Origin of the sequence: Micromonospora sp. AMSO31t, assembly GCF_008868175.1 — a bacterium.
Taxonomy (GTDB): domain Bacteria; phylum Actinomycetota; class Actinomycetes; order Mycobacteriales; family Micromonosporaceae; genus Micromonospora.
In genome coordinates, this window is sequence record NZ_WBKT01000015.1 from 1 (window position 1) to 57,163 (window position 57,163).

Below are 57,163 nucleotides of genomic sequence, written 5' to 3' on the forward strand. Positions count from 1 at the left end.
CCCTAAGGCCCACCCCCGACGACGCCCCGTCAGCCGGGGGCGTGCCCCGGACGTGGCACAGCTCGCAGTCCGGCCGGACCGAGGGAGACACGTACGATGGTCGGGTGACTGATGCGCAGACGACTCCCCGGACCGGCAAGCGCGTGCTCCTGGCCAAGCCCCGCGGCTACTGCGCGGGCGTGGACCGGGCGGTGCAGACCGTCGAGGAGGCGCTGAAGCTCTACGGCGCTCCCATCTACGTGCGCAAGCAGATCGTGCACAACAAGCACGTGGTGCAGACGCTGGAGGCCCAGGGCGCGATCTTCGTGGAGGAGAACGAGGAGGTGCCGGAGGGCGCCACCGTCATCTTCTCCGCGCACGGCGTGGCCCCCGAGGTCTACGAGCAGGCCAAGGCGCGCTCGCTCAAGGCGATCGACGCGACCTGCCCCCTGGTCACGAAGGTGCACCAGGAGGCCCGGCGGTTCGCCGCCGAGGACTACGACATCCTGCTCATCGGCCACGAGGGGCACGAGGAGGTCGTCGGCACCGCCGGTGAGGCGCCCGCGCACATCCAGCTGGTGGACGGCCCGGACGGCGCCGACAAGGTCACCGTGCGCGACCCCGAGAAGGTCGTCTGGCTCTCCCAGACCACCCTCTCGGTCGACGAGACCCTGGAGACCGTGGCCCGGCTCAAGCAGCGGCTGCCGCTGCTCCAGTCGCCGCCCAGCGACGACATCTGCTACGCCACCTCCAACCGGCAGCACGTGGTCAAGGAGATCGCCCCGGACTGCGACGTGGTGATCGTGGTCGGCTCGCGGAACTCCTCCAACTCCGTCCGCCTCGTCGAGGTGGCGCTGGACGCCGGCGCCCGCGCGGGGCACCTGGTCGACTTCGCGCACGAGATCGACGACGCCTGGCTGGAGGGAGCCCGCACCGTGGGGCTGACCTCGGGCGCCAGCGTGCCCGACGAGCTGGTCCAGCAGGTGCTCGCCCATCTGGCCGAGCGCGGCTTCGCCGACGTCGAGGAGATCACGACCGCCAACGAGCGGCTGACCTTCTCGCTGCCGCAGGAACTCAAGCGCGACCTCAAGGCCGCGGCGGCCCGCGGCTGACCGGCCGGAACGAAACCACCGCCGACCACGTCCAACCGGTCATGAAGACTCCTCGGACGGTGCTCGTCGCCCTGCTCGCCGGCGTGGCGCTGACCGCCTGCGCCGGCCCCGGCAGCGAGCCCGGCGGCCCCAGCCCGACGGTGGCCACCCCGGCGACCAGCAGCACCGGGCGGTGCGAGACATGGCCCGCCTGCCAGCCCGATCCCGGCCCCAGCCCGACAGGAGCCGCCCCCGTGACCAGCCAGCCCGACCCCGGCCCGAGCCGCCCGAATCCCACCTGGAAGGGCGGCCCGTCGAAGCCGCCCGGCCCCGGCGCCACCACGCTCAGCGGGACGATCCGCGCCGGTGTCGAGCCGAACTGCCTGCTGATCGACGACCACCTGCTGATCGGCGGCCCGCGCGACCTGCTCAAGCCCGGCACCCGGGTCGAGGTCACCGGCCGCTCGGAGCCCGGCATGATGACCACCTGCCAGCAGGGCACCCCCTTCGTCGTCGAATCCGCCCGCCGGGCCTGACCCGACGCCCCGCGCAGCGGGCCGGAAACGGCGGAGCCCCGCCCCCCGGACGGGGGGCGGGGCTCCTGGGTTCAGCGGGTCAGTTGACCGCACCGACCTCCACCGAGCCGCGGCCGACGACCGCGCCCTCGACGGTGGTGACGGCCAGGTCACCGTAGAGCTCCCGGCCGGCGGCCGGCGCCGACTTGGCGGTCACCGTGCCGGTCAGGGTGGCGGTGGCGCCGTTGGCCAGGGACAGCGGGGTGCTGGGGGCGGAGAGCGAACCCAGCGCCGGGGACGCGAACGAGTCGCGGTAGTCGTACGCGGTGGTCGGGTCGCTCACCGCGTAGCCGTCCACGACCACCCGGTAGGTGCCGGCGGCCGGGTTGGACAGGGTGACCGCCTCCTCCGAGTCACCGTCGGCCGACTGGCCCACCCGGGTCGCGCCGAGGAAGACCGACAGGTCCAGGTCGGCGCTCAGGTCGGACGGGTTGCCGATCCGCGCGGTGAACGAGGTGGCGCCCGCCGGGACGTCCACCGTGTATTCCTGGCGACCGCCCGTGGCGATGCTCGGCCGCTCGGCGTGCACGCTGGCCAGCGGGCCGCCGACGCCGGTCACCTGGACCGGGCCGAAGGCGTTGGTCAGGCCCCAGCTCACCTCGGTCGGGGCGCCGGCGGTCACCGACGGCAGCTCGACCACGGCCGGCTCGACCGTGACGCCCTGCACCCGCGCCTGCAGCTGGAACGGGTTGTCCAGCGCCGGCGACGTGCGCCGGGCCTCGACCTCGATCTCCCACACACCCCGGATCGGGTTCTGGTAGTCCCGCTCCTGCGGCTTGCAGGCGGCGGCGTCGGAGAAGTTGGTGTAGCAGGCGGTGCTCGCGGTGCTCTCGACCGGCACGCCGTACGGGTTGATGGCGATGAACCGGGTCTGCGAGCCGGTGGCGATGCCGGAGAGGTTGACCTGGAGCGCGCCCGCGCCCTCCGGAACCGTCACGAAGTACGAGGTGAAGCCGTTCCGCTCGACCGAGCCGCCGGTGGAGAAGGAGTAGGCCGGGGCGGAGACCGCGTTCGAGGCGACCACGACGGTGGCGACCTCGAAGTCGACCACCGAGGTGGACACGTCGTCGACGGTCATGATCGCGCCGTGCGCGCCGGCGGTCAGCGGCTTGGCCTTCACCTTGACGGTGACGGTCTTGTTCAGCGGCAGCCACACGACCTGCGGGGCCGAGAAGGTGCCGTCGTTGCCGCGGAACGCGACGGTGTGCTTGAGGCCCTTGTTCGGGCCGCTCGTGCGGGTCAGCTTGACGTCGTAGTAGCGGCTCTCCTTGACCTTCTGCCCGCCCTTGCCGGCCGCGCAGCGGTTGTAGATGCCGGTGCCCACGTTCGGGTTCGGCTCGAACTGGCCGGAGTCCTTGTTGTACTTCGTCAGGTTCCCCGACAGCTCGGTGCAGACCGGCGCCTCGGAGGTGTACGTCCGGGTCTGCACGCCCGAGGCGAGCAGGCCCCACGCGCCCGGCACGTTGAACATGCCGTAGCCCTGCGCGTACGTCGGGACGCCCGCGAGCGGCTTGGCGGAGGTGTAGATGGCCCGGCGCAGCGCGGCCGGGGTGACGCCCTTGTCGGTGGCCTTGGCCGCCGAGAGCAGCAGCGCGGCGGCGCCGGTGGCCTGCGGCGAGGCCATCGAGGTGCCGTTCAGCATCTGGTAGCCCGGGGGCAGCGGGTAGCCGGCCTCGGGGACCGGGTTGCCGGGCTGCCAGGTCGGCGCGGTGGAGATGGCCGAGCCGGGGGCGGTCACGTTGGGCTTGAAGCCGCCGTCCTCACGCGGGCCGCGGGAGGAGAAGTTGAACAGCGCGTTGCCCTTGCGGACGACCGAGCCGTAGTTGGCCAGCCAGGTGTCCTTGCTGATGTTGGCGGCCACGCTGACCACGTTGCTGGCGACCGAGGGGTCGCCGACGGTGTTCAGGCCCGGGCCGGAGTTGCCGGCCGAGATGAACATCTGCACGCCGTAGGTGGTGATCAGCGTGTCGTAGAGGTTGGCGCGCGCGTTGGAGCCGTCGTTGAGCGCCGGCAGGCCGCCGATCGACATGTTGACCACGTCGACCTTGCGGTTGACCACGAGGTCCACCATGCCGGTGGTGAGCGCTGCGGCCGTGCAGCCGCCGCCCCACGAGCAGGCCCGGGCGGAGACCAGCTTGGCGCCCGGGGCGGCGCCGTCGAAGGCGCTGTTGCCCAGCATGTCGTTGGCGGCGGTGATGCCGGCGACGTGGGTGCCGTGGGTGGCCTCGATGATGCCGATGTTCACGTAGTCGGCCAGGCCGGGGCCGCCGGCCGGGGTGGTGTCGACGTCCTCGCGGTATTCGACGACGAACGGCATCTGGTCCCGCACCGCGGTGGCCGGGTTGTCGGTGCCGAAGTGGCCGACCTGGAACTTCTCCTTGTACGGCCGCATCACCTCGTCGTCGGTGAAGTCGCGGTTCTGGTTGACGTCCACCCGGATGTCGTGGTTCACGGGGTTGTAGAGGATGCCCCAGGAGTCGGTGGTGTCGCCGTCCCGGTTGACGTCGCCGGCCGGGTCGCTGCCCGCCGTGATCGACTCGCGGAAGGTGTTGAAGCGGTAGGTGCCGGCGGGGGCGGTCCAGGTGAGGGCGGAGGCGCCGGTGCCGGTGGTGAAGGAGGGGCCCGCCACCTCGGTGATCATCGCGCGCCAGGTGGCGTCCTCGAGCGGGTCGGTCGCGGTCACCCAGTCGACGATCTTGCGCTCGCCCGTGGTGGTCGTCTGCAGCGCCGGCTGGTCCAGGTCGACCCCGGAGTCCATGATGCCGATGGTGACGCCGCGGCCGTCCCACTCCGGGTGCGCGGCCTTGAAGGCCTCCGCGCCGGTCTCGTTGGTGGGCATGTACGGGTTGACCGCGCCGGTGTCCGCGCCCGGGCCGGCCAGCGTCGCGCCCTGCTTGGCGGTCTTCGCGCCGGCCGGGGCGGCCTCGGGGGCCGGGTCGGGGAGCTTGATGGTCTCGTCGAGGTCGACGGCGGAGACGCCGGGGAGCGTCGCGGCCTTGAGGACCTTCGGGGTGGGAACCTTGGCCAGCAGGTAGCCGACCTGGTCGTAGCGCTGGCTGACCGTGGCGCCCAGACCGGCCAGCCCGTCGGCGACCTTCTTGGCCGAGCCCTTCTTGGCGGCGATGATCAGCGTGACGGTCGGGGCGTGCTTCGCCTCCGCCTCATCGAGCAGCTTGGCGTCGTGGGCGCCCAGCGTCTCGGCGGCGGTCGGCTGTGAGGCGTCGGGGGCGGCGGCGGGGGCTGCGCTCGCGGTCGCGGCACCACCCCCGACGGTCATGGCGCCGGCCGCCAGGACCGAGGCGAAGAGCGCGGCGGAGGTACGCCGGCTCCGGTTACGAGGTTGACTCACGTTCTCTTCCTCCAGAGAACAGGGCCCTTCAGGAGACAGGGCACGCGTGACAGCGATCCTTCGGGCTGGCCCTGTCGGTGTCACTACTCCGAAGTAGGTTGTGACCACTCCGTGACTCCGATCGGCCGTCGTCGTCACGTGGTGAGTGTCAATCGTCGATGACTGCCGTCCGTTCGACCGATGTGGACGGGGTCTCCACCAGCTCCGGGGCCTGCGGCTGGCGCGGCGCCAGCTCGACCTGGGCCGGGGCGGCCAGCTCCTGGTCGGAGACGCCCAACTCGGCCAGCTTGCGGGCGCTGACCAGCACCCGCGCCTCCAGCGAGCCGACCGCCCGGTTGTAGGCGGTCACCGCACCGCCCAGCGCGCCGCCGAGCTTGCCGACGTGGTCGCCCAGGGTGGACAGCCGCCCGTAGAGCTCGCGGGCCAGCGAGTGCACGGTGGCCGCGTTGCGCGCCAGCGCCTCCTGCCGCCACGAGTAGGCCACCGTGCGCAGCAGCGCCACCAGCGTGGCCGGCGTGGCCAGCACCACGTTGCGGGCGAAGGCGTGCTCCAGCAGCGACGGATCGCGCTGCAACGCCACGTCGAGGAACGGGTCGGCGGGAACGAACAGCACCACGAAGTCGGGGGTCTGGTCGAACGCCGCCCAGTAGGTCTTGGCGGCCAACCCGTCGACGTGCGCCCGCAGGTGCCGCGCGTGCGCGTCGAGGTGGGTGTCCCGCCCCCGCTCGTCGCGCGCCTCCATCGCGGTCAGGTAGGCGTCGAAGGGCGCCTTGGCGTCGACCACCACCGTGCGGCCGCCGTGCAGCCGGACCACCAGGTCAGGGCGGACCCCCTGGTGGTCGGTGGCGGCGGTGACCTGCTCGTTGAAGTCGCAGTGCTCCAACATGCCGGCCGCCTCGACGATCCGGCGGAGCTGGTGCTCACCCCAGCGGCCGCGGACCTGCGGGGCGCGCAGCGCCGCGACGAGCTGCTTGGTCTCGGTGCGCAGCTCGCCGGAGACCGCGCTCATCGACCGCACCTGTTCGCGCAGCTCGGCGTAGGCGTCGACCCGGTCGCGCTCCAGCTCGGCGACCCGCTGCTCGTAGCGGCGCAGGGTGTCGTGCAGCGGGGCCACCGCCCGGGCCACCGCCTCCTGGGACTGCGCGGTCGCCTCGTAGCTGAGCGCCCGCATGGACTGCTCCAGCCGCCCCTCGCCCTCCCGGGTGGCGGCCAGGGTCGCCTCCAGCCGGGCGATCTCGGTCGCCGAGCGCGACCGGGCGGCCAGCCAGCCCACCGCGCCGCCCGCGGCGAGGCAGAGCACCACCACGGCCAGCGTCGAGAAGCTCATGCCGAAGAGCTTGCCAAACGGGTACGACGTGCGCCCGCTGGGTACGTTCGAGGTCATGGAGGTTGCCCTGTGGGTGGTCTTGATCCTGATGCTCGGAGGTGCCCTGGTGTTCTGGCGGTGGGGGAGCAGGTCCCGGCGGGCCACCGAGCTGGCCGACGCCCGCGCTGAGGCGCAGCGCTGGTACGAGCGGCTCGGCGGGCAGCTCATGAACCTGCACGGGGACGCCCCGGCGGTCCGCCAGGCGCTGGCCGACGCCGGTGAGCGCTACAACGCGGCCGGCTCCCAGCTGGAGCAGGCGGGCACCCCGCACCAGTTCGCCCTGGCCCGGGAGACCGCGCTGGAGGGGCTGGCGTACATCCGGGCGGCGCGCACCGCCATGGGCATCGACCCGGGCCCGGAGCTGCCGCCGCTGGCCGCCGCGCGTGGCGCGGGCATGCTCACCAAGGAGCGCGAGGTCAACGTGCAGGGGCAGACCTACCGGGCCGGCCCCCAGCCGGGAAACCAGACTCCCTACTACTATCCGGGCGGAAACTGGCAGGGCCGCCCGGTGCCGGCCGGCTGGTACTCGACGCCGTGGTGGAAGACGGCGCTGGGCACCGGGGCCGGCGTGCTCGGCGGCATCCTGATCGCCGACGCGCTCTTCTCGCCCGCCTTCGCCGACCCGGGCTACGGCTACGAGGCCGGCTACCAGGAGGGCTTCAACGACGGCCAGGACCAGGGTGGCGACCAGGGTGGGGACCAGGGTGGCGACCAGGGTCAGGACTTCGGCGACCAGGGCCAGGACTTCGCCGACCAGGGTGACTACGCCGCCGGCGATTTCGGCGGCGGGGACTTCGGCGGCGGGGACTTCGGCGGCGGCGATTTCGGCGGCGGCGACTGGTAGCGCGCCCGGGAGGACGAAGGCCCCGGTCGGCGGGACCGGGGCCTTCGTCGTCGACCCTGGTCAGCCGGTGTTGCGCATGCCGGCGGCGATGCCGTTGACCGTGGTGAGCAGCGCCCGCTCCAGCGCCGTGCCGTCGTTCGGGGCGCGGCGCCCGCCCGGCGCGGTGGCCACCGCACGGCCCGCGGCGCCGGAGTCCCGGTACTGCTGCAGCAGGGCCACCTGGAGGTGGTGCAGCGGCTCCAGGTAGGTGTCCCGTACGGCGAGGGTGCGCTGGAGCACGGGTGAGTTGTCCAGCAGGGCGGGCGAGGCGGTGACCGCCAGCACCTCCTGCTTGGTCAGCTCGTACTCCTGCTCGATCTTGGCGAAGATCGGGTGCAGCTTCTTGGGGACCAGGGTCTCCACGTAGCGCCGGGCGATGGTGAGGTCGGTCTTGGTCAGCATCATCTCGACGTTCGACAGGAACGTGCGGAAGAAGTGCCAGTTCCGGTTCATCTCGGCCAGCACGTCCTCCAGCCCGGCCGCGCGCGCGGCGGCCAGCCCGGAGCCCACACCGAACCAGCCGGGCACGATCTGCCGGGTCTGCGTCCAGCCGAACACCCAGGGGATGGCCCGCAGGCCGGAGAGCCCGGCGCCGGTGTTCGGCCGCTTCGCCGGCCGGGAGCCGATGTTGAGCGCGCCGAGCAGCTCGGTCGGGGTGGAGGCCCAGAAGTAGGCGGGCAGGTCCGGGTCCTCGACCAGCGACCGGTAGGACCGAAAGGCCGACTCGGAGACCACGTCCATGGTCGCGTCCCAGCGCTCCAGCATCTCGGCCGGCTGCCGGGGCGCCGTGTGCAGCAGCGTCGCCTGGAGCACCGCCGCCACGGTCAGCTCCAGGTTCTCCCGGGCCAGCGCGGGCAGCGTGTACTTGTCGGAGATGACCTCGCCCTGCTCGGTCACCTTGATCGCGCCGTCGAGCGTGCCGTACGGCTGGGCCAGGACCGCCTCGTGGGTGGGGCCGCCGCCCCGGCCGACCGTGCCGCCCCGGCCGTGGAAGAGCCGCAGGTGTACGCCGTGCCGCGCCGCCACGTCCCGCAGCGCGCGCTGGGCGCGGTGGATGGACCACTGGCTCGTGGTGATGCCGGCCTCCTTGTTGGAGTCCGAGTAGCCCAGCATCACCTCCTGCACGTCGCCGCGGGCCGCGACGAGGGCGCGGTAGGCCGGCAGGGAGAGCAGCTCGTCGAGCAGTTCGCCGCCGGCGTTCAGCTCGCCCGGGGTCTCCAGCAGCGGCACGATCCCGATCCGGGCCCGGCCGCTGTGCACGTCGACCAGCCCGGCCTCGCGGGCCAGCACCACCGCGGCGAGCACGTCGTCCACGCCCAGCGTCATCGAGATGATGTACGACTCGATCACCTCGGCGCCGAACCGGTCCTGCGCGTCCCGGATCGTCCCGAACACGTCGAAGGTCTTCTGCGCGCTCTCGGTGAGCGGGCTGTCCTGGGTGGAGAGGGGCCGCCGGCCGGTCAGCTCGTCGGCGAGCAGCTTGGTGCGCTCCAGCCGGGTGAGCGACGGGTAGTCGGAGACCTCGCCGACCGCCGCGTAGAGCTGGGCGAGCACCTCGTGGTGCTTCTCGGCGTGCTCCCGGACGTCCATGGTGGCGAGGTGCAGCCCGAACGCGGAGACCGTGCGGATGGTGGAGGCCAGCCGGCCCACGGCGGTGAGCTGCCCGGAGTTGCGGGCCAGGGAGGCGCGCAGCAGCTCCAGGTCGGCGATCAGCTCGGCCGAGCCGCGGTAGTCCCGCCCCGGCACGTGCGGGGTGCCGGCGCGCAGCCGCTCCCGGGTGTTGGCCAGCTTCGCCTTCACGCACCGCGCCTTGAGCCGGTAGGGCTCCTCGGCGTTGACCCGCCGGAACCGGGGCGCCACCTCGGGCAGCGCGTCCAGGTCGGCGGCGAGGCTGGCGGACAGGTCGAGGGAGACCGCGCGCAGCCGGCGGGAGACGCTGACCTCGTTGATCAGCTCGTCCATGGCCTTCTCGGTGGCCGCGATGCCGTGCTCGTGCTGGATGCGCAGCACCTCGCGGGTGACCGTCGGGGTGACGAACGGGTTGCCGTCCCGGTCGCCGCCGATCCAGGTGCCGAAGGTCAGCGGGCGGGCGGTCGGCGAGGTCTCCACGCCAAGGGTGCGCAGCGTGTCGGCGAGGTCGTCGAGGACCTGCGGGGCGGCCTCGGCGTGCAGGTCCCGCAGGTAGTAGATGGCGTTGCGGGCCTCGTCGGTCGGGTCCGGCCGGTCCAGCCGCAGCTCGTCGGTCTGCCACATGAGGTCGAGCAGCTCGGCCAGGCGCCGGTTGGCCGGCCCCTCGTCGCTGGCGCCGTAGAGGATCGCGTTGGCGGTCTCGGCGTCCAGCTCGTCGGCGACCGCGCGCAGCTTCGACAGGATGGACCGGCGGGCCGCCTCGGTGGGGTGGGCCGTGAAGACCGGGCGTACCGCGAGCCGGCGGGCCGCGGCGGCGATCTCCTCGGCCGGCACCCCACGCTCGGCGATCATCTTGGCCGCCTGGTCCAGCCAGCCGCCGTGCATGGCCCGCCGCCGGCGCAGGTCGCGGGCCCGGTGCACCTGCTCGGTGATGTTGGCCAGGTGGAAGTAGGTGGAGAAGGCCCGGGCCAGCTTCGTGCCGGTGGTGACGTCGAGCCCGGCGAGGCGCTGGGCGGCGGCCGGCGGGTCGGAGCGGACCTGGGCGCGGATCTCCTCCACCAGGTCGAGCAGGGGGCGGCCCTCCTGCCGGGCGAGGGTCTGCCCGAGCAGCGTGCCGAGGCGGCGGATGTCGGCCCGGAGAGCGGCGTCGGGGCCGTCGTGGTCGTGCTGGTCGGTCACGGTGCGCTCCTTACGCGAGTACGAAGGACAGCGCTGTCCGACTCCCTGGATGGTATCCGCGCGAGCCCCGGCCGAAGGAGGGGGATCGCGTGACGATCTGCATTCTGGGACCGGCCGACCGGCTCAGCCGGGTGGCCCGCCGGCGGTGTCCGGGCGGGCGCGGCCGGCCCGGACCGCGCGCCGGTGCGCCCGGAAGATCGTCGCGGTGACCAGCCCGAGGAGCCCGAGCAACGCCCAGAGGGCGAGCCCGGACAGCGTCCAGCCCATCGAGCGGCGGTCGAAGTAGACCGCCGACTTGATCAGGTCGGTGGTCAGGCCGGGGAGGTTCCACCGGTGCATGCCGCGCATCCAGGCCGGCAGGAACTCGGGGGCGTAGATGCCGCCCGACCCGGGGTTGCCGAGCACCACCAGCAGCAGGATCACGAGGCCGGTGCCGAGCAGCCCGAGCCATGCCTGCACGGCGCTGGCGACCATGGCGGCGGCGAAGACGGCCAGCGCGCCGACCGCCGCGACGGCCGGGATGTCGTGGTGCCAGACGTCGAGCACCGGGCCCACGACGGTGGCGCCGACGACGCCCAGCACGACTGAGTAGACGGCCAGGGCGGCGATCCGCAGCCCGGCCCGGGGCAGGCTCACCGGGGCGGTGCCGGTGCTCAGGCCCAGCGCGGTGGAGGCCAGGTAGCCGCCCAGCACGAGGCCGACCGCCAGGTAGAACGGGACCAGCCCGCGCGGGTCGGTCGACTCGACCGGCACCTCGTCGGTGACCTGGATCGGCAGGTGCGCCTGCTGGGCGGCCTGGCCGAGCAGCTGGGTCACCAGTTCGGTGGCGACCGGGGCGGAGGCGCTGGCGGTGGCCAGGCGCAACCCGTTGTCGGGGCTGGAGGTGAGCACGCCGTACACCTCGCGGCCCGTCAGGGCGTCGTCGGCGGCGCCCGGGTCGTCGTACTCGATGGGTTCGATCTTGTCGGTGCGCTGGCGGACGGCGGCCAGCACGGCCTGCGCGCGCTGGTCGCCGAGGACGACCCCGACGGGCACGTCGTGGGGCCGGGGCTGGTGCAGCGCGCCCACGTAGGCGGCGATGAACGCGGTGGCCAGGGCCAGCGTGCCGAGCAGCAGCGCCGCCGTCCGGGGCAGCCAGTCGCGTACCGGAAGGTTCCGCTGCGCCTCGTCCACGCGCTCAGCCTATTGCCCGCATATGCCCGGCTCGGGCGCTTTCTCCGGGCGGAATTCGCTGGCCCGGACCGATAGCTTCGGATCATGGTGCTGCCCAGCTATCCCCCGAAGCCGAAGCCCGGCGACCGGGTCGCGGTCGTCTCGCCCTCCGCCGGCCTGCCGGGCCTCTTCCCGCACGTCCACGAGCTGGGCCTGCGCCGGCTCCGCGAGGAGTTCGGGCTGGAGCCGGTGGAGTACCCGACCACCCGGCAGCTGGGGGCCGACCCGCGGGACCGGGCGCGCGACCTGACCGCCGCCTTCGCCGACCCCAGCATCACCGCCGTGCTCGCCACGGTCGGCGGGGACGACCTGATCACCGTCACGCCGTTCCTGGACGACGCGGTGCTACGGGCCAACCCGAAGCCCTACTACGGCTACTCCGACAACACCAACGTCCTCAACCACCTTCACCGGCTGGGGATCGTCGCCTACCACGGCGGGTCGGTGCTGGTGCACCTCGGCCGGTCCGGCGCGCCGCACCCGCTGACCGTCGACTCGCTGCGCGCGGCGCTGTTCACCTCCGGCTGGTACGAGCTGGCTCCCGCGCCCGAGTGGGGCGACGAGCCGCGCGACTGGCGGGACCCGGCGACGCTCGCCGACGAGCCGGTGATGTTCCCCGGCGAGGGCTGGCGCTGGCACGGGCCGGCCCGGGTGGTCCAGGGGCGCACCTGGGGCGGCTGCCTGGAGATCGTGCACTGGTTGCTGGCCACCGACCGGGTGCCCTCGGCGGCCGAGCTGGCCGGATCGGTGCTGATCGTCGAGACGTCCAACGAGCTGCCCGGCGCACAGGAGGTCTTCCGGATCGTGCGTAACCTCGGCGAGCGCGGGCTGCTCGCCGGCTTCCCGGCGATCGTGGTCGGCCGTCCCAAGGCGTGGGACTTCGACCGGCCGCACACCCTGGACGAGCGCCGGGCCTGGGGCGAGGCGCAGCGGGAAGCGATCCTCCGGGCCCTCGCGCCGTACGCCGACGACCCGGTGGTGGTCTTCGACGTCGACCTCGGCCACACCGACCCGCAGCTGATCATCCCGTACGGCGGCGAGATCCGCGTCGACGCGGCCAATCGCCGCATCGCGGTCCGCTACTGAGAGGCGATCTTGGTAGGAAACGGCCCCCAGAGGGGCCACCTCATACCAAGATCTCTCAGTCGATGGCGGCGAAGGCGCGGACCGGGAAGGTGCCCATGCCGGCCACGCGCGGCGGGGCGGCCGTGAAGCGGAAGCCTTCCGGGGGTAAGGCCGTCAGGTTGGTCAGGTGTTCCACGATCGGGATGCCGGCGGCGAGCAGGGCACTGTGGGCCGGGCGCTCACCGGCCGCCGCGGGGGTCATGTCGTCGATGTTGATCGAGTCGATGCCGACCAGCGCCGCTCCCGCCTCGACCAGCCAGTCGGCGCCGTCGGCGGTCAGGTAGGGCGCATCGGGGCCGGCGTACCGGTCGGTGCCGAAGTGCCTGTCCCAGCCGGTGTGCAGCAGCACCGCCCGGCCGGCCACCTCGTACGGGGCGAGGAGCAGCCGGTCCACCGCCCGGGTGCCGGCCGGTACGCGCACCACCACCCCGGGCAGGTCGGCGAGGCGATCCAGCGGGACGCCGGTCAGGTCGGGGCCGTCCGCCCAGCGGTGCGCCGGGGCGTCCACGTAGGTGCCGGTGTTGGCGATCATGTCGATCCGGGCCACGTGGAACTCGACGCCCGGCGCGTACCGCTCCCGGGACGCCTCGCGGGTCAGCCAGTCGGTGATCCGGGGCGGCTGCCAGCCGGGCAGGGTGATCATGCCGTCGGTGACCACGTGGCTGAGCTCGACGAGGCGCCGCCCGCCGGCCGCCGGGGCGGCCACCCCGCGACCGCCCTTGTGGGGCTCCTCCACGACGGTCCGGTTGGTGATCCGCACCTCGCCGACCATGAGCAGGCCGAGGTGCCGCACGAGGAGCGCGGCCAGTTCGTCGTCGGTGATCTCCGGCCCCGGGATGTCCAGCCGGAATCCGTCGGTCCGCAGCCCGCCGCCGTTCGCGAAGATCACCTCGGCGTCGAAGACCGCGCGGTACTCACCCGTCATGCGCCTCACCGCACCATGGGGCCCCGGCCCCCGTCAAGATCCATGTCGGCGCACCGGCTGCGGCCCGGAATGTCCGCGCAGCGGGATAGTCTCGAACGGTGCACCCCCCGTCCGGCTGGACGAGGGGTCGTCGCCGTGCGTCGACCTCCTGGAAGTGATCGCTGATGCTCACCGGACTCTTCTCCGCCGCCCTGGCCGACCCCGGGCTGGCCCGGGCGCGTGACCTGGCGCGCTCCGGTGCCGCCCAGGTCGACGGCCTCGATCTCACCGCCCCCGCCGCGCTGCGGCCGTTCGCCGTCGCCGCCGTCGCGGCCGACGAGTCGGCCGGCGGCGCGGGCCGTCCCGTGCTGGCGGTGACGGCCACCACCCGGGAGGCCGACGACCTGGCCTCCGCGCTGGGCAGCCTGCTGCCGCCGGAGCAGGTGGCGGTCTTCCCGTCCTGGGAGACGCTGCCGCACGAGCGGCTCTCGCCCCGCTCCGACACCGTCGGGCGGCGGCTGGCCGTGCTGCGCCGGCTGGCCCACCCCGGCTCGGCCGACGCGCACGGGCGCACCGGCCCGCTGCGGGTGGTCGTGGCCCCCGTCCGCTCACTGCTCCAGCCGCAGCTCAAGGGGCTCGGCGACCTGGAGCCGGTGCAGCTCGCCGCCGGCGACGAGGCGGACCTGGAGGAGGTCGCCCGCCGGCTCATCGACATGGCGTACGCCCGGGTCGACCTGGTCACCAAGCGCGGCGAGTTCGCCGTGCGCGGCGGCATCCTGGACGTCTTCCCGCCCACCGACGAGCACCCGTCCCGGGTCGAGTTCTGGGGCGACGAGGTCGAGGAGATCCGCACCTTCGCCGTCGCCGACCAGCGCACCATCGAGGGCGTCCCGCAGCTCTGGGCGCCGCCCTGTCGCGAACTGCTCCTCACCCCGGGCGTGCGGGAGCGCGCCGCCGCGCTCGGGCGGGAGCACCCCGAACTGGCCGAGATCCTCGACAAGCTGGCCGAGGGCATCCCGGTCGAGGGCATGGAGTCCCTCGCCCCGGCGCTGATCGGCGCCGACTCGATGGAGCTGCTGGTCGACTGCATGCCGGCCGGCACCCACGTGCTGCTCTGCGACCCGGAGCGGATCCGCACCCGGGCGCACGACCTGGTGCGTACCTCCGAGGAGTTCCTGCAGGCGAGCTGGGCCGCGGCCGCGGTCGGCGGCCGGGCCCCGGTCGACCTCGGCGCCGCCGCCTTCCGGACCCTGGCCGACGTGCGCACGGCGGCCCGCGCCCTGCGCCAGCCCTGGTGGACCCTCGCCCCGTTCGGCCTGGTCGAGGCCGACGCCGCGCCCGCCCGGCAGCCCTGGGAGGACGAGCCGACCGAGGTCGACGTCACCCCCGACGACGCCATCGCGGTGACCCTGGCCGCCCAGCCCGCCCCGCTCTACCACGGCGAGACCGCCCGGGTGGTCGACGACCTCAAGCGCTGGGCCGGTGAGGGCTGGTCGATCGCGCTCGTCTTCGAGGGGCACGGCCCCGCCCAGCGCGCCGTCGAGGTGCTCCGCGACGCCGGCCTCGGCGCCCGGCTCACCGAGGAGGTGCCGGCCGCGCCCACCCCCGGCGAGCTGCTGGTCTCCTGCGGCTGCCTGACCGCCGGCTTCGTCGACGAGGCGTCCCGGTTCGTGCTGCTCACCGGCAACGACGTCACCGGCGGCCGGGGCACCTCCACCCGTGACATGCGCAAGATGCCGAGCCGGCGCCGCAACACCATCGACCCGCTGGAGCTCAAGGCCGGCGACCACGTGGTGCACGAGCAGCACGGCATCGGCCGCTACGTCGAGCTGGTCCAGCGCACCGTCAACGGCGCCAGCCGGGAATACCTGGTGATCGAGTACGCGCCGAGCAAGCGTGGCCAGCCCGGCGACCGCCTCTTCGTCCCCACCGACCAGCTCGACCAGCTCTCCCGCTACGTCGGCGGCGAGCAGCCCACCCTGCACAAGATGGGCGGCTCGGACTGGCAGAAGTCCAAGGCCCGCGCCCGCAAGGCGGTCCGCGAGATCGCCGCGCAGCTCATCCAGCTCTACGCCGCCCGCAAGGCGTCCAAGGGGCACTCGTTCGGCCCGGACACCCCCTGGCAGCGTGAGCTGGAGGACGCCTTCCCCTGGCAGGAGACGCCCGACCAGATGGCCGCCATCGAGGAGGTCAAGCGGGACATGGAGCAGACCGTCCCGATGGACCGGCTGATCTGCGGCGACGTCGGCTACGGCAAGACCGAGATCGCGGTCCGGGCGGCGTTCAAGGCCGTGCAGGACGGCAAGCAGGTGGCCGTGCTGGTGCCCACCACCCTGCTGGTGCAGCAGCACTACAACACCTTCGCCGAGCGGATGAGCCAGTTCCCGATCAGCATCCGGCAGCTCTCCCGCTTCCAGACGCCCAAGGAGACCGAGCGGACGCTGGAGATGGTCGCCGACGGCACCGTCGACATCGTCATCGGCACCCACCGGCTGCTCCAGTCGGCCACCCGGTTCAAGCAGCTCGGGCTGGTCGTCATCGACGAGGAGCAGCGCTTCGGCGTCGAGCACAAGGAGCACCTGAAGACGCTGCGCGCGTCGGTCGACGTGCTGGCCATGTCGGCCACCCCGATCCCGCGCACCCTGGAGATGGCGATCACCGGCATCCGGGAGATGTCGACGATCGCCACCCCGCCCGAGGAGCGGCACCCGGTGCTGACCTTCGTCGGGGCGTACGACGACCGGCAGGTGGCCGCGTCCATCCACCGCGAGCTGCTCCGCGACGGGCAGGTCTTCTACCTGCACAACCGGGTCGAGTCGATCGACAAGGCGGCCCGCCGGATCCGCGAGCTGGTGCCCGAGGCCCGGGTCGCGGTGGCGCACGGCCAGATGGGCGAGGAAGCGCTCGAGAAGGTGATGGTCGGCTTCTGGGAGAAGGAGTTCGACGTCCTGGTCTGCACCACGATCGTGGAGTCCGGCATCGACATCCCCAACGCCAACACCCTCATCGTCGAGCGGGCCGACCTGCTCGGCCTGGCCCAGCTCCACCAGATCCGCGGCCGGGTGGGCCGGGGCCGGGAGCGGGCGTACGCCTACTTCCTCTACCCGTCGGACAAGCCGCTCACGGAGAACGCGCACGAGCGGCTGGCCACCATCGCCCAGCACACCGAGCTGGGCGCCGGCATGTACGTGGCCATGAAGGACCTGGAGATCCGGGGCGCCGGCAACCTGCTCGGCGGCGAGCAGTCCGGGCACATCGAGGGCGTCGGCTTCGACCTCTACGTCCGGATGGTCGGTGAGGCGGTCTCCGCGTTCAAGGGTGAGCACACGGAGGAGGAGACCGAGGTCAAGGTCGACCTGCCCATCGACGCGCACCTGCCGCACGACTACGTGAGCGTGGAGCGGCTGCGGCTGGAGATGTACCGCAAGCTGGCCGAGGCCCGCGACTCCGAGCGGCTGCGCGAGGTGGTCGCCGAGATGACCGACCGCTACGGCGAGCCGCCCGCGCCGGTGCAGAACCTGGTCGCGGTGGCCCGGTTCCGGCTGCTGGCCCGGCGCTACGGGCTCACCGACGTGTCGATGCAGGGCAAGCACATCCGGTTCGGGCCGCTGCCGCTGCCCGACTCGAAGCAGCTGCGGCTCAAGCGCTACCACCCGGACTCGGTCTACAAGCAGGCGCTCGACCAGGTCAGCGTGCCCCGGCCGAGCACCCGCCGGGTCGGCGGCGAGCCGCTGCGCGACCAGGCGCTGCTGGAGTGGTGTGCCCAGCTCCTCTCCGATGTCCTGGGGGAGCCGGTGGCGGCGCAGCCGGCGGGGGCGGGGGCGCGGTGAGGTGGGCGGCGTCACAGCCGGGCCCGGGGCGTGAGAGAGTGGCCGTCATGCGTGCTCGCCGTCTCATCGCCGCCGCCAGCGTCGCGGCCCTCGCTGCGCTCTCCCTCGCCGCCTGCGGGCGGTCCGCCCCGGACGTCGCCGCGTACGTCGGGGACACGAGCTACTCGATCGACCGGGTCAACGCCATCCGGGACGAGGCCGCGCAGGCGTACGCCGGGGTGGTCAAGGCCGCCGAGGAGCAGGGCCAGACCGTTCCGGCCGAGCTGCGCGAGGTCGACCTGGACGGGCAGGACGTGGTCAACCTGCTGGTCGGCCTCGACCTGGGCAAGCGGATCGTCGCCGACAAGAAGCTCCAGGTGGCCGACCAGATCAGCGCGGCCGACATCGGCCAGGCGCTGCGCGTCCCGGACACCGAGTACGCGAAGCTCGCCGCCGAGTGGTACGACGTCTTCAACGCGCTGGGCCAGGGGCTGCCGAAGGCGGAGCTCTCCGACGCCGACACCGCCGCCGTCTACGGGGCGCTGGTGAAGGCGAACGTGGCGCGTCCCGGCTGGACGACCGAGCAGCAGCGCGAGGCGTTCTCCGACCCCTCCATCGCGCCGCAGGTCTCGGCCGTGGTGGGCCTCAGCGAGGCGCTCAAGGAGCAGGTCGACCGGCAGGACGTGCGGGTGAACCCCCGCTACCCGACCCTGGCCGTGCCCGCCGTGCTCCAGATCCAGTCGCAGAACGTCAACCTCTACGACCTGCCGTACGTGGACGGCGCGGACCAGGTGACCGACATCTCCACCCCGGAGCCGGAGTCGACCGAGCCGGGTTCGGCCGAGCCGAGCGCGTCGGTGGCGCCCTGAGCATGACCGCGCGCATCGTCCTGCTCGTCACCTCGCCCCGGCTGCCGGCCGGCCTGTTGACCGCACCCGCCTGGGACGTGGTCCGCTCGGCACCGGTGCTGGCGGGCGCCGAGAGTGAACTGGCCACGGCGGTCCGGTCGACGGGCGCCGAGGTCACGGTGGTGACCGAGGGCGCCACGCAGGCGTTGCTCGACGCGGCGGCCGCGCACGGCAGCGCGGTGTGGCTGGCCGGCCCGGCCGGCGACGAGGCGCTCGCGCGCGAGCTGGGGCTGCGGCTGGCCCGCCAGCCCGGTCTCGCCGAGCTGGAGCTGATGTACGGCTCGTGGGATCCGCCGGGGGCCCGGCTGCTCGACGCGGTCGAGGTGATGGACCGGCTCGCCTCGCCGGGCGGTGACCCGTGGAAGCGGGCGCAGACCCACCGCAGCCTCGCCGGCTTCCTGCTGGAGGAGTGCTACGAGGCGTACGACGCGATCAGCGCCGACGACACCGACGCGCTCCGCGAGGAGTTGGGCGACGTGCTGCTCCAGGTGCTGCTGCACGCCCGGCTGGCCGAGGACCTGCCGGAGGGGAAGCGCTGGACGATCGACGACGTGGCCGGCGGCCTGGTCGACAAGATGGTCCGCCGCAACCCGCACGTGTTCTCGGGTGAGCAGGCCGGCTCGATCGAGGAGATCGAGGCGAACTGGGAGCGGATCAAGCGGGCCGAGAAGACCCGCGAGTCGGTGCTGGACGGCATCGCGCTGAGCCAGCCCGCGCTCGCCCTGGCCGCGAAGATCCTGGACCGCGCGGGCCGGATCGGCCTGGCCGTCCCGCCGCCGCTGGCGGAGTCGCAGGTCGACCCCGAGGCGCGACTCGGCGCCGGCCTGCTGGCCACGGTCGCCGCCGCGAGGCAGGCCGGCATCGACCCCGAGGCGGCCCTGCGCCGCGCCGCCCTGGCGTACGCCGACGCCGTCCGCGCCGCCGAACGCGCCGCCCCGTCGAGTTGACCAGGAGCTTCGTGTCGGCGGGACCGGCCTTCCCGACGCGAACTTCTTGATCAACGCAGGCGGCGGCGGTCGGTGGGGGTCGGTAGGGTCGTCGGCATGGAGTCGTTCGTGCCGCTCGCTGAGCGGATCGTCGAGGCGTTGCTGGAGAGCCGGCCCGGGCTGGCCACCTCGGCCGGGGACCACCGGTACGACGACCGGCTGCCCGACCTGTCCGCCGACGCCCTCGCCGCCGACCAGGCGATGCTCAAGGACGCGGCCGACGCGCTCTCCGAGATCGACCCCGACTCGCTCGACGTCGAGGAGCGGGTCGACCACGCGCTGCTGAGCAGCCTGGTCGACCGGGGGCTGTTCGAGGCGACCGAGATCCGCGGCCACGAGTGGGACCCGCTGCGGCACAATCCCGGCCCGCTGCTGCACGCCCTCATGGCCCGCCCGTACGCGCCGGTCGAGGAGCGCCTGACCCACCTGGCCGGGCGGCTGGCGGCCGTACCCGACGCCCTGGCGACCGCGCGCGCGACGCTGCGCGACATGCCGCGGGTCCACGCCGAGACGGCGGTCGGGCAGTTCACCGGCACGGCGGCGCTGATCCGCGACGAGGTGCCCGGGCTGCTCGCCGAGGCGCCCGCGCTGCACGACCGGGTCGAGCCGGCCGCCACCGCGGCGATCGCCGCACTGGAGGAGTTCGTGGCGTGGCTGCGCGGCGGCCTGGCCGCGGACGCCGGCCCGGGGCGGGACCCCCGGCTCGGCCGGCGCCGCTGGGAGGCGCGGCTCTGGCACACGCTCGACACCGAGCTGAGCGCGGCCGAGGTCCAGCGCCGCGCCTGGGCCAACCTCGACCGGGTCACCGCCGAGATCCGCGCGGCGGCCGTCGAGCTGGTGGGTGGCCCGGCCGACGACGAGACGGTCCGCCGGGCGCTGGACCTGCTGGCCGCCGAGCACCCGGACGACGCCACCATCGTCGACCTCACCTCGGTCACGCTCGACGAGGCGAGCGACTTCGTCCGGGCCCACGACCTGGTCAGCCTGGTCGACGACCCGTGCGTGATCCAGGAGATGCCGGAGTTCGCCCGGGGCGTGGCGGTGGCCTACTGCGACTCGCCCGGCCCGCTGGAGACGGCGGACGTGCCGACGTTCTACTGCATCGCGCCCACCCCGGCGGACTGGCCGGCGCAGCGGGTCGAGTCGTTCTACCGCGAATACAACGACCACATGATCCGCAACCTGACCGTGCACGAGGCGATGCCCGGCCACTTCCTCCAGCTCGCCCACGCCCGCCGCTACGCCGGCCCGACCCGGGTCCGCGCGCTCACCGAGTCCGGCGTGTTCATCGAGGGCTGGGCGGTCTACACCGAGGAGCTGATGGCCGGGCTGGGCTTCGGCGGGCTGCCGGTCCGGCTCCAGCAGCTCAAGATGCAGCTCCGGATGACCATCAACGCGCTGCTCGACCAGCTCGTGCACTGCGAGGACCTGCCCGAGTCCGAGGCCATGGCGCTGATGACCGGGCGCGGCTTCCAGGAGGAGGGCGAGGCGGCCGGCAAGTGGCGGCGGGCCCTGCTCACCTCGACCCAGCTCTCCACCTACTTCGTCGGCTACAGCGAGATGGCCGACGTCGCCCGCGCCCGACCGGCCGGGGTGTCACCGCGCGACTGGCACGACGCCATGCTGGCGCACGACTGCCCGCCGCCCCGCCACCTGCGGACCCTGCTGGGCATCTGACGGCCGGCGCTACCCGTCGGCGGCGACCGCGTCGACCAGCCAGCGCGACAGGGAGTACGCCGGGGGCAGCTCCGCGGGCAGCGCGTCCACCGGGAACCAGCGCGCCTCGGTCAGCTCCTTGGGGTCGACCACCGGCTCGGCGGCCGGGTCGGTGACGGTGGCGGTGAAGCCGGTGAGCAGGGTGCCCGGGCCGGACATCGCCCAGGGCTGGCTGTCCACGTAGGTGGGCCGCCCGATCGTCAGGCCGACCTCTTCGGCGACCTCCCGGTGGGCGGCCGCCTCCAGCGACTCGCCCGCCTCGACGAACCCGGCGACCAGCGCCCACAGCGACGTCGGCCCGTAGGCGTGCCGGACGAGCAGCAGCTCGTCGGGGCCGCCGGCCGGGCCCGGGCGGGTGATCGCCACCAGCACCGCCACGGAGAGCGGCAGGAACGTGGTGAGCCCGCAGGCGGGGCAGCGCCGGGCGGTCTCTCCCGGCACGTCGGTCAGCTCGGCCCGGCACGCCCCGCACCACCGGTGCGTACGCCGCCAGGTGACCACGGCGAGCGCCCGCCCGGCCAGGTCCGCCGGCGCCGCGGGCAGTTCGGCGGCGAGGCCCCGCCACCCGCGCCAGCGCCCGGGCAGCGCCGTGGGGTCGGCCACGTCGGCCGCCCAGGCCGGGACCCCGTCCAGCGTGCCGACCGGCACCCAGTCGGCGGCGGCGGTCAGCTCGCCGATCCGGGGGAACCGGCCGTCCGGGCCGGTGAGCAGCTTGCGCCCGGCCACGGCCAGGGCCAGGTCGTCCGGGTGCGGCGGCCGGCCGTGGTCGGCGGCGGGCAGGAAGCCGGCCCGGCCGACGGCACCGTTCCGGCTGGACGGGAGGTCGAGCCGGTCGGTCACGAGGTTGCCGTGCGGCGGTCGACCACGCCCGCCCCGGCCGGCACGTCGAACGCGGCGGACTCGACCGTGTCCGTGTAGCGGCTCAGGGTGACCTCCGCCGCCTTGCCGTCGAGGGCGCCGGTGAAGCTGCCCAGCACCCCCTCGGTGGTCACGCAGGCGTTGAAGCGGTTGCCGGCCCGGGTGACGTCCACGCAGGTGGCGTGGTGCCCGGCCAGCGTGGTGTCGCTCTGCGTGATGGTCGCCTCGGGGTCGAGCGCCGCGTCGGTGAGCAGCCGGATCACCGCCGGCGGGGTGACCAGCCCGAGCTTGCGCGCCTCGCCGTAGACGACCACCGAGGGCTTGCCGGCGGTCAGCACCGGCGGCGACACCGTGCAGGAGGTGCGCCCGGCCTCGCTCGCGCACCGGGTCACCGCCTCCTGGGTCACCATGATCTTGCCGGCCGGCCAGGTGTACGAGGAGCGCAGCGGCTCCTTGGTCTGCGCGATCGACGCGGTCCGCCCGCCGCTGAGCTGGTAGTCGGCGGCCCAGGTCTGCTCCAGCGCCCGGTCCATGCGAGCGGTCAGGTCGTTGACCAGGTCGGCCCGACCGAGGGCGACCCCGGTGTCGTCGAGGGCCTGGCAGCCGGTGACCGAGAGCGACGCGAGGGCCGAGGCAGCGAGCACGCGGAGAGTCGTCGAGGCGGCGGGCATGCCGCCCAGCCTTGTCGATCGACGCAACCTCTCGCAAACCCGTTGTCGGTTGAGGCCGGAGAATCCGGGAATGTCCGTGTCACCCTCCGCCGTGGGCGGGATTCACGTGAGGATCCGCGTGGGGTCAGGTTCCTCGCGGTGCGTCACCGGGGTGCCGCCCCGACGCAGGTACGCGAGGGCGGGGACCGATACGCTGCGTTCAACACCTGCCTCAGCCGCACCGTCGCGGCCCATACCGGACCGGAACACACAAACGAGGAGCGACTCAGTGGCAACCATCGAGGGAATTGTCGCCCGGGAGATCCTGGACTCGCGGGGCAACCCGACGGTCGAGGTCGAGGTCGGGCTCGACGACGGCACGATCGCCCGCGCCGCGGTGCCGTCCGGCGCCTCCACCGGCGCCTTCGAGGCGGTCGAGCTGCGCGACGGTGACAAGGACCGCTACTCGGGCAAGGGTGTCGAGAAGGCCGTCGCCAACATCGAGGACAAGATCGTCGACCAGCTCATCGGGTACGAGGCCAGCGAGCAGCGGCTGATCGACCAGAAGATGCTCGACATCGACGGCTCGGACAACAAGGGCGAGCTGGGCGCCAACGCCATCCTCGGCGTCTCGCTGGCCGTGGCGAAGGCCGCCGCCGGCAGCGCCGAGCTGAGCCTCTTCCGCTACCTGGGCGGGCCGAACGCGCACCTGCTCCCGGTGCCGATGATGAACATCCTCAACGGCGGCGCGCACGCCGACTCGAACGTCGACATCCAGGAGTTCATGATCGCGCCGATCGGCGCGCCCACCTTCCGGGACGCGCTCCGCTCCGGCGCCGAGGTCTACCACGCGCTGAAGTCGGTGCTGAAGAAGAAGGACCTGTCGACCGGTCTCGGCGACGAGGGCGGCTTCGCCCCGAACCTGCCGACCAACGCGGCCGCGCTCGACCTGATCGCCGAGGCCGTCGAGAAGGCCGGCTACCGGCTCGGCACCGACATCGTCTTCGCCCTCGACGTGGCCGCCACCGAGTTCTTCGACAGCGGCAGCTACACCTTCGAGGGCACCGCGAAGACCGCCGAGGAGATGAGCAACTACTACACCAAGCTCGTCGGCGACTACCCGATCGTGTCCATCGAGGACCCGCTCTCCGAGGACGACTGGAGCGGCTGGGCCACCCTCACGGCGGCGCTGGGCGACCGGATCCAGATCGTCGGCGACGACCTGTTCGTCACCAACCCGCAGCGCATCGCCCGGGGCATCACCGAGCGGGCCGCCAACGCGGTGCTCGTGAAGGTCAACCAGATCGGCTCGCTCACCGAGACCCTGGACGCGGTCGACCTGGCCCACCGGGCCGGCTTCATGTGCATGATGAGCCACCGCTCCGGCGAGACCGAGGACACCACCATCGCCGACCTGGCGGTCGCCACCGGCTGCGGCCAGATCAAGACCGGCGCCCCGGCCCGGTCCGACCGGGTCGCGAAGTACAACCAGCTCCTGCGGATCGAGGAGGAGCTGGCCGACGCGGCGCGGTACGCCGGCGCCGGCGCGTTCCCGCGTTACCGTTCGGCCTGAGCCGAGAGCTCCGGGGGAGGGGTGTGACGATGCAGCAGCGCCGCACACCGGGTGGCCAGCGGCCCGCCCGTCGGCCGGGTCAGGCCGGCCGGGCGGGCGGGGCCCGGGTCCGGTCGTCGGTCCGGGACACCGGCGTCCGCGCCGAGCCGCGCGCCGCCGGCCGGTCGCCCGGCGCCACCCGCGCCACCGAGGGGGTACGCTCCGCGAGCCGCCCCGCGGCGGCCCGGCGCACCGCGGCCGGCGGCACCGTCAAGCGGCTCACCGCACCCCAACCCCGGCGCTTCACCGGGCGCGCCACCGTGCTGTTCGCGGTGCTGATCGCGCTCGCCCTGGCCTACACCTACCCGGTCCGCGTCTACCTGGACCAGCAGGCCGACATCGAGCGGATGGAAGCGTCCCAGCAGCGGCAGCGTGAGCTGATCCAGGAACTCTCCGCCGAGGCGGAGAAGTGGAAGGACCCGGCGTACATCGAGACGCAGGCCCGGCAGCGGTTCTTCATGGGCCGGCCCGGCGAGACCCTGCTGGTGGTGCTCTCCGACCCGGAGGGTGCCGCCAAGGACGCCGGCAAGGGCGCGAAGCCGGGGCCGCCGAAGCCACCCGACCCCTGGTACGACACCCTGTGGTCGAGCGTGCAGGCGGCCAACGCCGAGCGCCCCGACAAGTGATCGACAGACGAGCGAGGCACCGTGAGCGCGAGGAGTGAGCCGGGTCTGCGAGCCCCGCAGTCGCGAACGAAGGCGAATCTGTGAGCGTCGTACCACCGCAGGATCCGGCGGCGGAATCCGTACCCCCGCCGGAGCGCCAGCCGGCCACCGAGGCCGACCTGGCCGCGGTGGCCGCGCAGCTCGGACGCCCTCCCCGCGGCACCCGGGCGGTCGCCCACCGGTGCCCGTGCGGCCTGCCCGACGTGGTGGAGACGACGCCCCGGCTGGCCGACGGCACGCCCTTCCCGACGCTGTTCTACCTGACCTGCCCCCGGGCCGCCGCGGCGTGCAGCCGGCTGGAGTCGGCCGGGCTCATGAAGGAGATGGCCGAGCGGCTCGCCGAGCACCCGGAGCTGGCCGCCCGCTACCGGGCCGCGCACGAGGACTACCTGGCCCGCCGGGAGGCGATCGGGCAGGTGCCGGAGATCGCGGGGATCTCGGCCGGCGGCATGCCGGGGCGGGTCAAGTGCCTGCACGTGCACCTCGGGCACGCGCTCGCGGCCGGGCCGGGGGTCAACCCGTTCGGCGACGAGACCCTCGCCCTGGTGGAGAAGTGGTGGGCGGCCGGCCCCTGCGTGGACGTGCCCGCGGCGGAGTGAGATGACCGCGCCCGACGAGATCGTGGTCCGCCGTGCCCGCACCGCCGACGTGCGCGGCATCCGGCGGCTCGTGGACACCTACACCGACGACCGGCGGCTGCTCAGCAAGGCCACCGTCACCCTCTACGAGGACGTGCAGGAGTTCCGGGTGGCGGTGACGCCCGACGGCACGGTGGTCGGCTGCGGCGCCCTGCACGTGATGTGGGAGGACCTCGCCGAGATCCGCACCGTGGCGGTCGACCCGTCCTGCCGGGGGCACAAGCTCGGGCACCGGATCGTCGGCGAGCTGATCGACGCGGCCCGCGAGCTGGGCGTCGCCCGGATCTTCGTGCTCACCTTCGAGACCGGGTTCTTCGGCTCGTTCGGCTTCCGCGAGATCGACGGCGCCCCGGTGCCGCAGCCGGTCTACGAGCAGCTCCTCCGCTCCTACGACGAGGGTGTCGCCGAGTTCCTCGACCTGGAGCGGGTCAAGCCGAACACCCTCGGCAACAGCCGGATGCTGCTGCGCCTCTGACCCGCGTCACGTGCGTCGCGGGTGGGCCGCGAAGAACTCCCAGATCAGGTCGGTGGCCGAGACGCCGGCGTCCGGGTCGGCGAGCGTCCCCGAGGTGGCGCCCGGCCAGGAGTGGCTCATCTCGGGGAGGCTCCACACGGTCACGTCGCTGCCGTCGGCGCAGCGGGCGTCGGCCCGGCTCAGGCCCGCCGGCGCCGCCGGCTTCCTCCCCGGCACCGGGCGGCAGCCGAGCCGTCGCTGCCAGGTGCTCAGCCCGTCCTGGAAGATGCCGGCGTACTGGTCCTGCCCGCCGACGAAGGTGATCACCGAGACCGGCCGCTTCGGCACGTAGCTGTCCGGCTCGGTCAGCGGGCCGCTGTAGCCGCCGCTGACCACACCGATCGCCGCGAAGACGCCGGTGGCCTCCACGGCGACGCGGAAGCTCAGGTCACCGCCGTTGGAGATGCCCGTCAGGTAGACCCGGTCCGGGTCGACCCGCCAGGTGTCGACCAGGTGGCCGGTGAGCGCCGTGAGGAAGCCGACGTCGTCGGCCGAGCCACAGCAGATCAGCGCGTTGAAGCCGCCGAACCGCCCGTCCGGGTAGGCGACCAGGAAGTTCTTCCGGTCCGCGCGGGCGTCCAGGCCGGTCAGCTCCCGCATGTCGGCCCCGGTGCCGGGGAAGAAGTGCAGCGCGATGACCAGCGCCGTCGGGCGCGCCGGGTCGTACCCGGGCGGGGCGTGCAGCAGGTAGCTGCGCTTCACCCCACCGTGCTGCAGGGTCAGCTCGTGGTTCCCGGCGGCCGGCCGCTCACTGGGCGTCGGCGCGGCGGCCGGCCGCTCACTGGGCGTCGGCGCGGCGGCCGGCCGCTCGCCGGGCGTCGGCGCGGCGGCCGGCTCGGCCTTCCCCCCGCACGCTGCTCCGGTGAACGTCAGAACCAGCCCGGCCAGCACCGCGATCGTCCGCCGCACGTCCCGCCCTCCCCGTGGGTAACCGGGCTCCACCGTCGGTTCCCTGACCCGAGCCGGTCAACCCTTTCGGTCCTCGCCGAAGCCGGGCACGCTGCTCTCATGCTGCGGCTGCACCTCGGACCGGCGGACCTGTGCCGGGTACGGTTCGTCAACCGGCTGCACCCGGTCGGCACCGCCATGCTGGCCTGCCAGGCCCTGCACGATCCGGCCACCGCCGCCATGGCGCCAGATCTCGTCGCGGCGGCCGGCACGGCGACCTCCGTACGCGGGGTGCGCGCCGCCGCCACGTCCCTGCGGCACCTGCTGCCGGCCCGTGGGCGCCTGCCCGACTTCCTCACCCCGTTCGACGGGTTGGACTCGGTGGCCGCGGGCCTCGCGGCGATCCGGTCCACCCCCGCCCGCCGGGTCCGGGAGGAGGTCGCCGCCGCCTACACCGAGGTCACCGCGACGCCGCTGCGGCGCGCGTTCGCCGCCGCCGACCCCACGGTGCTCGACCTGTTCGGCCGGGCGCTCGACACCTGGTTCGGGGCGGTGCTGGCCCCGCACTGGTCCACCCTGACCGCCGTCCACCAGCGACAGTTGGCCGACGCCGCGCACCGGCTGGCCCGGCGCGGGCTGGCCGGCCTCTTCGACGGGCTGCACCCGGCGATCCGGTGGCGGCCACCCGTGCTGGAGGTGCGCACCTGGTGGAGCGGGGAGGTGACCGGCACCGGCGAGGGGATGGTGCTGCTCCCGTCACCGGTGGCCGGCCCGCTGCCCCGGGTCCTGGTCGAACCGGGCCGCCCGGTCCTGCTCGTGTACCCCGCCGCGATGCCGGCGCGGGCCGCCGACCCGGCGGTCGACCCGCTCGCCGGGGTGCTGGGCGCCACCCGGGCGGCGGTGCTGCGTCGCCTCGCCGAGCCGGGCCCGCACACCACCACGGGGCTCGCCCGGGGCGTCGGGATCAGCCTCTCCACGGCCTCCGAGCACGCCACCGCCCTGCGCGCCGCCGGCCTGCTCGGCACCGAGCGCGACGGCGGCGCGGTCCGGCACCGCCTGACCCCGCTCGGCGCCCACCTGCTCGGCCGCCCCGCCGCCGACGACTGACTCGTCGTCGACTCCAGATCGCCGAGCTGGCGGTGTCCGCCCGCCTCCGATGCCCCCACCTCGGCGAGGTGGAGTGGATCAGCCGGCGGGCGGTCGAGGCTGCCGTAGGGTGGCAGCCGTGACGACGCGTGTGGCCGCCATCGACTGCGGGACCAACTCGATCCGACTGCTGGTCGCCGACCTGCCCGACCCGTCCGCCGGCGCGCAGGCGCCGCTGGTCGACCTGAGCCGCCGGATGGAGATCGTCCGGCTGGGCCAGGGAGTCGACCGCACCGGCCGGCTCGCGCCCGAGGCGATCGAGCGGACCCGGGTCGCGCTCGCCGACTACGCGGCGGAGATCGAGAAGCTGGGCGCCGAGCGGGTGCGGATGTGCGCCACCTCGGCCTCCCGCGACGCGTCGAACGCGGCCGACTTCCGCACCATGGTCGAGGAAACCCTCGGGGTAGCGCCCGAGGTGGTCACGGGCGACGAGGAGGCCCGGCTCTCCTTCACCGGGGCCGTCCGCGGCCTGCCCGGCGACGCCGAACCGCCCTACCTGGTGGTCGACATCGGCGGCGGCTCCACCGAATTCGTGGTCGGCACCCGCGAGGGCGGCGTCCAGGCGGCCATCTCGATGGACATCGGCTGCGTCCGGATGACCGAGCGGCACCTGCACGGCGACCCGCCCGGCCTGGACGAGATCGCCGCCGCGCAGGCCGACATCGCGGTCGCCGTGGACCGGGCGCTCACGGCCGTCCCGGGCCGGGAGGCCGCCACCCTGGTCGGGCTCGCCGGGTCGGTCACCACCGTGGTGGCCCTCGCCCAGGGCCTCCAGGAGTACGACCCGGCGCGCATCCACCACGCCCGGGTGTCGTACGACCAGGTTGCCGAGGTCACCGCCGACCTGCTGGGGAAGACCCGCGAGCAGCGGCTGGCCAGCCCCGTGATGCACCCGGGCCGGGCCGACGTGATCGGCGCGGGGGCGCTGGTGCTCCGGGTCATCATGGAGCGCGCCGGGATGCCCTCGGTGGTCGCCTCCGAACACGACATCCTCGACGGCATCGCCTGGTCCCTGGCCTGAGGCGACCCGGCGTGACCGGGGTCAGGTGCGTTCGGTGGCGAGGCGGGCGCCGAAGCCGAGCAGGGCCACCCCGGTCAGCCCGTCCAGCCAGCGGCGGACCCGCCGCCGGGAGAGCAGGTCCCGGGCCCGGTTGAGCGCCGCGACCAGGACCAGCAGGTAGGCGAGGCCGAGCACGGCGTGGCTGAGCGCGAGGGCGAGCAGCACCCCGACCGGCGCGTCGCCGCCGACGAACTGCGGCAGCACGGCCAGGTAGAACGCCAGCACCTTCGGGTTGGTGACGTTGGAGAGGAAGCCCTGCCGGAACCCGGCCAGGGCCTGCCCGGGGGTGGCGGTGACGTCGCCGGCCAGCGGCGGGTAGTCGCCGCGCCAGGCCGACCGCCAGGCCTGCACCCCGAGGTACGCCAGGTAGGCCACGCCGGCCCAGCGGATCGCCTCGAAGAGCGGTTGGGAGCGGACGATGAGCGCGCCCAGCCCGGCGGCGGCGGTCACCCCCTGCAGCGCGTTCGAGGCGGTCACGCCGATCGCGCTCCACCGGCCGCGGCGCCGGCCGGCGGCCAGCGTGTTCCGGGTGACCACGGCGAAGTCCGGCCCCGGGATGAGGATCAGCACGGTGGCGAAGACCAGGAAGGACGCGTAGCTGCTCCACGACACGCCACGAGCCTACCCAGCTATCGTGTTCTTGACGGTACTACGTAATCCGCACTAGTGTGCGGAGCGTGGATACGACGCAGCTCCTCAAGGGCGTGCTCGACCTGGCCGTTCTCGCCGTGCTCAAGGAGGAGGACGGCTACGGTTACGACATCCTCCGCCGGCTGCGCGAGGCCGGCCTGGAGGAGGTCGGCGACGCCTCGGTCTACGGCACCCTGCGCCGGCTCTTCGCCGCCGGGCTGCTGACCACCTACGTGGTGCCGAGCGAGTCCGGGCCGCACCGCAAGTACTACTCACTCAACGTCGCCGGCCGGGACCAACTCACCCGCTCCGGCAAGACCTGGCGCTCCTTCGCCACCACCATGGACGCACTGCTCGACGATCGGGGGATGGCGGCATGACCGTCACTGGGCAGGAGATCGCGGACTACGTCGACCGGGTGCGGGCCGCGCTCGCCGACCTGCCGCCCGCCGTCCGGGACGAGCTGACCGAGGACCTGCCGGAGCACCTCGCCGAGGTGGCCGCCGAGTCCGAGGGCAGCCTCGTCGACCGGCTCGGCACGCCGGAGGCGTACGCGGCCGAGCTGCGGGCCGCCGCCGGCGCCGAGGCGGGGGCCGGTCGGGGGCGCCGGCGGCGGCGACTGGCCGCCGCGCAGGCGCGCGCCGGAACCCAGCTGCGCGCCCTCGACATCCAGCTCGGCCCGCTGCTCGGGCAGTCCTCGGTGAGCGAGTTCCTCCGCCCGCTGCGCCCCGCCTGGTGGCTGCTGCGCGGCTGGCTCGCGGCGCTGCTGATCTCGGTCGTGCTCCAGCAGCCGTCCGGGTTGCTGCCGCGGCTCGACGGCAGCGTGCTGGCCGGCCTGTTCCTGCTCGCCGGCACGGTCCTCGCGTCGGTCTGGCTGGGCCGGCGTTCACCCGGCCTCCAGGGCTGGCCGCGGCGGCTGACGCGGCTCGGCACCGCGGCGCTGCTGATCTTCTCCTTCGGGGTGCTGGTCAACGTCGACCAGCACGCCAGCTCCGACCAGTTCGGCAGCTACCAGGAGGTCTCGGTCGGTGACCGGTACGACTCGATCGAGGACGTCTTCGTCTACGACCAGGAGGGGCGGCTGGTCCGCAACGCCCAGCTCTTCGACCAGAACGGCGTGCCCATCCGGCTCGGCTGGCCGACCTGCCTGAGCGTGGACGGCAACATGCCCCCGCCGCGCAACGCCTACCCCTACTGCCCCGACCGGGCGCCCTTCGGGCCGCCGGTCCCGGCCGCACCGGCGCCGGCCGCGCCGACCGTGAGCGCACCGCCCGCGCCGGGCCCGGGCACGGCCACCCCCACGCCGAGCGGGAGCGCCACCCCCGCGCCGACCGTGACTCCGTCGGCGGTGCCGAGCGAGAGCACGCCGACGCCGGCGCCGACCCGCTGACGTCGATCCCGAGGGGCGCCCACCGACCGGTGGGCGCCCCTCGGCATGTCCACGGTGGAAGACCTGACGGGGGCTCCCGCAGGCCACCGGCGCCGTCCTGTCCCGCAGGCGAACGGGAGGTGAAGGCCACTGTTCTTTCGTCTTCCCCGGGCCGGTGAGCGCGTGGCACGCTACCGGCACGTAACACCCACTGTGCGACCAGCCAACGATGACTGACCGCTAGGAGGACGGGCCCATGGGCGAGATGGTGAGCTTCACCGGCAACGGGGGGACGAGCGAGGGGTATCTCGCGATACCCTCCGGCGGTGCGGCCAGCCCGGCGGTCATCGTCATCCAGGACTGGTGGGGCCTGGTGCCCCACGTCCGGGCGGTGGTGGACCGCTTCGCCGAGGCCGGCTTCGTCGCGCTCGCGCCCGACTTCCGGCACGGCGGCCCGGCGAGCAAGCCGAGTGAGCCCCGGCAGATGTTGAACAGCGCCCAGATGGACGAGGCGGCGAGCGACATCGCGGCGGCCGCGGAATACCTCGCCAACCGGCCCGAGGTCGCCGGCAAGGTGGGGTGCGCGGGGTTCTGCGCCGGCGCCAGCCTGGCGCTCTGGTCGGGCACGTTCTCCGAGCGGATCGTCGCCACCGCCGGCTTCTACCCGCGGCTGCCATGGGAGGGCATGAGCGCCGACTGGGCCGGCTACGCCGGCAAGGCCGCGCTCGTGCACTGCTCGGAGGCCGACGGCCTCTCCGCCGCAGACGGGGTGCAGAGCGTCCGCCGGGCCATCGAGGCGGCCGGCGGCACCTGCCAGACCTACGACTACCCGGGCACCGCGCACGCGTTCTTCAACGAGGACCGGCCGGAGCACTTCGACCAGCGGGCCGCCGCCACCGCCTGGGCCCGCACGCTGGAACTCTTCCGGGCCAAGCTTGGCTGAGACGCGTACCCCCGACGAGGTGGTCGCCCGCGCCGCGCGGGCGACCGACCTGGCCGACCTCGACGGTGCGGTGAGTGACTGCTTCGCCTGCCCCCGGCTGGTGGTCTGGCGGGAGGAGGTGGCCCGGGTCAAGCGGGCGGCCTTCCGCGACCAGGACTACTGGGGGCGGCCCGTGCCCGGCCTCGGCCCGGCCGACGCGCGGATCGGCATCCTCGGCCTGGCGCCCGCCGCCCACGGCGGCAACCGCACCGGCCGGATCTTCACCGGGGACCGCTCCGGCGACGTGCTCTTCGCGGCGCTGCACCGGGCGGGGCTGGCGAACCAGGCGACCAGCGTGTCCGCCGACGACGGCCTCGCCCTGCGGGACACCCGCATCTTCGCCGCCGTGCGCTGCGCGCCGCCGGACAACAAGCCCACCCCGGCCGAGCGGGACACCTGCGCGCCGTGGCTGCACCGGGAGGTCACGCTGATCCGGCCCACCCTGCGCGTCGTGGTCGCGCTGGGCGCGTTCGCCTGGGCCGCGTGGTGGCCGGTGCTGCGCCACGTGTACGGACAGCGCCCGCCCACACCGCGCCCGGCGTTCGGTCATGGGGCACACTGGTCCGGCACGTCCGCACCGGCGCTGCTCGGCTGCTACCACGTCAGCCAGCAGAACACCTTCACCGGACGGCTGACACCAGCGATGTTGGACGACGTGTTCGCCCGGGCGAAGGACCTGGCCGGGGTGGACTGAGGAATGCCTGGGGCGGTGGGATGGACGTCGGTGTGCTGCGCAGGTGGTGGCCGGTCGCGGCGGTGACCCTGCTGCTCGCCGTCGGCGCGCTCGCCGCCGGACACTCGGCCATCGGGGCGAGCCGCATCCCACCCGCCGCGGACACCATCCCCTACGTGCCGGACTACCCCTCGGCCGAGGCCGCGCCCTCGATCACCGTCGAGCCCCGGGAGTTCGGCCCGCCCACCTCGGGCGGCATCCCCGGCTGGCTCGTCACCGCCGCCATCGTGCTACTCGGTGCGGCCGTGCTGGCCGCGGTGGGGTACGTGCTCTGGACCGTGGTCGGCGGGGCGCTGCGCCGGACGACGCGCGCGGTGCCCGCGCAGCGGGCCCGGCGCACCGCCGAGGGCACCGCCCGCGAGGTGGTGGCCGCGCTGGACGCCGGCCTTGTGGAGCTGGACGACCGGTCCACCGACCCGCGCACGGCGGTGATCGCCTGCTGGGTCCGGCTGGAGGAGGCCGCCGACGAGGCCGGGGTGCCCCGGCGCGCCGGGGACACCCCCACCGACCTGGTCAGCCGGTTGCTGCGCGGCGATCCGGTGGCCGGCGTCCCGGCGATCGCCAGCGCCGACGTGCTCGACGGCTTCGCGCACGTCTACCGGGAGGCACGGTACGCCACCCACACCGTCGACGAGCGGATGCGCGACCAGGCCCGGGCGGCCCTGCGCCGGCTGCGCGGTGAGCTGACCACGGTGGCCACCGGCGAGGGGGCGCATCCATGAGCACCAGCATCGACGACCTGCTCTCGTTCGCCGAGGAGCCCGCCGAGGAGGCGCGGCGGTCGGGCGGCGGGCGGGTGCGCTGGGTGTTGCGCACCCTCGCGGTCACCGCCGCGATCGTGGTGGTGGTCGTCGTCGCGCTGCGCACGGTCGGCCTCCAGGTCTCGCTCTGGGTCATCGTCGCGGGCGTTCTCGCCGTGCTCGCCGTCCGCCGGGTCACCGCCGAGCTGTCGCCCCCGCCGCCGTCCCGGGCCGGCGCCCGCGCCCCGGCCGGCGAGGAGCCCGGCACCTGGAACTGGTCCGCCCGGGACGCGCTGCGCGCCGCGATCAACAAGTGGGAACGCCCGCTGGACTGGTGCTCGGGCAACCGGGAGCGGTTCACCGAGCGGGTGCTTCCCCGCCTCGGCGAGCTGGCCGACGAGCGGCTGCGCCAGAAGCACGGCGTCACCCGTGAGTCCGACCCGGCCCGTGCCCGTGCCCTGCTGGGCGAGCCGCTGTGGACGTTCCTCGCCACCCCCGCCCGCCGCCCCCCGTCGCCGCGCGACCTCGCGGTGATCGTCGCCGAACTGGAGAAGTTGTGATGAACGACGTGGACCGGAGCATGCCCCCCGCCGAGGTCGGCCGGCTGGCCCGCGCCGTGCTGGAGGCGGTCGGCACGGTCGTGGTCGGCAAGCGGGAGGCGCTGGAGCTGGTCCTCGCCGGCATCCTGGCCGGCGGCCACGTGCTGCTGGAGGACCTGCCCGGCCTGGGCAAGACACTCACCGCGCGGTCGTTCGCACAGGCCCTCGGGCTGGACTTCCGCCGCCTCCAGTTCACGCCGGACCTGCTCCCCGCCGACGTCACCGGCTCCTTCCTCTACGACCAGCGCAGCGGCGACTTCTCGTTCCGCGCCGGCCCCGTCTTCACCAACCTGCTGCTCGCCGACGAGATCAACCGGACCCCGCCGAAGACCCAGTCGGCGCTGCTGGAGGCGATGCAGGAGAAGCAGGTCTCGGTGGAGGGCGTCACCTACCGGCTGGACGAGCCGTTCCACGTGCTCGCCACCGCCAACCCCATCGAGTACGAGGGCACCTACCCGCTGCCCGAGGCGCAGCTCGACCGGTTCCTGCTGCGGGTCTCGTTCGGCTACCCGAACCACGACGAGGAGTGGGAGGTGCTGCGCCGGCGGATCGCCCGCCGCCGCGAGGAGGCCGAGATCAAGCCGGTGGTGGACTCGGGCACGCTGCGCGCCATGCAGGCCGCGCTGGAGGACGTGGTCGTCGAGGACTCCATCGGCCGGTACATCGTGGCGCTGACCGCGGCCACCCGGGAGCACCCGTCGGTGCTGGTCGGTGCCTCGCCGCGCGGCTCGCTGGCGCTGCTGCTGCTGTCCCGGGTCCGCGCGGTGCTCGCCAACCGGGACTACGTGGTGCCGGAGGACGTCAAGGCGGTGGCGGCGCCCGCGCTGGCGCACCGGATCACCCTGCGGCCGGAGATGTGGCTGCGCCGGGTGGATCCGTCCTTCGTGGTCGGTGAGGTGCTGGAGTCGACACCCGCCCCGGCCAGCGGCGCGCTGCCCAGCTACGCGGCCGGGCCGTCCGGGCGCTGATGGCCGACCGTCAGGAACCGGCGAGCGGCTGGGCGCCCACGCGGGCGCTCGGCCGGGCCGTGCTGCTCACCGGCCTGCTGCTGGTCGCGGCGGTGCTGCTCGGCCGGATCGACCTGGTCGTGCTGGCCACCCCGTTCGCGCTGGGCACCGCGTACGCGCTGCGCCGCCGGCCCACGGCCCTGCCCGACCTGGAGATCGGCGCCGCGGACGCGCACCTGGTCGAGGGCACCCCGATGGCCGCCACGGTGGCGGTCGCCAACCCGGACACCGTCTCCTACGACCTGGCCGTGGTGCGGACGCGGATGTCGCGCTGGCTGCGGGTGGAGAAGGTCGGCTTCGGCGGGACCGGGGTGGACGTGAGCCGCACCGGCGCCGACCGGCCCTTCGTCACCTCGGTGCCGTCCGGCTCGGCCGTCGACCTGGAGCTGACCGGGACGGCGCTGCGCTGGGGGCGGCACCCGATCGGCCCGGCCGGCGCCCGGGTCGCCGCCGCGGACGGGCTGCTCGTGTCGCGGGCCGTGGTCACCGACGCGGTCCGGATGCGGGTCTACCCGATGACCGAGCCGTTCGAGGCGGTCGAGGCGATGCCCCGGGCCGCCGGGCTGGTGGGGGCGCACCACTCGCGCCGGCCGGGGGAGGGCGGCGAGCTGGCCGGGGTGCGCGTCTTCGCGCCCGGTGACCGGCTGCGCCGGATCGACTGGCGGGTGTCGCTGCGGGCCCGCCAGCTGCACGTGGCGGCCACCCTCTCGGACCGGGACGCCGAGGTGGTGGTGCTGCTCGACGTGCTGGCCGAGGCGGGCCGCTCCGGCGGCGTACGCGGGGCGGCGTCCGTGTTGGACACCACGGTCCGGGCGGCCGCCGCGATCGCCGAGCACTACCTGCACCGGGGTGACCGGGTGGCGCTGCTGGAATACGGGCCGGCCGCCCGCCGGCTGCGCCCGGCCACCGGCCGCCGGCAGTACCTGACCGTGCTGGAGTGGCTGCTCGACGTCCACGCCGAGTCCTCCCCGCACGAGCCGTACGACCAGGTGTTCGGCCCGCAACTGCTCTCCTCGGACGCGCTCGTGGTGGTGCTCACCCCGCTGCTCGACGAGCGTTCGGCGCAGATGCTGGCGCGGATGGCCCGGGGCGGGCGGTTCGTGGTGGCGGTGGACACCCTGCCGGCCGAGCTGCCGGTGCCGAAGGACCGGGGCTGGTCCGAGGTGGCGTACCGGCTGTGGCGGCTGGACCGGGACACGATGATCGGCCAGCTCCGCGAGCACGGCGTGCCGGTGGTGCGCTGGGCCGGCGCGGGCAGCCTCGACCAGGTGCTGCGTGACGTGGCGCGCCTGGTCACCGCACCCAAGGCCGGTATGCGATGAACGATCTCGTCGAGGGGCTGAACGAGCGGGTGCGGGCGCTCCGGTACGGGGTCCGGCGGGTCAGCCCGACCCCGCTGCTGGTGCGCGCCGGCATCTTCCTCAGCGTGCTGGTCGGCCTCCTGGTCGCGTACCCCGCTCAGGCTCTCATCCCGCGGGCGCTGCTGGCCCTCACGGTGGTGGCACTGCTGCCGGCGATCGGTCCGCGCCTGGTCTGGCCGACGTTCGCCGCGCTGGTCACGGTCGGCGGCTGGCTGCTCGCCACGCTCGGCTTCGACCGGCCGCCGGCGCTGTGGCGGCTGCTCGCCGTGGCCACCCTGCTCTACCTGGCGCACACGCTGGCCGCGCTGGCGGCGCTGCTGCCCTACGACGCGGTGGTCGACCCGGATCTGGTGCTGCGCTGGCTGGCCCGGGCCGGTGGGGTGGTGCTGGCCGCCGCCGTGCTCGGGATCGTGCTGGCCTGGCTCGGTGGGGTCGGTGGGGACCGCGGTTCCCAGGCCGCGACGGTGGCCGGGCTGCTGGTGGCGGTGGGTCTCAGCGGCCTCCTGGCCTGGCTCCTGCGTCGCAGATAACGGGACACCCCGGGAAGTTGCGCAGGTCACAGGGGTTGTGCTCCGTCACAGAACAGGGTCTCGATCGGGATTAGCCGAGCCGCCCGGGGAAAGATAGATGACGTGAATCCGAAGCGGATCCTTGTCGTGGGTGCCGGGCATGTGGGCCTGTACGCCGCTCTGCGCCTGTCCAAGAAGCTGAGCTCCCGTGAGGCCGAGGTCATCGTCGTCGACCCGCAGCCGCACATGACCTACCAGCCGTTCCTCCCGGAGGCTTCGGCGGGCAACATCTCCCCGCGGCACGCTGTGGTGCCGCTGCGGCGGGAGTTGCGCAAGTGCAAGGTCGTGGCCGGGACGGTCACCCGGATCGACCACGACCGGAAGACCGCCGTGGTGCAGCCGATCAGCGGCCCGACCCGGGAAATCCAGTACGACCACGTGGTGGTCGCCCCCGGCTCGGTCTCCCGCACCCTGCCGATCCCCGGCCTGCACGAGCACGGCATCGGGTTCAAGACCATCGGTGAGGCCATCTTCCTGCGCAACCACGTGCTGGACCGGCTCGACGTGGCGGCCGCCACCACCGACCCGGACGTGCGCAGCCGCGCGCTGACCTTCGTCTTCGTCGGCGGTGGTTACGCCGGCATCGAGGCGCTCGCCGAGATGGAGGACATGGCCCGGGACGCGCTGCGGTACTACCCGGAGCTGAAGCCCGAGGACATGCGCTGGGTGCTGGTCGAAGCCACCCAGCGGGTGCTGCCCGAGGTCGACCGGGACATGGGCGCCTACACGGTGCAGGAGCTGCTCAAGCGGAACATGGACATCCGCCTGGACACCCGGCTGGAGTCCTGCGTCGACGGGGTCGCGAAGCTCTCCGACGGGTCGAGCTTCCCGTCCGACACGATCGTCTGGACGGCCGGCGTCAAGCCGTCGCCGATGCTGGACGCGACGGACTTCCCGCGCGACGAGCGGCGCCGCGTCACCTGCCTGCCCACCCTCCAGATCGTGGACGGCGACCGGGTGGTCGAGGGCGCGTGGAGCGCCGGCGACTGCGCCGCCGTGCCGGACCTGACCAAGGAGCCGGGCAACTTCTGCTCGCCCAGCGCGCAGCACGCGGTCCGGCAGGCCGCCCGGATGGCCGACAACATCACGAACGTGATCCGCGGGCGCGAGCCGGTCAACTACAAGCACAAGCACGCGGGCAGCGTCGCGAGCCTCGGCCTGCACAAGGGCGTGGCCCAGGTCTACGGCGTGAAGATGACCGGCTGGCCGGCCTGGTTCATGCACCGCACGTACCACATGTCGCGGATCCCGTCGTTCAACCGCAAGATCCGGGTCGTGGTCGACTGGTCGCTGGCGTTCTTCCTCAAGCGCGAGGTGGTCGCCCTGGGCCAGCTGCACGACCCGCGCGAGGAGTTCGCCGAGGCGTCCGCGCCGCCGGTGGGCGCGCGCGTCTGAGACAACCGGAAAGGGCCCTTCCCGTACGGGAGGGGCCCTTCGCCGTGTCCGCGGTCAGAACCGCCAGGTCCAGGCGTCGGCGATCCGCGTGCCCGGCCCGAAGAGCTGCTCCAGGGTCCGGCGCAGGGTCTCGGCGTGCGGGGCGTCGTCGGTGAGCGCCACGCAGGAGGCGCCCCAGAACTCGATGTCCCGGGCGGCCTGCCGGCGCTGCCGGTCGCCGACCGCCGGCGCCACCCCCCGTCTGGCCGCCTCGGCCAGCAGGGCGGAGGTGGGGCGCTGGTACGTGCCCATGGTGGCCGAGCCGTTGCGGCCGTACGGGCCGATGAAGAAGCCCTCCGGCATGCCGAACGCGGCGTCGGTGGCGGTGCCCCAGCGCATCGGCCAGGGGTCCTTGGGGGTGGCCGTGGGCACTGGCACCAGGACCCCACCGGGGCGTACGCACTGCCGCCAGTGCCCGCCGGTGACGAACTCGGGCAGCGGCGGCCGGTCGGTGGTGGGCAGCGGCGCGGGGAAGACGCTGAGCAGGGCCGCGCCGACGGCGACGGGGACCAGCCGGCGGGAACGCCCGCGCTCGCCCAGCGCCCGGTGCACGGCCAGCGTGAGCACCATCGCGACCAGCGGCAGCACCGCGAGGCCGAACCGCATCGGCAGCGCGCCGTCCACCACCGGCAGGCCGGCCAGCAGGGCGTACGGGCCGGGCACCCCGGTCCGCTCCCCGCCGACGACCACCTCGGGGCCGAGCGACAGCGCCGCCATGACCAGCGCCCCGGCGAGGCAGGCGACGACCAGGGCGCGCCGGCCCAGCCAGACCGCGCTGGCGGCGGCCACCAGCAGCAGCGGCCAGCCCAGGAAGCCGTTGAACTCGGCCGGGCCGGTGGTCAGCCGGGCCGCGTCGGCCCCGCCGAGCACGGACAGCGCGGAGAGCCGGGTCCAGCTGGTCAGGTCGGCCGAGAAGTAGCGCGGGCTGAACATGCCGTCCGAGACGCCCTGCGGCCCGGCGAACTGCAGCCACAGCGGGTACGCCAGCACGAGCAGGGCCAGCCCGGCGGCGCACATCAGCCCGCCGGCGAAGCCGGGCAGCGCCCGGCGCAGCAGCGCCCGGTCGGCCAGCCCGTACGCGACGGCCATGACGAGCAGGGTGAGCGCGGTGAGGAAGAGCACCTCCTCGCCGACGAAGACCTGGACGGTGACGGCCGTGGCCAGCCCGAGCGCCGAGGTGGCCAGCCGGCGGCGGTCCGGGCCGTCCGGGCGGCCGGCCGGGTCGGCGGCCCGGAGCAGCCGGACCACCAGCCAGACGATCACCGGGACCAGCCACTGGGCGGTCATGTGCAGGTGCCCGTTGCTCTGCGAGACCATGCCGGGGCCGAAGCCGCAGAGCGCCGCGCCGAGCCCGGCGGCGAGCCGGCGGGCCCGCAACGTCTGGTTCAGGAGCAGGTACCAGGCCAGCGCCGTGCCGGCCAGGTTGGCCGCGGCCAGCAGGGCGAAGGTGACCGGCGCACCGAGGGCGAGGGTGACCGGGGCGAGCAGCACGCCGAGCGCGATGACCGTGGTGTTGGTCATGAGGTTCACCCCGTCCGGCGCGTTGAGCCGGTCGGTGATCAGGCCGAAGTCGCCGAGCAGGGCACGCGCGTCGACGGTCAGGAACCACTCGTAGAGGGTCTGGTCGGCCGGGTTGAGGGCGAGCACCCGCTGCCCGGGCGCCGGCCACAGCCCGTGGGTGAGCCAGCCGGCGAGCGCGGCGAACAGCAGGCCGACCAGCAGGTCCGCGCGGTGCCGCCGGCCGGCGGCCAGCAGTCGGGCCGCCCGGCCCGGGCGCACCGCCGGGTCGAGACGGACGGCCTGGTCGCGGTCGGGCCCGGGGGCCGTGCGGGCGGCGCTGGTCACGGCCTCGACCATATCGGCCAGGGCCCGCGGGGTACGCCGGGCCGCGACGCAGCCGCTACGGTGAGATCTGCACCGCCGCGTGTCGACGCGCCGGTGTCACCCGCCCGGGTGGTGGAACGGCAGACACGGCCGCCTTAAAAGCGGCTGCCGAAAGGCGTGCGGGTTCGACCCCCGCCCCGGGCACCACACTCTCAGCTTTCCCACAGCTTCGCGCGGCGCGCGGCGTTGCCACCGCGTTTACCCTGGAGAGGCACGTTCACGTGCATCGACCCCCTGAGGGAGGCCTGAGAAGTGAAGACCTCGAACCCGGTGCTCGCCCGGCTCGGCCAGGCGGCTGAGCGGGAGCGGGCGGCCGGGTACGCCCAGCCCGGGCCGTACGGTCAGCCCGGATACCCCCAGCAGTACCCGCAGTACCCGCAGCAGCAGCCGTACCCGAGCGGTCACGGCTACCCGGCGGCCCCGCCCACCGTGACCCCGATGACCCTCGACGACGTGGTCGTCAAGACGGTGCTGATGCTCGGCATCCTCGGCGCCTCGGCCGCCGCGGCCTGGGTGCTCGTGCCGGACGCCCTGACCGGCGTCGCCTGGATCGGCGCCGCGGTGGTCGGCCTCGTCCTCGGCCTGGTCATCTCGTTCTCCCGGATGGCCAACCCGGCGCTCGTGGTGGCGTACTCGATCGTCGAGGGCGTCTTCGTCGGCATGGTCAGCAAGACGTTCGACAGGCTCTACGACGGCATCGTGCTCCAGGCCGTGGTCGCCACCTTCGGCGTCTTCTTCCTGATGGCGATGATCTACAAGGCGCGGATCATCCGGGCCACCCCGAAGTTCGCCCGGATCATGGTGGCGATCATCGCGGGTCTCTTCGGCGTCATGCTGATCAACCTGGTGCTGGCGCTCTTCGGCGTCAACACCCACCTCCGCGACGGCAGCCCGCTGGCCATCGGGTTCAGCCTGGTCTGCATCGTGGTCGCCTCGCTGAGCTTCGTGCTCAACTTCGCGGAGATCGAGGAGGGCGTGCGGATGGGTCTCCCGCAGCGCTACTCCTGGACGGCCGCGTTCGGCATCGTGGTCGGCCTGGTCTGGCTCTACCTGGAGATCCTCCGGCTGCTCAGCTACTTCCAGGGCGACGACTGACCAACCCGCCCGACCTGCGACGCCCGCCTGCCGCGCCCGCGGCGGCGGGCGTCGTCGTTTGCCCGCCGCCGCCGGGCGGCCCGGGGCAGAGTGGGAGCCGGGGTACGTCGGCGCGAGGAGGTCGCGGTGCGCAGTGCCAACCCGGTGCTCGACCGGCTGGACGACGTGGGCCGGACCGAGCGGCAGGTGCTCGGCGCGGGGGCCGCCGACGCGATGACGGTGGCCGACGTGGTCAGCCGGACGGTCGGGCTGCTGCTGCTCACCGGCGTCACCGCGGCGGTGGCCTGGGCGCTCGTGCCGCCGGCCGGGTGGATCTCCGCGGCGCTGGCCGGCAGCGCCCTGGCCAGCCTGGCTCTCGTGCTGGTCATCACGCTGAAACAGGTCACCAACCCGCCGCTGATCGCCGGGTACGCGGTGCTCCAGGGACTGCTGCTCGGGGTGGCCAGCCGGGCCTTCGAACTCGTCTACCCGGGCATCGTGGCGCAGGCGGTCGTCGGCACCTTCGGGGTCTTCCTCGGCATGGCGCTGCTCTACCGGGCCCGGCTCATCCGGGCCACCCCGCGGCTGGCCCGCCTGGTCGTGGGCACGCTCATCGGCATCGTGGCGATCGGCCTGGTCAACCTGGTCACCTACCTGTTCACCGGCAAGCAGGGCGTCGAGGTCTACAGCCTCTCCGCGCGGGTCGGCTGGCTGCCGTACCTCTTCTCGGTGGTCGCGATCATCGCCGGGGCCTTCAGCTTCGTGCTCGACTTCGACCTGGTCGAGCGGTCCGCCCGCAACGGCCTGCCCCGCCGGTACGCCTGGTTCTGCGCCTTCGGCCTGCTGGTCGGGCTGATCTTCCTGTACTGGCAGATCCTGCGCCTGCTCAGCTACGTCCGCCGCTGAACGTACGACCACTCCAGCCCGGCGCGTCTGCCGCCGCGCCGCGGCCTGGAGCCGTCGTAGACTCGGCCCCGATGAGCGCAGCGGAACTGGACCGGGCGGTGGCGCTGCTGGTCCGACAGGTCGGGCACTGGGAGCAGCCGCGCTGGTCGGCGGCGGCCGAGGGCGGCAACGTGTCCCGCGCCGACCTGGTGCACAAGCTGGTCCAGGAGATCGCCAACCTGGCGGCCGACGCCGAGGGGGAGCCGCGCCGCGAGGTGCCCCGGCTGGCCAGCGACCTGGCCCTGCCCGATCAGCTCCGGGTGGTCGCCGCCGACCTGCTGGCGGCCGGCGCGCCCGAGCCCGTGCTGGCCGGGGCGGCCACCGCGGTCGCCCGCACCCGTTCCGCGCTCTGACCGCCGGTCAGCCCATCAGCCAGCGCCGCACCTTCCGGCGGCGGGCCCGGTCGCGCGCCTTCGCGAGCGCCGGCCCGGCCCGGTCGGCCAGCGCGGCCTGCCGGGCGTGCAGCAGGCCGTAGGTGAACGTGTTCTCGCCGTCGGCGTACGCCCGCAGCGCCTGCTCGCGCAGCACGTCGCGGGTCACCACCGAGTCCTGGTGCGCGCCGAGCGCGTCCTGGAGGTCCTTGAACCGGTCGACCAGCTTCGCGCCGGGCCGGCGTACCTCGACGGCGTACCGGGCCCGCTTGCCCGCCTTGCGGGCCTCGTGCAGGGCGGCGTCGTCCCCGCCCGCGAGCGCCTCGTCCAGCCGGTCGTCGAAGCGGCTCACCGCCCGGCGCACCCGCCGGGTCACCCAGCGACGCCGTACGCCGCCCGCGGTCGGCCCCTCCACCAGCGCGTCCAGGCGGCGCAGCAGGTCGGTGTAGCGGTCGGAGCCGAGCGCGGCGCGCAGCCCGTCGAGGGCGGTGGCCAGGTCGGCGGCGAACCGCTCGGCGAACCGGGCCGGCACCGGGCCGAGCACCAGTTCCGCGGGTTCGGCGTGGACGGCGTCGGCCAGCCGGGCGGCCATCACCTGGACGTCCCGGACCGGCCCGAGCTGCGCGCCCAGCCAGCGCAGCTCCGCCCGCACCTGCTCGCTCTCCGCCCGGTCCCACAGCCCCCGGAAGGTCCGCAGCGTGGAGCGGAGCCGGCGGACGGCCACCCGCATGTCGTGCACGGCGTCCTCGTCACCGCCGAGCGCGCCCGCGTGGTGGCCGACCAGCGTGTCGCGCTGGGCGGTGAGGTAGTCGACCACGGGAGCGGCCGCCGGGCCGGCGGGCCCCGGCCGGATGGCGGCCAGCCGGCCGCCCAGCGCGCGGTGCGACTTCGAGACCGGCACCGTCCGGGCGCCCGCCGCGCGCAGCCGCTCGTCCACCGCGTCGAGCAGCGACTCGTCGCCCTCGACCAGCTCGACCTCCAGCTCGTGCCACGCCTGCCGCTCGCCGCTCACCAGATCCTCGGCGTGGACGTCGTCCTCGGCCACCTCGGCCAGCGGGCGGCCCGCGGCGTCGAGCAGGCGGCGTTCCCGGCGATGGGTGACGACCCGCGCGGCCGGGTCGACCGGCCGGCCCCGGGACGCGCCGCGGAAGAGCGCCACCAGCTCGGGCGGCGGCTCGGCGTCCTCCGGCCCGGCCGGGAACTGGTGCTCGGTGCGCGCGCCGCCGACCGCCCCCACCTTGAGGTGCCAGCCCGCGTCGTGCCCGCCGGTCCGCCGCCGCAGCGCGTAGCCGCTGCGGGCCAGCCGGAGGTCGGCGGTGTCCCAGTAGACCGCGTCCAGGTCGAGGGCGGTGGCGTCGGACGTCGTCGCGACGCCACCGCACCCGGTCAGGTCGGGCAGCCGGAATCCCTCGTCGCCGGAGTACTTGCGTTCGCGTTCCACGACCCTCGCCATGGCGCCTCCCGTACCCGGCCCCGGTTGCGGGGAACCGGCCCTCAGTTCAGGCGTTCGAGCACCATGGCCATGCCCTGGCCACCGCCGACGCACATGGTCTCCAGACCGATGGTCCGGTCGTGCCACTCCAGCGCGTTGAGCAGGGTGCCGGTGATCCGGGCGCCGGTCATGCCGAACGGGTGGCCGACGGCGATCGCGCCGCCCATCACGTTCAGCTTCTCCTCGGGGATGCCGAGCTGCCGGTACGACGGGATCACCTGGGCGGCGAACGCCTCGTTGATCTCGACCAGGTCGACGTCGTCGATGGTCATGCCGGCCCGCTTCAGCGCCTGCTTGGACGCCTCGACCGGGCCCAGGCCCATGATCTCCGGCGAGAGCGCGGTGACGCCGGTGGAGACGATCCGGGCCAGCGGGGTGAGCCCCAGCTCCTGGGCCCGCTGGGCGCTCATGATCACCACGGCGGCCGCGCCGTCGTTGAGCGGGCAGCAGTTGCCGGCGGTGATCCGGCCGTCCGGGCGGAAGACCGGCTTCAGGCCGGCCACGGCCTCCAGGGTCACCCCGGGGCGCGGGCCGTCGTCCGTGCTCACCACGGTGCCGTCCGGCGTGGTGACCGGGGTGATCTCGCGGGCCCAGAACCCGTCCGTGATCGCCTTCTCGGCGAGGTTCTGGCTGCGGACGCCGAACGCGTCCATGTCCTCGCGGGTGACGTCGTGGACCTGGGCGAGGTTCTCCGCGGTCTGCCCCATGGTCAGGTAGATGTCGGGGAGCTGGCCGGCCTCACGCGGGTCGGTCCACACCTCGGCGCCGCCCTTGGCCCGGGTCGCCGAGCGCTCACGCGCCGCCGCGAAGCGCGGGTTCTCCCAGCCGCCGCCGACCAGCGCCTGCGCCTCCGGCGGGAGGGCATCCGAGTTGCCCCGCGCATACCGGGAGACGGTCTCGACGCCGGCGGAGATGAAGACGTCGCCCTCGCCCGCCCGGATCGCGTGCATGGCCATCCGGGTGGTCTGCAGCGAGGAGGCGCAGTAGCGGGTCAGCGTGGCGCCGGGCAGGCCGTCCAGGCCCAGCAGGGTGGCGACCACCCGGGCCATGTTGAAGCCCTGCTCGCCGCCGGGCAGGCCGCAGCCCAGGTAGAGGTCGTCGATGGTGGTGGGATCGAGCGCCGGGACCTTGTCGAGGGCGGCCTGGACGATCGTGGCGGCGAGGTCGTCCGGGCGGACCTCCCGCAGGGAACCCTTGAACGCGCGGCCGATGGGGGACCGGGCGGTGGCGACGATGACGGCGTCGCGGGGCGACTCAATCGGCATGAACCAACGTTAACCCGTCGGTAACTTGTGGCGGAAGCCGCGCGGCGGGCGGGAAATGTCACCCCGCCGGGCCTCAGTGGTGGTGCCGGTAGGCGACCGCGGCGGCCGCCTCGACCGCCGGGAGCAGGGCGTGCGCCCAGACCCGGTAGCCGTCGGCGGAGGGGTGGAAGCCGTCGTGGCACAGGGTGCCCGCGTCCGCCCGGAACACCGGGCCGGTCTCGGTGCCCAGGTCGACGACGCTGCCCCCGGCGTCGAGCACAGCGGTCGTCTGGGCGCGGGCCATCCGCCGCCCCGCCCAGCCGAGCACCTGCCGCAGCGGGGACGCGACCGCGCGGACCGCGCCGAGGTCGGGGCAGGTGCCCACGACCACCTCGACGTGCGCCTCGCGCAGCCGGCGCACCGCCGAGCCGAGGTAGGCCGCCGCGTCGGCCGGGCGGGCCAGCCCCGTGGTGTCGTTCGCCCCGATGAGGATCACCGCCACGTCGGGCCGCTCGCCGAGCAGCGCCCGGGCCACCTGGGTGGCCAGGTCGGTGGAGCGGGAGCCGGACACCCCGACGCTGGACAGGTGCACCCGCCGGCCGCCGGGTGCCTCGCTCAGCAGTTGGGCGAGCCGGCCGCCGATGGTCTCCTCGAAGCGTTCGACGCCGACGCCGAGCGCCGACGAGTCGCCGAGCAGCACCAGCCGCAGCGGCGGGGCGTCCGCCCGGCCGACCGTGGCGCGCAGCGCGAGGCCCAGCTCGGGCTGGGCGTATTCCCGGCTCCGGGCGGCGATGGCCTGGCCGGCGAGGACCACGGCCCCGCCCACCGTGCCGGCGAGCAGGGAGAGCGCGGCGGCCCGACCAAGCCGGACCACAACCTCGTTACGCTCGGTCACGACGACACCTCCCCAGCTCCGATGACCCGCGGGCGGGTCTGCTCGTGGCGAACGGCGTCGACATGAGCATGGCACACGTTGTGCCTGCTGATGATGCCTCCGCCGGCCCGCTCATGCCAGCCCCTCCACCTGCGCCGGGTCGGCGGCGGCACCCGGCTGCGGCACCGCGCCGACGCCGAAGAACGCCCGCCGCCGGAGCTGCGCCCAGCGCCCGCCGGGCCCGCGCTCGCGGCCCCGGACCTGGGCGCCGCTGACCTCGGTGCCGGCGTGCCGGGCCGCCTCCTGGGCCGCCTCCGGCAGCGACCGCACGGCTTCCGCGCCGGCGAGCGGAGGCCGGCGTTCCTGGCCGGCGCCCAACGCGGAGAGCACGGTCGGCAGCAGCGCCGCCGCGGCGACCGCGTACCCCTCCGCGGACGGGTGGAACCGGTCCCAGGCGAACATCCGGGTCGGCTCGGCGGCGAACCGCGGGCCGAGCAGGTCGCCGAGGGAGACCGTCCAGCCGCCCGCCTCGACCACCGCCATCGTCTGGGCGGCCGCGAGCTGGCGGCTCCAGCGCCGGGCCAGCCAGCGCAGCGGCGGCTGGATCGGCCGAATCGCACCCAGGTCGGGGCAGGTGCCGACGACCACCTCGCAGCCGGCCGCGCGCAGCGTGCGGACCGCGTCGACCAGGTAGCGCACGGCCACCGAGAGCGGGGTGCGGTTGGTGACGTCGTTGCCGCCGACCAGGATGACCGCGATGTCCGGTTCGACCTCCAGCGCCGATTCGACCTGCGGCCGCAGCCCGGTCGACAGGGCGCCCACCACGGCGAACCGGTGCACCCGGACCGGACGGTGGAGCCGGCGGGAGAGCCCGGTGGCGAGCAACGCGCCCGGGGTCTCGCGGCGGCGGTGCACGCCGTAGCCGGCGGCCGACGAGTCACCCAGGATCACCATGGTGACCGGCGGGCCGGGGAGCTTCGCGCCGTAGACGCCGTCGCAGCGCGGCGGGGGCGCCTCGGCCATGGGGATGGTGCGCCGGGCCTGGCGGGCCTGACCGAGCAGCACCCCGCCCGTGACGACGGTGGCCGCCACCGTGGCGCCCGTGCCGATCGCCGTCACGCGGGCGATCCGCCGGGCGCGCTGCCAGCCGCCATGCGCGACGGAACCAGCGTCCCCCATGCACCGACATTATCGCGCCGCCACGACACCCGCTCTCCCCGTGATCGTCACGGCTGGGACGGGACCGTTCCGGGTACCGGTAGGGGCGGGGGCGGGCTTGCGCCGGGACCCCACCCTGGTCGGACGGAGAGGGGCGAGGACATGGGGAAGACGTTGAAACGGAGCGCGGCCTTCACCGCGCTGGCCCGGGCACTGGCCGCCGGAGCCCGGGGTGGCCCGTCGCTGGGCGCCCGGCTGGCGGCGCTGCCCCGGATGATCCGGGCCACCGCCCGCGGCGAGTACGACGGCGGCCTGCGGCTGGCCCTGATGGCCGGGGCCACGGCGTACATCGTGTCGCCGATCGACCTGCTGCCGGAGATCCCGCTGGCGATCTTCGGCCTGGCCGACGACGCCGTGATGGTCACCTGGCTGGCCGGCAGCGTGCTCGCCGAGACCGAGCGCTTCCTGGAGTGGGAGGCACGTCGCAGGTCCGTCATCCCGGGGCATGTGGTGCCCTGACGGCACGTACCCTGGGCGACGAACTGACGACTTTCCGGCCGCCCCACGACGGCGGCGCAACGAAGGGCACAACGAGGTGCAGTACTACGACAACGTGGTCGAGCTGATCGGCAACACCCCGCTGGTACGCCTGCGCAACGTCACCGAGGGCATCCAGGCGACCGTGCTGGCGAAGGTGGAGTACGTCAACCCGGGCGGTTCGGTCAAGGACCGGATCGCGCTGCGGATGGTCGAGGACGCCGAGAAGGCCGGCCTGCTCCAGCCGGGCGGCACGATCGTCGAGCCGACCAGCGGCAACACCGGCGTCGGGCTGGCCCTCGTCGCCCAGCTCAAGGGCTACAAGTGCGTCTTCGTCTGCCCCGACAAGGTCAGCCAGGACAAGCAGGACGTGCTGCGGGCGTACGGCGCCGAGGTCGTGGTCTGCCCGACCGCCGTGGCCCCGGAGGACCCGCGCTCCTACTACAACGTCTCCGACCGGCTGGCCCGGGAGATCCCCGGCGCGTGGAAGCCCAACCAGTACAGCAACCCGGCCAACCCGCGCTCGCACTACGAGACCACCGGGCCGGAGATCTGGCAGCAGACCGAGGGGCGGCTCACCCACTTCGTGGCGGGCGTCGGCACCGGCGGCACCATCTCCGGCATCGGCCGCTACCTGAAGGAGGCGTCCGAGGGGCGGGTCCGGGTGGTCGGCGCGGACCCGGAGGGTTCGGTCTACTCCGGCGGCACCGGCCGGCCCTACCTGGTCGAGGGCGTCGGCGAGGACTTCTGGCCGGAGACCTACGACCGGGGCGTGGCCGACGAGATCGTCGAGGTGTCGGACAAGCAGTCCTTCGAGATGACCCGGCGGCTGGCCCGCGAGGAGGGCCTGCTGGTCGGCGGCTCCTGCGGCATGGCCGTGGTGGCGGCCCTGGAGGTGGCCCGCAAGGCCGGCCCGGACGACGTGGTCGTGGTGCTGCTGCCGGACAGCGGCAAGGGCTACCTGTCCAAGATCTTCAACGACACCTGGATGGCCCGCTACGGCTTCCTCGACAACTCGGGCACCGAGCCGACCGTTGCCGACGCGCTCGCCGGCAAGCCGGGCGGCCTGCCCGAGCTGGTGCACGTCCACCCGACCGAGACGGTCCGCGACGCGATCGACTACATGCGGGAATACGGCGTCTCCCAGCTCCCGGTGCTCAAGGCCGAGCCGCCCGTGGTGACCGGCGAGGTGGCCGGCTCGATCGCCGAGAAGGACCTGCTCGACGCGCTCTTCACCGGCCAGGCCCACCTGCACGACACGATCGAGCGGCACATGGCCGACCCGCTGCCCATGATCGGTGGCGGCCAGCCGGTGAGCGAGGCCGTCGGGCTGCTGGAGAAGGCCGACGCCGCCCTGGTGCTGGTCGACGGCAAGCCCAAGGGTGTGCTGACCCGGCAGGACCTGCTCGCCCACCTCGGCGCCCGCTGACCGACGGGACACGAGGGCCGCACCCCGGCGGGGTGCGGCCCTCGCCGCGTCAGTGGCCCAGCTCGGTGGGCACGGCGATGACGTCGACGAAGGCCCCGCGACGCAGCACGGTGACCGGCAGGTGGGCGCCGATCGCCGGGCCGAGCATCAGTCGTTGCAGGCCCTGGCCGTCCTGCACGGGCCGGCCGCCGGCCGCCACGATCACGTCACCGAGGTAGAGCCCCGCCGTCCCGGCCGGGCTGCCCGGCACCACCTCGACCACCCGCAGCCCGCGCCGCAGCCCGGTCCGGGCGGTGATCTCCGGTGGCAGCGGCACCGGCACCCCGGCCACGCCCAGCCAGGCCCGGCGGACCCGGCCGTCGGTGGTGAGGTCCGCGATGATCTGCCGGGTGGTGGCGTTCACCGGCACGGCCAGCCCGAGGCCGTACCCGGCGACCGCGGTGTTGACCCCGACCACCCGGCCCGCCGAGTCGGCCAGCGCGCCGCCGGAGTTGCCCGGGTTCAGCGCCGCGTCGGTCTGGATGACGTCCTCGATGAGCCGGGTGACCCGCCCGTCCCGGGCCGGCAGCGACCGGCCCAGCCCGGAGACCACCCCGGCGGTGACCGACCCGGCCAGTCCCATCGGGTTGCCGACGGCGACCACCAGCTGGCCGATCCGCAACCGGTCCGCGTCGCCCAGTTCCACCGGCGGCACGGTCGCCCGTTCCGCCCGCAGCACGGCCAGGTCGGAGAGCGGGTCGGCGCCCACCACCCGGAAGCCGGTCTCGGTGCCGTCGCCGAAGGCGGCCGAGCCGTCCCGCGCGCCCTGCACCACGTGGGCGCTGGTGAGCAGCAGCCCGTCCGGGCCGATCACCACGGCCGAACCGGCGCCGGCGCCACGCGGGGTCCGCACCGACAGGGCGGCCACGCTGGGCAGCACCCGGGCGGCCACACCGGTCACCACCCGGGAGTACGCGTCGAGCGCGGCGTCCTCGGCCGGCTCGGTGTGCTCGGTGTCCATGCCGGTGCCAACGCGCCGGCATCGACGCCCATGCCCCGATCCGCTCAGAGCGAACGGGCGTAGCGGAGCTGGGGGACCAGGACGGTGCCGATGACGTCGTCGCGCTGCTCGCCGGTGGCCGTCCAGCCGCCCCGCTCGTAGAAGCGGCGGGCGGTCGCGTTGTCCCGGAGCACCCAGAGCGCCGCACGGGACCACCCCCGGGCCCGCATGGCGTCCAGGGCGTCCACCATGAGCGCCCGCCCGGTGCCCCGGCCCCGCTCGGCCGGCTCTAGGTGGATGGCGTTGAGCAGGCCGGTGGCCGGGTCGCCCTCGTCGTCCGGCCCCAGATAGCTGAAGCCGGCGAGCCGGCCGTCCCGCTCGGCCACGGTCATCCGGTGGTCCGCGCCCTCCCAGGTCAGCCGCTCGGTCCAGTACCGGCCCATCGCCTCCGGGGTGGGATCCGCCAGCGCCTCCGCGGGCAGGAACGACGAGTACGCCGCGACCCGGGACCGCTGGTGCAGGGCGCCGACAGCCATGAGGTCGGCGGCGGTGGCGGGGCGCAGGGAGACCGTCACCCGGCCGAGGCTACCCGGCGGGGCGGCACCTGAATCGTCATCAGGTCCTCGGCGATCACCAGCTCGCCGGCGAACGCGGAGGCCTCGTCGGCGAAGCGGCGGGGGTCCGCGTACCGCTGGGAGAAGTGGGTGAGCACGAGCGTGCGTACCCCCGACTCGGCCGCGACCCGCGCGGCCTGGCCGGCGGTGAGGTGGCCGGCCTCGGCGGCGAGGGCGGCCTCCGACTCCAGGAAGGTCGACTCGATGACCAGCAGGTCGGCGTGCTCGGCGAGCGCCCACACGCCGTCGCAGAGCCCCGTGTCCATGACGAAGGCGAACCGCTGCCCCGGTCGGGTCACGCTCACCTCGTCCCGGGTGACGCGGCGCCCGTCCAGGTCCAGGTGGCCGTCGCGGAGGAGGTGCCCGACCGCCGGGCCGGCGATGCCGTACGCGGACAGCTTCTCCGGCAGGACCCGGCAGCCGTCGGGCTCGACGAGCCGGTAACCGTACGTCTCGATGGGGTGTCGCAGGCGGCGGGCCTCCAGCGTGCCGATGCCCAGCGTGATCCGCTGCCCGTCCGCCTCGATCGGCTCGACGGCCAGCTCGGCGGTCTCGTAGAAGCTCGACGCGTGCCGCAGCCGGGCGAAGTACTCGGCGCCCCCGGCGGGGAAGTGCACGGCCACCGGATGCGGGACCCGGTCCAGCGAGAGCCGCTGGATCATGCCGGGCAGGCCCAGGCAGTGGTCGCCGTGGAAGTGGGTGACGCAGATCCGGGTCAGGTCGGTGGCGGAGATCCCGCTGTGCAGCATCTGCCGCTGGCTGCCCTCGCCCGGGTCGAAGAGGAGCACCTCGTCGTCCCAGCGCAGCAGGTAGCCGTTGTGGTTGCGCTGCCGGGTGGGTGCCTGGCTGGCCGTGCCGAGCACCACCAGCTCGCGCATCGACACGCTGCACCCCTCCGGATATGAAGCGACCCCCGGGGCTTCCGCGCTCGCGCGCGGGCCGGCTGGACTGGGCCGGCACCCCGGGGGTCGGGTGGCTGTCGTGGTTTCGCCGCACCGCTGCCACACGGTCTCGACGATGGTGCCTTGCTGCCCGCCTCGCGGCGGGCGGGATTTCACTGTCGAGGACAGCGGCTAGCGGACAGCCACCTCACGAGTCCGATTGCTATACAAGTCTGGACCACCTCCTTTCCCGTGTACCGCCACGCTATCGACTTCCCGTCGGGCTCGGCAACGGATTTGGATCACAGGCCGGACCGGGAATCGTCGGCGGGTGTTTTGTAGCGATCGAACCCGACCCACTTTCCCGCCATCCGCCGGTCGGTCTGTTCCACCCAGGTGCCGGAAGGCGCTCTGCTGCTCGCCGCCTTTCGAGCTGATGTCTCAGGCGACTCAGGGGCGGGGCCTACCGCCGCGGCCCGGCCGGGGAACGGACGGTCAGCGGTGCCCGGCGGGTCCGGGGCAGGGCCCCGGTGTGCGGCGGACCGACGAGTCGTTCGTGACATCAGCTCGAAAGGCGGCGACGACCTGTCCCCGCCCCCGCCGCCGCACGTCACTCCACCCCGATCGGGCCCTCGCGGGGGCCCTCCTCGGAGGCGGGCTGGACGGCCAGCGACGGGAAGTCGGCCAGGTCGCCCTCGGGTTCGGCGTCCCACTCGGGGAAGACCAGCGGCTTCTGCAGGTAGAGGCAGAGCAGTTGGGCCAGGTGCCGCAGCCCGTCCAGGTGGGTGCGCTCGTGCCCGTGGGTGGCGTCCACGCCGAAGCCGAGCAGCGCCACCCGGGCGTGCGCGCCCGCCTCGACCGCCGCCGCCACGTCCGAGCGGTAGTAGTCGAAGACGTCCCGGACCAGCTCGACGCCGTGCTCCCGGGCGATGGCGGCAAGGTGCCGGGTGAGGTGGTAGTCGAACGGCCCCACCCCGTCGCCCATGGCCAGGGTGGCGGCGTCCTCCCGGGACTGCTGGCCGGGCGCGACCACCGCGGCGTCCACCGAGACGATCTCCGCGACGTCGGGGTCGAGGCCGTGGCTTGCCCCGTGCCCGATCTCCTCGGTGACCGTGACCAGCAGGTGCGCCGTGACCGCCGGGGTGACGCCCGCGTCGACCAGCGCCTTGAACGCGGTCAGCACGGCGGCCACCCCGGCCTTGTCGTCCAGGTGCCGGGACTTGACGTACCCGCTCGGGGTGATCGTCGGGTTGGCGAGCAGCGCGACGAAGTCCCCGGCGTCGACCCCGAGCGCCCGGAGCCCGGCCTCGTCGGTGACCGGCTCGTCGACCCGGACCTCGACCAGCTCCCAGCCGACGCCCTGGAGGTCGACGCCCTCGTTGTAGCGGTGACCGCTGGCCTTCAACGGCAGCACCTGCCCGGTGATCACCCGGTCCAGGTCGTCGGTGAAGATCCGCACGTGGGCGCCCTCGGCGAAGCGGGCGCTGTGCGTGCCGATCGGGTTCACCTCCAGCCGGCCGTTCTCCTTCAGCCGCTTCACCATGCCGCCGATGGTGTCGGTGTGCACCACGATCGCCCGGTCGGCGCCGGTCGACCGCGGCCCGGGCAGGGACGCGCTGAGCGCCCCGCGCCGGGTCACCGTCGAGGGGATGCCGAGGGCCGAGAGCCGCTCGCCCACGTACTGCTGCACGTGGTCGGTACGCCCCGACGGGCTGGGGATCTCCAGCAGCTCGACGAGCACCTGGCGCAGGTAGTCGAGGTCGAGTTCCAGCGGCTTCGGGCTCACGCGGCCCCTCCCGCGCCGGCCGGCGACCAGAGCCGCCGCGGCGCCCGGGTGCCGGGGAAGAGCAGGTCGACGAAGCGTTCGGCGGTCGGCTGCGGCTCGTGGTTGGCCAGGCCGGGCCGCTCGTTCGCCTCGATGAACACGTGCTCCGGCCGGTCGGCGGCGGGGACCAGCAGGTCCAGCCCGGTGACCGGGATGTCCAGCGCCCGGCTGGCCGTCACGCACGCCTCGGCGATGGCCGGGTGCAGCTCGGCGGTCACGTCGTGGATGGTGCCCCCGGTGTGCAGGTTCGCGGTCCGGCGGACCGCCAGCACCTGCCCCTCGGGGAGCACGTCGTGCATCCGGTGACCGGCCTCGGCCACCACCTCGCGGGTCATGTCGTCGATCGGGATCCGGGACTCGCCGCCGGTGGCGGCCGCGCGGCGGCGGCTCTGCCGCTCGATCAGCTCGGTGACGTCGTGCACGCCGTCCCCGGTGATCTGCGCGGGCCGGCGGACCGCCGCGGCCACCACCTCGTGGTCGATGACGATCACCCGCAGGTCCTCGCCCGCCCGCAGTTCCTCGATCAGCACGTCCGGGCAGAATCGGCGGGCCAGGTCGACGGCGGCGGTCAGCGCCTCCGGCTTGCGGACCCCGACCGTGATCCCGTTGCCCTGCTCGCCCCGGGCCGGCTTCACCACCACGGGGCCGACATCGGCCAGGAACGCCAGGTCGTCGGCGTCGCCGGTGGCCGTCCGGCCGCGCGGCACCGACAGGCCCGCCTCGGTGAGGATGCGCCGGGTGACCCGCTTGTCGTCGCAGCGGCTCATCGCCACCGCCGAGGTCAGCTCGGAGAGCGACTCCCGGGTGTGGACCGTCCGGCCGCCGATGCTCAGCCGCAGCTCGCCCCAGCGCGGATCGGTCACCTCCACCCGGATGCCGCGCCGCATGGCCTCGTCCGCGACGATCTTCGCGTACGGGTTCAGCTCGTCGTAGCCGGCCGGCATGGCGGGCAGGAACAGCCGCTCGTTGATCGGGTTCTTCCGCTTCACGCACAGCGTCCCGGTGCGGTGGAAGCCGAGGCGCTCGTAGAGCCGGATCGCCCCTGAGTTCTCGGCCAGCACCGACAGGTCCACGTACGCCCGGCCCCGCGCGTCGAGCCGGTCGGCCAGCGCGGTGAGCAGCGCCTGGCCGGTGCCGGGCGGGGCGGTGTTGAAGTCCACGGTCAGGCACCAGAGGCTGGCGCCGTTCTCCGGGTCGCCGAAGACCGCGACGTGGTCCACGCCCGTGATGGTGCCGACCACCTCGCCGGTGGCGTCCTCCGCGACCAGGTGCAGGAACCGGTCGGTGCCGGCGTTGTCGACAAGCACCTCCACCGGCGCCGTGACCATGCCGTTGCGGGCGTAGATCCGGTTCACCGCGTCCGCGTCGTCGGCGTCGCGCAGCGGCCGGACGGCCAGCCCGGGAATGTCACCGCTCTCGGTGGCGGCCGGCCGCCGCTCGCCCAGCGGCAGCCGGTAGGTCAGCGACGGGTCGATGAACAGCTCGTCGGGGAGGCGGGAGACCAGCACGTGCGGGTCGCGCAGGTAGATGCAGATGTCGCGGGCGCCGACGGCCTCGGAGCGCAGCACGTCGGCGACCTCGACCTGCTCGGCGAAGGTCTGCCCGAAGACCAGCCGGCCCCAGCCGCAGTCGAGCACCACGCCGGACCCGTCGCCGGGCTCCCGGCGCGGCTCCGGGGTGCCGGGCGCCACCGGGTCGCCGCCCGGGCCGACCCGCTCCCGGCGCCGGCCCAGCATCCGCTCCCGGTCGGTCCGCGCGGTTCCGGTCGCGAGGGTGTCGGTCACGGTCAGTCGATTCCGTGGCTCTGGAGCCACATCTCGAGAAGTCCCAGCTGCCACAGCTTGTTTCCGTTCAACGGGGTCAGTTCGGCGTTCGGGTCGGCGAGCAGCGCGTCGACGTAGTCGGTGCGGAACAGGTCGCGGCGGCGCGCCTCGGGCGCGGTGAGCGCGTCGCGTACCCGGTCGAGGAGCTTGTCCTCCAGATGGGTGAGGCCCGGGACGGGGAAGTAGCCCTTCGGCCGGTCGATGACCTCGTGCGGCAGGACCCGCCGGCCGATCTCCTTGAGCACGCCCTTGCCGCCCTGGGCCAGCTTCAGCTCCGGCGGGCAGCTCGCGGCCAGCTCTACGAACTCGTGGTCGAGGAACGGCACGCGGGCCTCCAGCCCGTGCGCCATGGTCATGTTGTCGACCCGCTTGACCGGGTCGTCGGTGAGCATGACCTGGGTGTCGATGCGCAGGCCGGCGTCCACGGCGGTCTGCGCCCCGGGCCGGCCGAGGTGCGCGGCCACGAACTCCCGCGCCGGGTCGCCGTCGGCCAGCCACGCCGGGTTGAGCACCCGGGCCAGGCCGGCCGCGTCGCGGTCGAAGAACGCCTTCGCGTACGTCTCCAGCGCCCGCTCCCGGTCGACGTCGGCGAGCGGCGGGTACCAGTGGTAGCCGCCCAGGATCTCGTCCGCGCCCTGACCCGACTGGACCACCTTCACGTGCCGGGCGACCTCCTGGCTGAGCAGCCAGAACGCGACGCAGTCGTGGCTGACCATCGGTTCGCTCATCGCCGCGACGGCGGCCTCCAGCGGCGGCAGCAGGTCGCCGGTGGGCACCCGGATCTGGTGGTGGTCGGTGCCGAAGGTCTTCGCGACCAGGTCGGAGTAGACGAACTCGTCACCCTCCCGGCCGCCCACCGCGTCGAAGCCGATGGAGAAGGTGGACAGCCCCGACTGCCCCTCGCCGGCCAGCAGCGCGACCACCAGGCTGGAGTCGAGCCCGCCGGAGAGCAGCACGCCCACCGGCACGTCGGCCACCATCCGGCGGCGGACCGCGGTGGTCAGCGACTCCAGCAGCGCGTCCTGCCAGTCCCGCTCGGACCAGCCGGCCCGCTCGCTCGCACGGGTGAAGGCCGGGTCCCAGTAGACCCGGTCGTGGGCGGTGCCGTCCGGCTCGTACACGCGGATCGTGGCCGGGGGGAGCTTGGCGACGCCGCGCAGGATGGTCCGCGGCGGCGGCACGATGCTGTGGAAGCTCAGGTAGTGGGCGAGCGCCACCGGGTCGATGCCGGTGTCGACGCCGCCGCCGGCCAGCAGGGCCGGCAGGGTCGAGGCGAAGCGCACCACGCCGGGGCTCTCGGCCAGGTAGAGCGGTTTGATGCCGAGCCGGTCCCGGGCCAGCACGAGGCGGCCGGTGTCGCGCTCGCTGATCGCCACCGCGAACATGCCGACGAGGTGGTCGACGAAGTCGAGCCCCCACTCGGCGTACGCCTTGACGACGACCTCGCTGTCGCCGGCCGAGAAGAAGCGGTGCCCCCGGGCCTGCAACTTCTCGCGCAGCTCGCGGTAGTTGTAGATGCAGCCGTTGAAGACGCCGGTGAGCCCGGCGGCGGCATCGACGAGGGGCTGACCGCTGGCGGCCGAGAGGTCGATGATCTTCAGGCGGCGGTGGCCGAGGGCCACCGGCCCCTGGGACCAGACCCCACTGTCGTCCGGGCCCCGGTCGCTCATGGTGGCCGCCATCCGCTCCACCGCCGCGACATCGGCCCGCGATCCGTCCCGTCGGAACTCTCCTGCCAGTCCGCACATGCCCGGCAATGCTGCCAGACGATGTTGCAGTTCGCCTGTTGAGCTGATGTCGGGGGAGTTACGGCTTTGCTAGGATGCGCGCCCACGTCGAGCCGACGGCTGGCCTGCGCGAAGATCCG

General features: G+C 74.2%; 49 protein-coding genes and 1 tRNA gene. 30 read left to right on the forward strand and 20 right to left on the reverse strand.

What is annotated here, in order from left to right; all coding sequences use genetic code 11:
• The first annotated feature begins 104 nt into the window (after positions 1-104).
• On the forward strand, positions 105-1,091 hold the full coding sequence (locus F8274_RS05780) for a 4-hydroxy-3-methylbut-2-enyl diphosphate reductase (RefSeq protein WP_151461236.1): 987 nt from the start codon (positions 105-107) through the stop codon (positions 1,089-1,091).
• 41 nt (positions 1,092-1,132) lie between these two features.
• Positions 1,133-1,606 (forward strand): hypothetical protein, encoded by a 474-nt coding sequence (locus F8274_RS05785; RefSeq protein WP_151461237.1) that lies wholly within the window; start codon positions 1,133-1,135, stop codon positions 1,604-1,606.
• A 79-nt stretch (positions 1,607-1,685) separates the two neighbouring features.
• On the opposite strand, the gene F8274_RS05790 is transcribed toward F8274_RS05785, so the two are convergent.
• Positions 1,686-4,994, reverse strand: coding sequence for a S8 family serine peptidase (locus tag F8274_RS05790; RefSeq protein WP_151461238.1), 3,309 nt, complete (start codon positions 4,992-4,994; stop codon positions 1,686-1,688).
• A gap of 148 nt (positions 4,995-5,142) precedes the next feature.
• On the reverse strand, positions 5,143-6,321 hold the full coding sequence (locus F8274_RS05795; protein WP_151461288.1) for a DNA recombination protein RmuC: 1,179 nt from the start codon (positions 6,319-6,321) through the stop codon (positions 5,143-5,145).
• Positions 6,322-6,376: 55 nt separating this feature from the next.
• On the opposite strand from F8274_RS05795, the gene F8274_RS05800 reads away from it, so the two are divergent.
• Entirely contained in the window at positions 6,377-7,204 is an 828-nt protein-coding gene (locus F8274_RS05800) for a hypothetical protein (RefSeq protein WP_151461239.1), read from the forward strand.
• Positions 7,205-7,264: 60 nt separating this feature from the next.
• On the opposite strand, the gene ppc is transcribed toward F8274_RS05800, so the two are convergent.
• Together ppc and F8274_RS05810 are read right to left on the reverse strand one after the other, a co-directional pair.
• Positions 7,265-10,051, reverse strand: coding sequence for a phosphoenolpyruvate carboxylase (ppc, locus tag F8274_RS05805; protein WP_151461240.1), 2,787 nt, complete (start codon positions 10,049-10,051; stop codon positions 7,265-7,267).
• 123 nt (positions 10,052-10,174) lie between these two features.
• On the reverse strand, positions 10,175-11,224 hold the full coding sequence (locus tag F8274_RS05810) for a hypothetical protein (protein WP_151461241.1): 1,050 nt from the start codon (positions 11,222-11,224) through the stop codon (positions 10,175-10,177).
• An 84-nt stretch (positions 11,225-11,308) separates the two neighbouring features.
• Between F8274_RS05810 and F8274_RS05815 the strand changes: the two genes are divergently transcribed.
• Positions 11,309-12,349 (forward strand): S66 peptidase family protein, encoded by a 1,041-nt coding sequence (locus F8274_RS05815; RefSeq protein WP_151461242.1) that lies wholly within the window; start codon positions 11,309-11,311, stop codon positions 12,347-12,349.
• A 55-nt stretch (positions 12,350-12,404) separates the two neighbouring features.
• Here F8274_RS05815 and F8274_RS05820 read toward each other — a convergent pair whose 3' ends face one another.
• Positions 12,405-13,313: a cyclase family protein gene (locus F8274_RS05820; protein WP_151461243.1), complete on the reverse strand. Its 909-nt coding sequence runs from the start codon at positions 13,311-13,313 to the stop codon at positions 12,405-12,407.
• A gap of 164 nt (positions 13,314-13,477) precedes the next feature.
• On the opposite strand from F8274_RS05820, the gene mfd reads away from it, so the two are divergent.
• The 4 genes from mfd to F8274_RS05840 all read left to right on the forward strand — a co-directional run bounded on the left by mfd (position 13,478) and on the right by F8274_RS05840 (position 20,672).
• A complete protein-coding gene (mfd, locus tag F8274_RS05825; RefSeq protein WP_151461244.1) occupies positions 13,478-17,122 on the forward strand; it encodes a transcription-repair coupling factor in 3,645 nt (1,214 codons plus the stop codon).
• Between the two features lie 47 nt (positions 17,123-17,169).
• A complete protein-coding gene (locus tag F8274_RS05830; protein ID WP_151461245.1) occupies positions 17,170-17,970 on the forward strand; it encodes a hypothetical protein in 801 nt (266 codons plus the stop codon).
• Between the two features lie 2 nt (positions 17,971-17,972).
• Complete coding sequence (locus tag F8274_RS05835; protein ID WP_151461246.1) at positions 17,973-18,956, forward strand: nucleoside triphosphate pyrophosphohydrolase; 984 nt, start codon at positions 17,973-17,975, stop codon at positions 18,954-18,956.
• A 96-nt stretch (positions 18,957-19,052) separates the two neighbouring features.
• Positions 19,053-20,672 (forward strand): DUF885 domain-containing protein, encoded by a 1,620-nt coding sequence (locus F8274_RS05840; RefSeq protein ID WP_151461247.1) that lies wholly within the window; start codon positions 19,053-19,055, stop codon positions 20,670-20,672.
• A gap of 9 nt (positions 20,673-20,681) precedes the next feature.
• On the opposite strand, the gene F8274_RS05845 is transcribed toward F8274_RS05840, so the two are convergent.
• Together F8274_RS05845 and F8274_RS05850 are read right to left on the reverse strand one after the other, a co-directional pair.
• Positions 20,682-21,551, reverse strand: a complete 870-nt coding sequence (locus F8274_RS05845; RefSeq protein WP_151461248.1) for an NAD(+) diphosphatase — start codon at positions 21,549-21,551, stop codon at positions 20,682-20,684.
• A complete protein-coding gene (locus F8274_RS05850; protein WP_151461249.1) occupies positions 21,548-22,240 on the reverse strand; it encodes a hypothetical protein in 693 nt (230 codons plus the stop codon). Before F8274_RS05850 ends, F8274_RS05845 begins: the two co-directional genes overlap by 4 nt.
• A 268-nt stretch (positions 22,241-22,508) precedes the next feature.
• On the opposite strand from F8274_RS05850, the gene eno reads away from it, so the two are divergent.
• The 4 genes from eno (at position 22,509) to F8274_RS05870 (ending at position 25,609) form a co-directional block, all read left to right on the forward strand.
• On the forward strand, positions 22,509-23,792 hold the full coding sequence (gene eno / locus F8274_RS05855) for a phosphopyruvate hydratase (protein WP_151461250.1): 1,284 nt from the start codon (positions 22,509-22,511) through the stop codon (positions 23,790-23,792).
• A 29-nt stretch (positions 23,793-23,821) separates the two neighbouring features.
• Positions 23,822-24,457 (forward strand): septum formation initiator family protein, encoded by a 636-nt coding sequence (locus tag F8274_RS05860; RefSeq protein WP_151461251.1) that lies wholly within the window; start codon positions 23,822-23,824, stop codon positions 24,455-24,457.
• A gap of 80 nt (positions 24,458-24,537) precedes the next feature.
• Complete coding sequence (locus F8274_RS05865; RefSeq protein WP_151461252.1) at positions 24,538-25,095, forward strand: DUF501 domain-containing protein; 558 nt, start codon at positions 24,538-24,540, stop codon at positions 25,093-25,095.
• A 1-nt stretch (position 25,096) separates the two neighbouring features.
• Positions 25,097-25,609, forward strand: a complete 513-nt coding sequence (locus F8274_RS05870; protein WP_151461253.1) for an amino-acid N-acetyltransferase — start codon at positions 25,097-25,099, stop codon at positions 25,607-25,609.
• 6 nt (positions 25,610-25,615) lie between these two features.
• Here F8274_RS05870 and F8274_RS05875 read toward each other — a convergent pair whose 3' ends face one another.
• Entirely contained in the window at positions 25,616-26,557 is a 942-nt protein-coding gene (locus F8274_RS05875) for a PHB depolymerase family esterase (RefSeq protein WP_225853624.1), read from the reverse strand.
• A 99-nt stretch (positions 26,558-26,656) separates the two neighbouring features.
• Here F8274_RS05875 and F8274_RS05880 point away from each other — a divergent pair, with 99 nt between their 5' ends.
• Entirely contained in the window at positions 26,657-27,643 is a 987-nt protein-coding gene (locus F8274_RS05880; RefSeq protein ID WP_151461254.1) for a helix-turn-helix transcriptional regulator, read from the forward strand.
• A 130-nt stretch (positions 27,644-27,773) separates the two neighbouring features.
• Positions 27,774-28,703, forward strand: coding sequence for a Ppx/GppA phosphatase family protein (locus F8274_RS05885; RefSeq protein WP_151461290.1), 930 nt, complete (start codon positions 27,774-27,776; stop codon positions 28,701-28,703).
• 21 nt (positions 28,704-28,724) lie between these two features.
• Here F8274_RS05885 and F8274_RS05890 read toward each other — a convergent pair whose 3' ends face one another.
• Positions 28,725-29,354: a LysE family translocator gene (locus F8274_RS05890; RefSeq protein ID WP_151461255.1), complete on the reverse strand. Its 630-nt coding sequence runs from the start codon at positions 29,352-29,354 to the stop codon at positions 28,725-28,727.
• A 65-nt stretch (positions 29,355-29,419) separates the two neighbouring features.
• Here F8274_RS05890 and F8274_RS05895 point away from each other — a divergent pair, with 65 nt between their 5' ends.
• The 10 genes from F8274_RS05895 to F8274_RS05940 all read left to right on the forward strand — a co-directional run bounded on the left by F8274_RS05895 (position 29,420) and on the right by F8274_RS05940 (position 38,127).
• Positions 29,420-29,752 (forward strand): PadR family transcriptional regulator, encoded by a 333-nt coding sequence (locus F8274_RS05895; protein WP_151461256.1) that lies wholly within the window; start codon positions 29,420-29,422, stop codon positions 29,750-29,752.
• Positions 29,749-30,762, forward strand: coding sequence for a hypothetical protein (locus F8274_RS05900; protein WP_151461257.1), 1,014 nt, complete (start codon positions 29,749-29,751; stop codon positions 30,760-30,762). Before F8274_RS05895 ends, F8274_RS05900 begins: the two co-directional genes overlap by 4 nt.
• Before the next feature lie 235 nt (positions 30,763-30,997).
• Positions 30,998-31,684 (forward strand): dienelactone hydrolase family protein, encoded by a 687-nt coding sequence (locus F8274_RS05905; protein ID WP_151461258.1) that lies wholly within the window; start codon positions 30,998-31,000, stop codon positions 31,682-31,684.
• Positions 31,685-31,703: 19 nt separating this feature from the next.
• Complete coding sequence (locus F8274_RS05910) at positions 31,704-32,417, forward strand: uracil-DNA glycosylase (protein WP_151461291.1); 714 nt, start codon at positions 31,704-31,706, stop codon at positions 32,415-32,417.
• A 20-nt stretch (positions 32,418-32,437) separates the two neighbouring features.
• The gene (locus F8274_RS05915; RefSeq protein WP_151461259.1) at positions 32,438-33,178 is read left to right on the forward strand and encodes a DUF4129 domain-containing protein; all 741 of its coding nucleotides are present in this window, start codon (positions 32,438-32,440) and stop codon (positions 33,176-33,178) included.
• Positions 33,175-33,756 (forward strand): hypothetical protein, encoded by a 582-nt coding sequence (locus F8274_RS05920; RefSeq protein WP_151461260.1) that lies wholly within the window; start codon positions 33,175-33,177, stop codon positions 33,754-33,756. Before F8274_RS05915 ends, F8274_RS05920 begins: the two co-directional genes overlap by 4 nt.
• Complete coding sequence (locus F8274_RS05925; protein WP_151461261.1) at positions 33,756-34,763, forward strand: MoxR family ATPase; 1,008 nt, start codon at positions 33,756-33,758, stop codon at positions 34,761-34,763. Before F8274_RS05920 ends, F8274_RS05925 begins: the two co-directional genes overlap by 1 nt.
• A complete protein-coding gene (locus tag F8274_RS05930; RefSeq protein ID WP_151461262.1) occupies positions 34,763-36,124 on the forward strand; it encodes a DUF58 domain-containing protein in 1,362 nt (453 codons plus the stop codon). Before F8274_RS05925 ends, F8274_RS05930 begins: the two co-directional genes overlap by 1 nt.
• Entirely contained in the window at positions 36,121-36,693 is a 573-nt protein-coding gene (locus tag F8274_RS05935; RefSeq protein WP_151461263.1) for a hypothetical protein, read from the forward strand. The genes F8274_RS05930 and F8274_RS05935 overlap by 4 nt, the downstream gene beginning before the upstream one ends.
• Before the next feature lie 102 nt (positions 36,694-36,795).
• Complete coding sequence (locus tag F8274_RS05940; protein WP_151461264.1) at positions 36,796-38,127, forward strand: NAD(P)/FAD-dependent oxidoreductase; 1,332 nt, start codon at positions 36,796-36,798, stop codon at positions 38,125-38,127.
• A gap of 54 nt (positions 38,128-38,181) precedes the next feature.
• On the opposite strand, the gene F8274_RS05945 is transcribed toward F8274_RS05940, so the two are convergent.
• On the reverse strand, positions 38,182-40,023 hold the full coding sequence (locus F8274_RS05945; protein WP_151461265.1) for a hypothetical protein: 1,842 nt from the start codon (positions 40,021-40,023) through the stop codon (positions 38,182-38,184).
• A 90-nt stretch (positions 40,024-40,113) separates the two neighbouring features.
• Between F8274_RS05945 and F8274_RS05950 the strand changes: the two genes are divergently transcribed.
• The 4 genes from F8274_RS05950 to F8274_RS05965 all read left to right on the forward strand — a co-directional run bounded on the left by F8274_RS05950 (position 40,114) and on the right by F8274_RS05965 (position 42,422).
• Positions 40,114-40,197, forward strand: a tRNA-Leu gene (locus F8274_RS05950).
• Positions 40,198-40,302: 105 nt separating this feature from the next.
• A complete protein-coding gene (locus F8274_RS05955; RefSeq protein WP_151461266.1) occupies positions 40,303-41,145 on the forward strand; it encodes a Bax inhibitor-1/YccA family protein in 843 nt (280 codons plus the stop codon).
• A gap of 126 nt (positions 41,146-41,271) precedes the next feature.
• The gene (locus F8274_RS05960; protein ID WP_151461267.1) at positions 41,272-42,030 is read left to right on the forward strand and encodes a Bax inhibitor-1/YccA family protein; all 759 of its coding nucleotides are present in this window, start codon (positions 41,272-41,274) and stop codon (positions 42,028-42,030) included.
• Between the two features lie 71 nt (positions 42,031-42,101).
• Entirely contained in the window at positions 42,102-42,422 is a 321-nt protein-coding gene (locus F8274_RS05965) for a hypothetical protein (protein WP_151461268.1), read from the forward strand.
• A gap of 7 nt (positions 42,423-42,429) precedes the next feature.
• Here F8274_RS05965 and F8274_RS05970 read toward each other — a convergent pair whose 3' ends face one another.
• From F8274_RS05970 to F8274_RS05985, 4 genes are all read right to left on the reverse strand, one after another.
• Positions 42,430-43,893: a CYTH and CHAD domain-containing protein gene (locus tag F8274_RS05970; protein ID WP_151461269.1), complete on the reverse strand. Its 1,464-nt coding sequence runs from the start codon at positions 43,891-43,893 to the stop codon at positions 42,430-42,432.
• A 41-nt stretch (positions 43,894-43,934) separates the two neighbouring features.
• A complete protein-coding gene (locus tag F8274_RS05975) occupies positions 43,935-45,197 on the reverse strand; it encodes an acetyl-CoA C-acetyltransferase (protein WP_151461270.1) in 1,263 nt (420 codons plus the stop codon).
• Between the two features lie 73 nt (positions 45,198-45,270).
• Positions 45,271-46,071 carry an SGNH/GDSL hydrolase family protein gene (locus F8274_RS05980; protein WP_151461271.1) on the reverse strand — a complete coding sequence of 267 codons (801 nt, stop codon included), beginning with the start codon at positions 46,069-46,071 and terminating at the stop codon, positions 45,271-45,273.
• A 111-nt stretch (positions 46,072-46,182) separates the two neighbouring features.
• The gene (locus F8274_RS05985; protein ID WP_151461272.1) at positions 46,183-47,229 is read right to left on the reverse strand and encodes an SGNH/GDSL hydrolase family protein; all 1,047 of its coding nucleotides are present in this window, start codon (positions 47,227-47,229) and stop codon (positions 46,183-46,185) included.
• 141 nt (positions 47,230-47,370) lie between these two features.
• On the opposite strand from F8274_RS05985, the gene F8274_RS05990 reads away from it, so the two are divergent.
• Together F8274_RS05990 and F8274_RS05995 are read left to right on the forward strand one after the other, a co-directional pair.
• Positions 47,371-47,727, forward strand: coding sequence for a YkvA family protein (locus F8274_RS05990; protein ID WP_091260214.1), 357 nt, complete (start codon positions 47,371-47,373; stop codon positions 47,725-47,727).
• Positions 47,728-47,803: 76 nt separating this feature from the next.
• Positions 47,804-49,174 (forward strand): cystathionine beta-synthase, encoded by a 1,371-nt coding sequence (locus F8274_RS05995; protein WP_151461273.1) that lies wholly within the window; start codon positions 47,804-47,806, stop codon positions 49,172-49,174.
• A gap of 49 nt (positions 49,175-49,223) precedes the next feature.
• On the opposite strand, the gene F8274_RS06000 is transcribed toward F8274_RS05995, so the two are convergent.
• From F8274_RS06000 to F8274_RS06025, 6 genes are all read right to left on the reverse strand, one after another.
• A complete protein-coding gene (locus F8274_RS06000) occupies positions 49,224-50,174 on the reverse strand; it encodes a S1C family serine protease (protein WP_151461274.1) in 951 nt (316 codons plus the stop codon).
• Positions 50,175-50,218: 44 nt separating this feature from the next.
• The gene (locus tag F8274_RS06005; RefSeq protein ID WP_151461275.1) at positions 50,219-50,728 is read right to left on the reverse strand and encodes a GNAT family N-acetyltransferase; all 510 of its coding nucleotides are present in this window, start codon (positions 50,726-50,728) and stop codon (positions 50,219-50,221) included.
• Positions 50,725-51,651 carry a ribonuclease Z gene (locus F8274_RS06010; protein WP_151461276.1) on the reverse strand — a complete coding sequence of 309 codons (927 nt, stop codon included), beginning with the start codon at positions 51,649-51,651 and terminating at the stop codon, positions 50,725-50,727. The genes F8274_RS06005 and F8274_RS06010 overlap by 4 nt, the downstream gene beginning before the upstream one ends.
• A 607-nt stretch (positions 51,652-52,258) precedes the next feature.
• Positions 52,259-53,434: an osmoprotectant NAGGN system M42 family peptidase gene (locus tag F8274_RS06015; protein WP_151461277.1), complete on the reverse strand. Its 1,176-nt coding sequence runs from the start codon at positions 53,432-53,434 to the stop codon at positions 52,259-52,261.
• The gene (ngg, locus tag F8274_RS06020) at positions 53,431-55,257 is read right to left on the reverse strand and encodes an N-acetylglutaminylglutamine synthetase (protein ID WP_151461278.1); all 1,827 of its coding nucleotides are present in this window, start codon (positions 55,255-55,257) and stop codon (positions 53,431-53,433) included. Before ngg ends, F8274_RS06015 begins: the two co-directional genes overlap by 4 nt.
• A 2-nt stretch (positions 55,258-55,259) precedes the next feature.
• Positions 55,260-57,044: an N-acetylglutaminylglutamine amidotransferase gene (locus F8274_RS06025; protein WP_151461279.1), complete on the reverse strand. Its 1,785-nt coding sequence runs from the start codon at positions 57,042-57,044 to the stop codon at positions 55,260-55,262.
• Positions 57,045-57,163 lie beyond the last annotated feature (119 nt).

What these genes read in the sequence shown, in the direction of transcription:
- F8274_RS05935 (WP_151461263.1), top strand. Translation starts at nt 36,121, where the DNA reads ATGAACGATCTCGTCGAGGGGCTGAACGAGCGGGTGCGGGCGCTCCGG.
- F8274_RS06000 (WP_151461274.1), bottom strand. Translation starts at nt 50,174, where the DNA reads ATGGACACCGAGCACACCGAGCCGGCCGAGGACGCCGCGCTCGACGCG.
- F8274_RS05930 (WP_151461262.1), top strand. Translation starts at nt 34,763, where the DNA reads ATGGCCGACCGTCAGGAACCGGCGAGCGGCTGGGCGCCCACGCGGGCG.
- F8274_RS05920 (WP_151461260.1), top strand. Translation starts at nt 33,175, where the DNA reads ATGAGCACCAGCATCGACGACCTGCTCTCGTTCGCCGAGGAGCCCGCC.
- F8274_RS05840 (WP_151461247.1), top strand. Translation starts at nt 19,053, where the DNA reads ATGGAGTCGTTCGTGCCGCTCGCTGAGCGGATCGTCGAGGCGTTGCTG.
- F8274_RS05830 (WP_151461245.1), top strand. Translation starts at nt 17,170, where the DNA reads ATGCGTGCTCGCCGTCTCATCGCCGCCGCCAGCGTCGCGGCCCTCGCT.
- F8274_RS05915 (WP_151461259.1), top strand. Translation starts at nt 32,438, where the DNA reads ATGGACGTCGGTGTGCTGCGCAGGTGGTGGCCGGTCGCGGCGGTGACC.
- F8274_RS05785 (WP_151461237.1), top strand. Translation starts at nt 1,133, where the DNA reads ATGAAGACTCCTCGGACGGTGCTCGTCGCCCTGCTCGCCGGCGTGGCG.
- F8274_RS05965 (WP_151461268.1), top strand. Translation starts at nt 42,102, where the DNA reads ATGAGCGCAGCGGAACTGGACCGGGCGGTGGCGCTGCTGGTCCGACAG.
- F8274_RS05835 (WP_151461246.1), top strand. Translation starts at nt 17,973, where the DNA reads ATGACCGCGCGCATCGTCCTGCTCGTCACCTCGCCCCGGCTGCCGGCC.
- F8274_RS05945 (WP_151461265.1), bottom strand. Translation starts at nt 40,023, where the DNA reads ATGGTCGAGGCCGTGACCAGCGCCGCCCGCACGGCCCCCGGGCCCGAC.
- F8274_RS05970 (WP_151461269.1), bottom strand. Translation starts at nt 43,893, where the DNA reads ATGGCGAGGGTCGTGGAACGCGAACGCAAGTACTCCGGCGACGAGGGA.
- F8274_RS05985 (WP_151461272.1), bottom strand. Translation starts at nt 47,229, where the DNA reads ATGGGGGACGCTGGTTCCGTCGCGCATGGCGGCTGGCAGCGCGCCCGG.
- F8274_RS05800 (WP_151461239.1), top strand. Translation starts at nt 6,377, where the DNA reads ATGGAGGTTGCCCTGTGGGTGGTCTTGATCCTGATGCTCGGAGGTGCC.
- F8274_RS06025 (WP_151461279.1), bottom strand. Translation starts at nt 57,044, where the DNA reads ATGTGCGGACTGGCAGGAGAGTTCCGACGGGACGGATCGCGGGCCGAT.
- F8274_RS05795 (WP_151461288.1), bottom strand. Translation starts at nt 6,321, where the DNA reads ATGAGCTTCTCGACGCTGGCCGTGGTGGTGCTCTGCCTCGCCGCGGGC.
- F8274_RS05860 (WP_151461251.1), top strand. Translation starts at nt 23,822, where the DNA reads ATGCAGCAGCGCCGCACACCGGGTGGCCAGCGGCCCGCCCGTCGGCCG.
- F8274_RS05880 (WP_151461254.1), top strand. Translation starts at nt 26,657, where the DNA reads ATGCTGCGGCTGCACCTCGGACCGGCGGACCTGTGCCGGGTACGGTTC.
- F8274_RS05925 (WP_151461261.1), top strand. Translation starts at nt 33,756, where the DNA reads ATGAACGACGTGGACCGGAGCATGCCCCCCGCCGAGGTCGGCCGGCTG.
- F8274_RS05975 (WP_151461270.1), bottom strand. Translation starts at nt 45,197, where the DNA reads ATGCCGATTGAGTCGCCCCGCGACGCCGTCATCGTCGCCACCGCCCGG.
- F8274_RS05870 (WP_151461253.1), top strand. Translation starts at nt 25,097, where the DNA reads ATGACCGCGCCCGACGAGATCGTGGTCCGCCGTGCCCGCACCGCCGAC.
- mfd (WP_151461244.1), top strand. Translation starts at nt 13,478, where the DNA reads ATGCTCACCGGACTCTTCTCCGCCGCCCTGGCCGACCCCGGGCTGGCC.
- F8274_RS05900 (WP_151461257.1), top strand. Translation starts at nt 29,749, where the DNA reads ATGACCGTCACTGGGCAGGAGATCGCGGACTACGTCGACCGGGTGCGG.
- F8274_RS05990 (WP_091260214.1), top strand. Translation starts at nt 47,371, where the DNA reads ATGGGGAAGACGTTGAAACGGAGCGCGGCCTTCACCGCGCTGGCCCGG.
- F8274_RS05850 (WP_151461249.1), bottom strand. Translation starts at nt 22,240, where the DNA reads ATGCCCGCCGCCTCGACGACTCTCCGCGTGCTCGCTGCCTCGGCCCTC.
- F8274_RS05905 (WP_151461258.1), top strand. Translation starts at nt 30,998, where the DNA reads ATGGGCGAGATGGTGAGCTTCACCGGCAACGGGGGGACGAGCGAGGGG.
- F8274_RS05815 (WP_151461242.1), top strand. Translation starts at nt 11,309, where the DNA reads ATGGTGCTGCCCAGCTATCCCCCGAAGCCGAAGCCCGGCGACCGGGTC.
- F8274_RS05820 (WP_151461243.1), bottom strand. Translation starts at nt 13,313, where the DNA reads ATGACGGGTGAGTACCGCGCGGTCTTCGACGCCGAGGTGATCTTCGCG.